The sequence below is a fragment of the Streptomyces adustus genome, assembly GCF_009377175.1.
Classification (GTDB): domain Bacteria; phylum Actinomycetota; class Actinomycetes; order Streptomycetales; family Streptomycetaceae; genus Streptomyces; species Streptomyces adustus.
The window spans coordinates 1-56,544 of the sequence record NZ_VJZD01000029.1; the positions used below are offsets into that span (position 1 = coordinate 1).

Here is a 56,544-nt window from a genome sequence, read left to right on the forward strand (position 1 = left end):
AGTCCACGCTGGCCCGGATGCTGGGCGGGCAACTGGGCCTGGACTACCACGAGATGGACGCGTTGTACTACGACGGTCCGGGGTGGGCGGTGAACGGGCGGCTGGTCCAGGAGGTGTCGCGGCTGACCGCGCGGCCGCGCTGGATCGTCGACTCGATCGGCGCCTCGGAAGTCCGCGACCTGCTGTGGGAGCGGGCCGACACCGTGATCTGGCTGGACTATCCCAGGCGGGTCGTCATGCCCCGCGTCCTGCGCCGGTCGCTGCGGCGCACCGTCACCCGCGAATCCCTCTTCGGCGGCAACCGGGAGGACTGGCGGGGCTGGCTCAGCAGGGAACACCCGGTCTGGTGGTCGTGGTCCCAACACACCGCCCGGCACCGGGAGATCGGCCTGCGTACCCGCGACCCCCGCTTCGCCCCGCTCCACACGGTCCGCCTCCGCCACCCCGACGAGACCACCGCCTGGGCCGACGCGCTCGGCCGTTGAAAACCGGCGCGCGACAGCGCACGCTGCTGCCCGGAGCCGGCTCGTCCCGGTGAACGAGGAGGGGGACTTCCGTGGCGGACCATGACGACGCGCCGGCCGACTGGGACGCCGGCGAGCGCCGTATGTGGCAGGCGTACCGGCGGGGGGAGTGGTGCGTCGGCGTACCCGAGGTGCGCGGCGCCGCCGTGCGGATGCTGCTGCTCTCCCCACCGCCCCCCGTGCCCGGTCAGCTGGCCCGGCTGCGGCTGCGCGGCGTGCACGTACGAGGACGACTGGACCTGTCGGAGGCCACCGTGCGCGGCACCGTCCGCATGCGGCGCTGCCGGTTCGACGAAGCACCGCGGCTGGAGGGCGCGCAGCTGGAGGCGTTCGAGCTCGGCGAGTGCCGGCTGCCCGGTCTGCGGGCCCACAGCGCCCGTGTCGCCCAGGAGTTCAAGGTCGACAAGTGCACCGTGGACGGCACCCTGGACCTCCGCTCCCTCACTGTCGGTACGGTGCTCTCGCTCCAGGACACCACGATCCGCCCCGCGCCGGGCGAGGCCGCGGTCACTGCCCAGAGCGTCGCCGTGGACGAGTACATGTGGGCCCCGGGCCTGGACTGCACCGGCCCGGTGCATCTGAACAACGCACGGATCCAGGACACGCTCGTCTTCCGCGGCGCGGTCATAGGCGGCCCGGACGGCTGTCTCCAGATGTCCGAGATCACCGTCGGCGGCGGCCTGTACCTCGGGCGCGGCTTCTCCTGCGCCGGCATGGTCAACCTGTGCGGGGCCTCGGTCGGCGCGACGGTGGAGCTGTCCGACGCCACCCTCACCGGCCCCGGCGCGGGCCCGGGACGCCACGCACTCCATCTGGGCTGCGCGCAGATCGGCGGCGACATCCAGGCGGACGGCGGACTGGTCGTCGACGGCCCGGTCACCCTCGCCGACACCTCGATACGCGGCAGCGTCGTCCTGGAGGGCGCCCGGCTGAACTTTCCCGAGGGCACCGTGCTCACGGCAGGCCGCACCCATATCGGCGGCGACCTCGACTGCCGGGGCGGGACGACCGCGCACGGCACCATCGACCTGTGCGACGCGCGCATCGGCGGTTCGATCCGGCTGGAGGCCGCCGAACTGACCGCCCCGGACAACGGCAGGACCGCGCTGCGGGCCAACGGCGTCGAAGTCGGCGGAGTGGTGAACCTCTGCGACGGCTTCACGGCCCACGGCGGCATCCGCCTCAACAACGCCACGATCCGCAGCACCCTGTGCCTCGCCGGCGCGCTGCTCGACACCGCGCCCGAGGAGGAGGCCCTCACCTGCCGCGGCGCCACCGCGGCCGTGCTGCGACTGGAGCCGCGGGACACCCCCGCGGGCATCGTCGACCTCAGCCGCGTCCGGACGGTGCTGCTCCAGGACGAGCCCGCCACCTGGCCGGCCTCCCTCGTCGTGGACGGCGCCGTCTACGACGACATCAGCCCCGCCCTGCCGGCCGCGCGCCGCCTGCCCCTGCTGCGCCGCGACCCGAACGCCTTCACCCCCCAGCCGTACGAGCAACTCGCCGCCGTCTACCAGCGCCACGGCCAGGACGCCGACGCACGGGCCGTGCTGGTCGCCAAGCAGCGGGCCCTGCGCGCCACCCTCGGGGTGCCCGCCCGGCTGTGGAGCCTCCTCCAGGACGCGACCGTGGGCTTCGGATACCGCCCGCTGCGCGCCGTGTGGCTGCTGGCCGGACTCCTGGCCGTCGGCTCGACACTGTTCGCGACCTGGCCCCCGCAGGCCGTGGTCGACGGACCGCATCCGGCCTTCCAGCCGGTGATCTACACCCTCGATCTGCTGCTCCCGCTCGTCGACCTCGGCCAGGAACGCGTGTTCAGCCCGTCCGGCGCCATGCAGTGGGCGGCACTCGTCCTCGTCGGCAGCGGGTGGTTGCTGGCGACCACGGTCGCCGCCGGAGCGAGCCGAGTGCTGCGCAGGACCTGAGTCCGCGCAGGACGACCGCGGGTACGTCAGAGCCGTACCGCCGCCAGCCAGGCACCGGCCGCCGCGGCCACCAGCAGTGCGATGTTGAGCCCGATCAACCGGGCCTCGCCGCGCGAGACATGGAGCACGATGCCGCCGCACTGGACGAGGACGAGCCCGATCGCCGCGGCGACGGCGAGCCAGGGCGCGATCCCGGTCAGCGGCGGCAGTATCAGACCCGCGGCGCCGAGGATCTCCAGCGTCCCGATCAGCCTGACGGCCGGCATCGGGACCCGGTCGACCCAGCCCATCATCGGCCGCAGCCGCTCCTGGCTCTGGAGGACCTTCTTGCCTCCGGCGTAGAGATAGAACACCGCCAGCAGCGCGGCGACGATCCAGTAGGCGATGCCCATCATGACCCCTTGCGTGGTAAGTACCTGGTCCGAGGCGCCTCATCATGGGTGACTGCCGAGAGGCTTACAAAAGGCACACGGATGTGCGTCACGCACAGGGAGCTGTCATGTCGGAGTACGAGCACACGTGCATGATCCGTGGAGACGGCGGGCGGACGATCCGTGCCGTGCTCGACCGGATCTGCGACAAGTGGACGCTGCTGATCGTGGTGACCCTGGAACAGGGGCGCCTGCGCTTCACCGACCTCCAGCGGCAGATCCCGGGGATCTCGCAGCGGATGCTGATGCTGACCCTGCGCAACCTGGTACGGGACGGCCTGGTCTCGCGCACGGCGTACGCGGAGGTCCCGCCGCGTGTCGAGTACGCGCTGACCCCCACCGGGCAGAGCCTCATCCCGCCGGCGCTCGCGCTGGCCGGCTGGGCGATCGAGCACATCGCGGAGATCGAGGCCAGCCGGGCCGCCCACGGTGACCGGGACGGCTGATCGCGGCCCGGCTGTCCGGGGGAACGGCCCATAGCTCAGATGTTGCTCAGACCGCTTGCCGGTCGGCCGCCGTACTGGTCGGCTCGACGCATGCCTGAGCGACATCGAGCGCTCATCGCCGAAGGGGGACCCATGGACAGTGCCCGGCCGATTCCACCCGACAGTCCGGCTCCGATCAGGTATGCGACGGCCGCCGCGTACGCGGTCGCCGCCGTGGTCCATCTCGTCACGGCGGGACTGTTCATCGGTGGCGTGCTGTTGATCGTGCTCGGGCTCCGCACGGTCGTCCAGCCCGTGTTGGGCGCGCTGATGCTGGGCGTGGCCCTGTCGCTGCGCCCGCGCCCCGGCAGGCTGGACGCCGAACTGCCCACGCTGAGGCACGCGGACGCCCCGGTCCTGTTCGCTCTGGTGGATCGCATGGCGGACGTGGCCGGGGTGCGACGCGTCGACGCGATCCAGCTCGGTCCGGAATTCTCCGTGACCGTCACCCACTACGGGATACGCCGCAAGCGGTGCCTGGTCCTCGGTCTCCCTCTCTGGACCGCCCACCCCACCGGGAAGCCGATCGCGGCCCTCGCCCATGCTCTGGGGAGTCTCTCCGGTCGCGATCTCCGAAGCAGCGCGTTCGTCGGTGTCGCACTGGAGTCCCTCGAAGCCATGGCCCGGACGATGAGAGCCGGTGACAGCGCAGACGCCTCGTCGAGTGTCGACGTGTATGCCTGGCGCGCGGACGATGTGGCAGGGGCCGCGTCGCGGTTCGACGCCCGGACCCGGAAGGGCGCGTGGTTGGTGCGGATCCCGGGGGCGGCGGCGGCCTGGACGGCCCGCCTGCTGCTGTGGCTCACCGAACCGGCCGCCCGCCGTGCGCAGTTCGACGCGGACGACCTGGCCGCTCGTATGGCCTCCACCGAAGCGGCCATCGACGCATTGCAGGACCGCCGGTCGGCCCGCGCGGTCGGCATCGAAGTACATCGTCTGGTCATCGCGACCCGGACGCTCACGGGCGACCGCTCCACGTCGGCCGCGCAGGAGGAATTCTGGGACAAGGTCGCCCGGTACTCCGAGAGTCTGCGCGCACAACGGGCGGGTGACGAGGCCACCGAGCCCGAGGGCGGCGTGACGGTGGTCGGCGCTGCCGGCCTGCCGTCCGAACCCCTGCGGATGGCACGACTGGCCCGCGTCCCGAGACACAGCGCGGCCATCACGCTCGACGAGCTCGACCGCGACCGCATCGACGACGAACTCCGGCTGCCCCGGCAAGTGCTGACGCGCAAGGTCATGCGTGATGGCGTCCCACTGACACCGTGAACGCGTGCGGCGTGATCAGGCCGGATCGCGTGCGGGGCGGGGTGGGGGCGCGCACCGCCGGGTACGGTCGTGGTCGTGCAGCTGTCGGTCCGCACGAGGGGGAGAGCATGACGGGGGACAACATGACGGGCGAGGGCGTGACGGACGGGACCGTGACGGACGGGACCGTGACGGACGAGGGCGGGCGGGCGCGGAGCCTGTTGGACGCCCAGGCCAAGGCCGCCGAACTGTTCGCCGAGATCGAGAAGCGGGGGCTGGTCGCGCCGGGCGAGGGGGAGAAGGCGGTCAGCGACCGGATCCGCGACCTGGCGAACGAGATGTTCGGCCCGACCAGGCACTGGCACAAGCGGATCGTGCGCTCCGGACCCAACACCCTGCACCCGTACAAGGAGAATCCCCCGGACCGGATCATCGGCCGGGACGACATCGCCTTCGCCGACTTCGGGCCGATCTTCGAGGAGTGGGAGGCCGACTTCGGCCGTACGTTCGTGCTCGGCGACGACCCCGTCAAGCACCGGCTCCGCGCCGACCTGCCCGAGGTGTTCGCCGCCGGGCGCCGCGCCTTCGAGGCCGATCCGGGGATCACCGGAGCCCGGCTGCACGCGGAGGTGGGCAGGCTGGCCGCCGGGCGCGGCTGGGAACTGGGCGGCTGGCACGCCGGACACCCGGTGGGGGAGTTCCCGCACGAGAAGATCGACGGCGCCGACATCGAGTCGTACGTCGCTCCCGGCAACGACACCCCGCTGCGGCGCCCCGACCGCGCCGGGCGCGTGTGCCACTGGATCCTGGAGATCCACCTGGTCGACCGCGAGCGCGGCTTCGGCGGCTTCTACGAGGAGCTGCTCGACCTGGGCTGAGAGGGTGCGCGGCCTCGCCCCGGGTGCCGCACCGGCCGACGGGGCCCTCCAGCACAGTGAAGGTGCCCGAGTCGATGGTCGAGTCGAAGCTTCCGGACACCGCCTTGTCGCTCCACTCGTCGCCGTCCGCGACGGCGAAGACGTTCCGGGCGCGCACGTTGCACTCGCGGTTCTGGTCGGTCTGGGAGCGGGTCCAGAACTCGTCGGTGGTGAAGGACCAGCCGCGCCACTCGGCGACCCCACCGCCGCCCATCGCGGAGTTGTCGACCGACCAGCCCGCGGGCGGGGTGTGGGTGAAGCCCAGGACGCTCGTGGGGATGCCGGTTTCGTCGGCGCGGGTCTGCAACTGCGGGCGCAGCGCGTCGAAGTCGTCCGGGGCCGGCTGCTGGACGGGGCGGCCGTCCAGGTCCCAGGCGGGGTCGAGCGCGATGCCGAGGTGGGCCAGCGCGGAGGCGGCGACGTCCGGCATCTTCACGTCGGAGCGGACCGAACCGGGGGTCAGGGTGGGGCCGGTGGCGATCAGGAAGGTCTGGCGTTCCGGCGGGGTGGAGCCGCCGTGGCCGCCGGCGTCGGTGTGGCCGTGGTCGGCGGTGATCATGATCAGCCAGCTCTCGGCGGCGTAGGTCGCACGGGACCGGACGGCCGCCACCATCTGGCCCACCTGGGCGTCGGCCCCGGCGATGGCCGCCAGGTACTGCGCGGAGGCGGCGCCGTAACTGTGGCCCGCGTGGTCGATGTTGTCGAGCTGGACGAAGACCGCGTCGGGGTTGCCGTCCCGGAGCCGGGCGACCGCGCGGGAGGTGGTGCCGGTGTCGTACTCGGCGCCGGGAGTGGAGACCCGGGTGTCGACCGTGCCGGAGAAGACGGTGTCGGTGATCGGTGCCCAGGAGGACACGGCGTACGTCGTGAGGGAGGGCTTCGCCGTCTCGGCGCGGGTGAGGAAGTCGGGGTACTGGGTGAAGCGCGCGCCGGTGAAGGCGTTGTCCTTGACGTTGTGCTTGTCCGGCCAGACGCCGGTGATCAGCGTCGACCAGCCGGGGCCGGACAGGGTCGGCGCGAGGGGGTTGGCGTAGATGCTGCTGGGCGCCGTCAGGCCGGCGGCCATCAGGGCAGCGAGGTTCGGGGCGTCGGCGTCCTTGATCCGGGTCAGCAGGGCGCCGTCGAGCCCGATGACCAGGACCTTTGGGGTGGTGGCCGCGGCGCGGGCGACGGCGGCGAGCGGACCGGCCGAGGCGGCGAGGGTGGCGGCGGACAACAGGAGGGTGCGGCGGGACAGGTGGGACGACACGAGTACCTCCGGAAGGGACGGGAGACGGGGTCGTGCGGGCGGGGCGACGCCCGCGGTGGAACCGGGGGCGTCGCCCGTACGGCGGGTGTCGGCCGGGAGGTCAGCTCCCGGTGGCGGACTTCCAGGCGTCGACGTACGCGGTGAGGTTCCGGTCGATGTCGCTCCAGTCGGGTTCGAAGACCTCGACGCCGGTCATGATCTGGGCCAGGGCGACGGCCTCGGCGTCGGTGGCCTTGACGTCCTTGCGGGCCGCGAAGCCGCCGCCGATCTCGCTGACCTGCTGCTGTGCCGTCCGGCTGAGCAGGTAGTCGAGGAGCTTGCGGCCGTTGTCGCCGTGCGGGGCCTTGGTCACCAGGCCGGCCGCGTAGGGCAGGGCGAAGGTGGTGGGCCTGCCGCCCTGCGGGGCCGGGAACCAGATGCCGAGGTTCGGCATGGTCTTGGACTGGGCGTGGTTCATCTGCACATCGCCGTTGGCGACCAGCAGTTCGCCCTTGTCGACCTTGGGCGCGAGCTTGCCGGTGGAGGCGGACGGACCGACGTTGTTGGCCTGGAGCTTCTTCAGGTAGGCCAGGGCCGCGTCCTTGCCGCCGAAGTCGTGGATCGCCTTGATCAGTACGGCGGTTCCGTCGCCGGCGACGCCGGGGGTGGAGTACTGGAGCTTGTCGCGGTACTTGCCGTCCAGCAGCTCCTGCCAGGTGGTGGGGGCCTGCTTCAGCTCCTTCTTGTTGTAGACGAAGCCGAAGTAGTTGTTGACGACCGAGGTCCAGGTGCCGTCGGCCGCCTTGTCCGCGGCGTCGACCTGGTCGACGCCCTGCGGGGCGTACTTCTGAAGCAGGCCCTTGCCGTCGGCCTGCTGGATGAACGGCGGGAGGGTGACGAGCACGTCGGCCTGCGGGTTGCTCTTCTCCCGCAGGGCGCGCTGCACCATCTCGCCGGAGCCGCCCTCGACGTACTTGACCTTGATGCCGGTCTGCTTCTCGAAGTCCTTGAAGACCTGGTCGTACCAGCCGTCGCCGTTCTCGCCCTTGAGGCCGTCGGCGCTGTAGACGGTGACGGCCTTCTCGTCGGAGGCGGCGGAGGAGCCGCCGCAGGCGGAGAGCGCCGGAGCGGCGAGCAGGGAGAGCGCGATCGCGAGCTTGAGGGTGTTTCTGGGCATGACGGGATGAACTCCTTGCACGGGAAAGGTGGTTGCCGAAGCGGTCAGCGGTAGGAGGCCTTGGTGCGCAGGCGGGAGACGACGAGCAGGACCAGCAGGGTCGCCGTCATGAGGACCACGGCGAGCGCGGAGCCGGCGAACAGGGCGCCGCGGTCGGTGGCCGCGTAGATCAGGACCGGAAGCGGTGTCCAGTCGGGCGGATAGAGCATCATCGTGGCGCTCAACTCGCCCATGGACAGGGCGAAGCAGAGGCCGGCCGCCGCGGTGAGGGACGGCAGCAGCAGCGGCAGTCTGACCCGCCACAGGACCTGGCCGGGGGTGGCGCCGAGGGAGGCGGCGGCCTGTTCGTACGCCGGGTCGAGGCGGACGACCGCGGCGGACACCGACTGATGGGCGAAGGCGGTGACCAGCACGGTGTGAGCGGCGATCACGATCCAGCGGGTGCCGTTGAGGAGCATCGGCGGCTGCGAGAAGGCGACCAGGACGGCGAGGCCCACGACCACCGACGGCACGGCGACGGGCAGCACGAACAGCGCGTCGAGCACCCGGCGCCAGCGCCGGGGCAGCGCGGCCGCCGCGAGCGCCGCCCAGGTGCCGACGGTCAGCGCGACCAGGCTCGCCGTGAGCGCCGTGACCAGGCTGGTGGTCAGGGCCTGGAGGGCCTCGCCGCGGCCGGCGGCCCGGTAGTGCGCGACCGTGGGCCCGGAGGGCAGGACGCCTGACCAGTGGGTGGCGAACGAGGCGGCCAGCACCACCAGCAGCGGCACGGCGAACAGGGGGACGAAGAGGACGAGGAACAGGACCTGGACGGCCCGCCTCCCCGCGCGGCTATGCACCAGCACGACGGCTCACCACCCGGTAGAGGCCGTACAGCCCCACGGAGATCAGGACGTTGACGACGGCGATCACACAGGCGCCCGGGTAGTCGGACTCCAGGATCGCCTTGCTGTACACGAGCATCGGGAGGGTCGTGACGCCCTTGGCCCCGGTGAACAGCACGATGCCGAACTCGTTCAGGCACAGCACGAGGACGAGGCTCCCGCCGGCCGCGAGCGCGGGCAGCGCCTCGGGCAGGATCACCTGCCGGACGATGCGCGGCGCGCGGGCGCCCAGCGAACTCGCCGCCTCCAGTTGGGCGGTGTCCAGCTGCGAGAAGGCGGCCAGCAGCGGCCGCATCACGAACGGCGTGAAGTACGTGACCTCGGCCAGCAGCACACCCCAGGGCGTGGTGAGGAACCGGAACGGTCCCTCGGCGGCCCCGGTGACGTCCGTCCATGCTCCGTTGGCCATGCCCACCGTGCCGTAGACGAACAGCAGGGCCAGGGTGATCAGGAAGGACGGGAAGGACAGGAAGACGTCGACGAACCGGGCGACCGTCTTCGCGCCGGGGAACGGCACGAACGCGATGACCAGGGCGAGGACGAACCCGAGGACCAGGCATCCGGCGGTGGACGCCATCGCCAGCCAGACGGTCGTCCACAGGGCCTCGCGGAAGGCGGTGGAGGCGAGGACGTCGGCGTACGGCCGGAGCGAGGTGCCACCGGTGTCCGGCCGGAAGGACTGCTGGACGACCAGGTAGAGGGGGTGGAGGAAGAAGACGGCGAGCAGGGCGACGGGGGGCAGCGCCCACAGCAGCCGTCCGGCCCGCGACCTGAGCCGTCCGGCCCGCGGCTCGAACTGTTCGGCCTGCGGCATGAGCTGCCCGGCCCGCGGTTCGATCTGCCCGGCCGCCGGCGCCCTAGTCATCGGTGACTCCGGCGGTGAGCAGCACCGCGTCCTGCGGGGCGAAGTGCAGGTCGACCGTCTCGCCGTGGGCGGGCGGCTCGCGCAGTTCGCCCAGGTCCGCCATGACCCGATGGCCCCGGACGTCGACGTACAGCCGGCTCGTGGCGCCCCGCCACTGGATCTCCGTGACGGTGCCCTCCAGCCGGTTCGGGCCGTCGCCGAGCCCGACCAGGTGCGGCCGTATGCACAGCGTGGCCCGGGCCCCCGCGGGAGCGCCGGCCGCGGCGGTCCTCAGCTCGGCGCCCGCGAAGACGACCCCGTCCCGGGCGACCGTCACCGGCAGCAGGTTGGCGTTGCCCACGAAGGAGGCCGTGAACGCGTTGGCGGGCGCCCGGTACAGCTCCCTCGGTGTTCCGCAGGCCTGCACCCGCGCCTCGTTCATCACCGCGATCCGGTCGGCTAGGGTCAGCGCCTCGACCTGGTCGTGGGTGACGTAGAGGATCGTGACGTCGGGCAACTCGCGGTGCAGTCGTGCCAGTTCGCCGAGCATGTCGGAGCGCAGCCGGGCGTCCAGGGCGGACAGCGGCTCGTCCAGGAGCAGTACGCCCGGCCGGATGGCCAACGCCCGTGCGATCGCAACGCGTTGCTGCTGGCCGCCGGACAGCTCGCGCGGGTGACGGCGGGCGTAGGCGGCCATGCCGGTCATCTCCAGGGCCTCGGCGACCCGGGCCCTGATCTCCGGCTTGGCGACCCGGCGGGCCTTCAGACCGAAGGCCACGTTGTCCTCCACCCGCAGATGCGGGAAGAGCGCGTACTGCTGGACGACCATCCCGATGCCCCGCCGGTACGGCGGCAGGTCGGTGACGTCACGGTCGCCGAGGTACACCCGCCCGGCGGCGGGCCGTACGAACCCGGCGACCGCCCGCAGCGCGGTGGTCTTGCCGGACCCGGACGGCCCGAGCAGGGCCATCACCTCGCCCGTGCCGACGCTCAGGTCGAGGTGGTCGAGGACGACGTTCCCGTCGTAGGCGACGGTGACGCCGTCGAAGCGGATGCCCATCAGGCCACTCCGCGCAGCAGGGCGGGCAGACCGGCGACCGAGGGGAGCACCTGCGTGGCGCCGGCGGCACGCAGTTCGTCCTCCCCGCGCGCGCCGGTCAGCACCCCGGCGACCACGCCCGCCCCGGCCCGTACGCCGCTCAGCATGTCGTACGACGTGTCGCCGACGACCGCCACCTGGCGCACGTCGTCGGCCGCCTTGGTCCGGACGAACGCCTCCAGCACCATGTCCGGGAAGGGGCGTCCGCGGCCGCCCGCGTCGGCCGGGCCGAGGGTGAGCGGCACCAGGCCGCGCCAGCCGAGGGCGTCGAGGATGGCGTCCTGGGTGACCCGGGCGAATCCGGTGGTCAGCACGACGGTACGGCCGTCCTCGCGCAGCTCTTCGATGGCCTCGCGGGCGCCCGGCACGGGCTCGGTGAGCCCCTCGGCGACCAGCTCGCCGTACGCCTTCTCGAAGGTGGAGTTGGCGCGCCGGGCCAGGTCCTCGGTGCCGAACAGATGGCGGAACACGGAGATCTTGGACTCGCCCATGGTGGCGCGCACATGGGCGAGTTTGACGGCGTGGTCGGCGCTGCCGGGTACGACGCCGAGTTCCGCGGCGGCGGCCTCGAAGGCACGCTCCACGAGGCCGCCGTCGGCGACGGTGGTGCCGGCCATGTCGAGGACGACGAGACGGATCCCGTCGGGGGCGGAGGGCGTCCGGTGCGGGCCGGCCGCGGGGCGCGGGTCGTGCGTGTGGGTCATCGGTGTCACCAGCCCAGTTCGTCGGCGGTCGTCTCGGCGATGGCGGGCGAGCAGGTCATGCCGCGCCCGCCGGGCCCGGTGACCAGCCAGACGCCGTCGCGTACCTGCTGTCGGTGCACGACCCGTCGGGTGTCGGTGCACTGCGCGTACACCCCGGCCCAGCGGCGCCGGATCTTCGGCAGCGGGCGGCCGAGGAGGGACTCGACGACCCCGGTGAGGTGGTCGTAGGGGTCCTCGACGGTGTCGAAGGCGAAGGGGTGTTCGTACTCGTGGGTGTCGCCGATGGTCAGTCCGCCGTCGGCGCGCTGCACCATCAGGAGCTGCATCCGGTGCTCGGCGGCCGTCCTCGGCTGCGGCTGCCCGGCGTCGAGCCGGTCCAGGGCCGGTGACGCGTACGCCGGGTAGTAGCGGAAGCTGTCGGCGTCGGCGACCGAGGTGGTCAGCGGCTCGCCCAGCGGGTCGGTCTGCATCATCTGCAACCGGACGCGGCGCACGGGCAGTTCGGGGCCGGCGAGTTCGCGGACCAGACCGCCGAGCCATGCGCCGGTGCACAGGACGACCGCGTCGGCGCGGTGGACGTCCCCGTGGTCGTCGCGGACGGTGGCCGCGCCGGTCACCTCCCGGACCTCGCGGCCGGGCAGGAACCGGTACGCGGGGGACTTCAGCAGCTGGGCGCGCAAGGCCAGTTGGGCCGTGCGCGGCTCGACGGCCGCGTCGCGCTCGCAGTACAGGGCCGCGGTGAACTCGCCGCGCAGGGCGGGGTTCAGGGCGCGCGCCTCGTCCGGGGTCAGCAGCTTGTAGCCGCGGGCCGCGGCGTCCGCGCGGGCCACCGCGGCCTCGGCGACGGCGAGTTCGAGGTCCCCCCGGACGGGGGTCAGGGAGCCGTTGGGCCGGAAGCCCAGGGCGGGCACGCGGGCACCGATCTCCTCCCACAGCTCCCGTGCGCGCAGCGCGGTGTCGAGCTCCTCACCACCGGCTCTGCCACTGACCCAGATCTGACCGAAGTTGCGCAGCGATGCGCCTCGGGCCTCCTTCTCTCGCTCGATCTGTACGACCTCATGGCCGCGCTGAACTGCTTGCCAGGCGTGCATGGTGCCGACCACGCCGCCTCCGACGACTGTCACTCTCACGTCGCTCACGCTCCTCCCGGTCCGGGAACCGGAAAGGTCCGGCTCCCAACGAGAGCGTGAACGAGGCATCACTATTGGGCTAGACCCGTTATCGGTCCGTGACAATCGAGGGGATCGGGCACGGCTGGATGAGCGGAGATAAAGGCGGGAAAGACGGGAAAGGCGGGAAGGGTGGGAAAGGCGGGACGCCAGGTCAGCCGGCCGCCGGCGGCGCGTCCGTGTCGGCCTGCCCGGTGCCGACCGGCGGGTGGAACATCTGCCGGATCACCTCGACCGTCCGCAGCAGATGAGGTTCGGACCGGTCGGCGCGGTGCGCGACGGCCAGCTCGACGGTGGTGACCGGCTGGACCAGGGGCAGATACACCACCCCCGGCAGGGTCAGGGCCGTCACCGGCTCGGGCGCGACGGCCGCCCCGAGCCCGCCCGCCACCAGGGTGATCAGCGTCGAGGTCTCCCCGACCTCGTGCCGGATCCGGGGCTCCACCCCGGCGTCGCGCAGCACCCGCAGGACGACGTCGTACATCACGGAGCGGCGGTCCGCCGAGTGCACGATCAGGTCGGTGCCTGCGAGGTCCGCGGCCCGCACCCGCGGCCGCCCCGCGAGGGCGTGGTCGGCCGGCAGCGCCACCACCAGCCGGTCGCGGCGCAGCAGGCGCACGACGAGGGAGGGATCCGCGGCCGGCGGGCGCAGCAGGGCGACATCGATGGCGCCCGTGCGCAGCCCCTCCGCCTGGTCCGGTGCGAGCATCTCGCCGCGGAAGGAGAAGTCGACCCCGGGCAGCTCCGCGGCCAGGTGCCGGGAGAGCGTGGGCAGCAGGCTGTACGTCGCCGACCCCACGCAGCCGATCGCGAGACGCCCCACGACACCGGCCGCGACCCGGCGGGCCAGGTCGGCCGCCTCGTCGACCTCCGCCAGGATCGCCCGCGCGCGCTCCAGGTAGGCGCGGCCGGCCTCGGTGAGGTCCACCCGGCGGGTGGTGCGGTCCAGCAACTGGACCCCGAGCTCGGTCTCCAGCCGGCGGATCGCCTGCGACAGCGGAGGCTGCGCCATGTGCAGCCGCTCGGCGGCCCGGCCGAAATGGCGCTCCTCGGCGACCGCGACGTAGTACCGCAGGTGGCGAAGATCCATATCGCACACCTCTCAATCGCTCGCCATATTGATACTTCACCCTATCGACAGCCGCGCCTACGGTGGCAACGTGAGTGCATACCTCTACGCCGCGACCCGCACGCCGTTCGGAAAGTTCAACGGCGCGCTGGCCGGCATACGCCCCGACGACCTGGCCGCCACCGCGATCACCGGACTCCTCGCCAGGACCCCCGACCTCGACCCGGCAGCGATCGACGAGGTCGTCCTGGGCAACGCCAACGGCGCCGGGGAGGACAACCGCAACGTCGGCCGGATGGCCGCGCTGCTGGCGGGCCTGCCCACCAGCGTGCCGGGCACGACCGTCAACCGGCTGTGCGGCTCTTCGCTCGACGCCGCCCTCATCGGGTCACGCGCCATCGAGACCGGCGACGCCGACATCGTCCTGGTCGGTGGCGTGGAGTCGATGACCCGGGCGCCCTGGGTGCTGCCCAAGCCCGCCAGGGGCTTCCCCGCGGGGGATGTGACCGCGGTCTCGACCACGCTCGGCTGGCGGCTGGTCAACCCGCGCATGCCGAAGGAGTGGACCGTCTCGCTCGGCGAGTGCAACGAGCAGCTCCAGGAGCGGTTCGGCGTCGGCCGCGAGCGCCAGGACGCGTTCGCCGCCCGCTCGCACCGCCTCGCCCACCAGGCCTGGGAGAGCGGCTTCTACGACGACCTCGTCACACCGGTCGAGGGGCTGGCCCGCGACGAGGGCATCCGGCCCACGACGACGCCGGAGGTGCTCGCCGGGCTCAAGCCGTCGTTCCGCCCGCAGGGCACGATCACCGCAGGCAACTCCTCGCCGCTGTCGGACGGTGCCTCGGCGGTCCTGCTCGGCAGCGCGGAGGCCGCAGGCGCGATCGGCCGTGAGCCGCTCGCCCGGATCGCCGGCCGCGGCGCGAGCGCGCTCGACCCGCAGGACTTCGGCTACGCCCCGGTCGCGGCGGCCGCCCAGGCGCTGCGCCGGGCGGGCATCGGCTGGGACCAGGTCGGCGCGGTGGAGCTCAACGAGGCGTTCGCCGTGCAGTCGCTGGCCTGTGTCGACGCCTGGCTGAAGGACGGGCTGCGCGACCCCGAGCTGGTCAACCAGAAGGGCGGCGCGATCGCGCTCGGGCACCCGCTGGGCGCCTCCGGCGGCCGTGTCCTGGGCTCCCTCGCCGCGGTGCTGCGCGAGCGCGGCGAGCGGTACGGCGTCGCGGCGATCTGCATCGGCGTGGGCCAGGGCCTGGCCGTCGTACTCGAAAACCTGGAGAACACGGAGGCGGGAGCATGAGCCGCGCACAGGTGCTGGAGACCTGCGACGAGGCGGTCGCGGGTATCGAGGACGGCTCCACCGTCCTGGTCGGCGGGTTCGGCTTCGCCGGCATGCCGTTCGACCTCCTCGACGCCCTCATCCGCCAGGGGGCGAAGGACCTCACCGTGGTGTCCAACAACGCCGGCAACGGCGAGGTCGGCCTCGCCGCGCTGCTGAAGGCCGGCCGGGTACGAAAGGTCGTCTGCTCGTTCCCGCGGCAGTCCGACTCCTATGTCTTCGACGGGCTCTACCGGGCCGGGAAGATCGAGCTCGAGGTGGTGCCGCAGGGCAACCTGGCGGAGCGGATGCGCGCGGCCGGGGCGGGCATCGGCGCGTTCTTCTGCCCGACCGGAGCCGGCACGACGCTGGCCGAGGGCAAGGAGACCCGTGTCATCGACGGCCGCACCCATGTACTGGAGTACCCGATCAAGGGCGACTACGCGCTCGTCTCCGCGCACCGGTCCGACCCGATGGGCAACCTGGTCTACCGCAAGACCGCCCGCAACTTCGGGCCCGTCATGGCCACCGCCGCCACCACCACGATCGTGCAGGTCGGCGAGGTCGTCGCGGTCGGGGAGATCGATCCGGAGACCGTCGTCACGCCGTCCATCTACATCGACCGGATCGTCCGGGTCGAGTCCCGCCACTACACCGTCCAGGGGGCACGATGAGCACCTCGACACCCGCCACGACCGCAGTGGTCGAGCACCTCGACCGGGGGCCGCTGTCCACGGACGAGCTCGCCGCCGTCATCGCCCGTGACATCCCCGACGGCTCCTACGTCAACCTCGGCATCGGACAGCCCACCAGGATCGCCGACCATCTGCCGGCGGAGCGCGGGGTCGTCCTGCACACCGAGAACGGCATGCTGAACATGGGCCCGGCCGCCGTCGGCGACGAGATCGACCCGGACCTCACCAACGCGGGCAAGGTGCCCGTCACCGAACTGCCGGGCGCGGCGTACTTCCACCACGCCGACTCCTTCGCGATGATGCGCGGCGGTCACCTCGACGTCTGTGTGCTCGGCGCCTTCCAGGTGAGCACCGACGGCGACCTCGCCAACTGGCACACCGGCAATCCCGACGACATCCCCGCCGTCGGCGGCGCCATGGACCTCGCCATCGGCGCGAAGGAGGTCCTCGTGATGATGACGCTCTTCACCAAGACCGGCGCCCCCAAGCTGGTCCCGTCCTGCACCTACCCGCTGACCGGTCTGCGCTGCGTCAGCCGGGTCTACACCGACCACGCCACCTTCGACATCACCCCGGACGGCGCGCGCCTGCGGGAGACATGGGGGAGCACGGCGGCCGACCTGGCGGCGCGGCTCGACGGGATCGTCCCGCCCCACGGATGACGGCGGCCCGGCGCGGCCACCCCGCCGGGTGAACTCATTCCTTCAGATGTGCCGTGAAGGAGAACCGGTCCCCGCGGTACAGGCTGCGGACCCGCTCCAGCGGGCGCCCCCGGGTGTCCCGTGAGACGCGGTGGATCAGCAACATCGGCAGCGCGGGCGGGGTGCCGATCAGCAGCGCCTCGCGCGGGGTGGCCAGCACGGTCTCGATGCGCTCGTCCGCGTCGCCGAACACGATGCCCTGGTCGTGGAGATAGGCGTAGAAGGAGGAGTCGGGCTCGAAGTCGCTGTCGAGGCGGGGCGCGATGGCCACGGCGACGTAGGTGCTCTCCAGGCCGACCCGTTCGTCGTCGGCCAGCAGCACACGCTCCAGATGCCAGACGGGCTCGCCCCGGGTCAGCCCGGTCTCGGCGGCCAGCGCGTCGGGGCAGGGGAAGCGGTCCAGGCCGACGAGCCTACGGCCGGGGGTGCGCCCCTGGCGGCGTACGCCCTCGGTGTAGCTTGCCAGCGACAGCGGCTGCTCCAGTTTGGGCCCCGCGACCACGGTGCCCCGGCCCTGCCGGCGCAGCTTCCCCTCCAGCACCAGTTCGCGCAGCGCCTGCCGGACGGTCTCGCGGGCGACGTCGTACCGTTCGGAGAGATCGCGCTCGGTGGGGATGAGGCTGCCCTCCCCGAGTCCGTCGACGAGCACGGCGATCTCCGCCTTCACCGCGTAGTACTTCGGAATGCGCCCGTGCTCCGGAATACCGGAGCGGACGGGGGCGCCGGGGGCCTGGTCGTTCGGGTAGTCCACGCGGAGATCGTCGCAGACGCGCGGACCCGGCTCGACGACACCTGCGCTCCGGGCGTACGGCGGCGCGTGTACGGCGGTTCCGCGGGGTGGGACCCGTACCGCGGGCCGGTGATCCGGCGGTCGCCCGCGCAGGGGGCGGCCCGGAGTGTGCGGCGGGCGGCCCGGAGCGCGGGACGTACGGCCGGGTCCGTCAGGGAGCCTGACCGCCCGCTGTCACGGCCTTGAGCGCGTCCAGCGACTCCCTCATCAGCGGCGCCATCTCGCGCTGCTCGCCCGGCGCGACCCAGCGCTCGAAGCCGACCTTGAAGACGGCGACACCCGCCTCGGCGGTCAGGCTCGCGGCGGGCTCCGGGACGCCGCGTGCGCGCAGGGCGTCGGCGAGCGCGGCCGACATCGAGGCGAGTTTGATCAGTTCGCGCTCCTGGAGTTCCGCGTTCGCCGTGATCACGGCCTGGCGCTTGCGCGCGAAGTCGCGGCGGTCGACGAACATCTCGCTGGCCGCGTCCAGTCCCAGCGCCAGCGCGTCGATCGGCGTGGTGGCCGGCGGGGCCTCGACGATCGCCCGTACGAACAGGTCCTGCAACGAGGGCGGCGGGCCGCCGAAGAGCACCTCGCGCTTGTCGGCGTAGTGCCGGAAGAAGGTGCGCTCGGTGAGCCCGGCGCGCCTGGCGATCTCGGCCACCGTCGTCTGTTCGTAGCCGCGCTCGCCGTAGAGCTCCAACGCGGCCTTGGCCAGGCGTCCGCGCGCGTCCGGCTCCCATCTACCCATGGCCGGATTCTACGCGATGACAGCGACTGACATCAGTGTTAGCTTTGATGACAGCAACTGACATCAACAGTCTGGGGTGCTTCCCATGCGTATCTTCGTGACCGGTGCGTCCGGCTGGATCGGCTCGGCCCTCGTGCCCGAACTCATCGGCGAGGGGCACCGGGTCGTCGGCCTCGCCCGTTCCGACGCCTCCGCTGCCGCGCTCGCCGGGGCCGGTGCCGAGGTGGTCCGCGGCACCATCGACGACCTCGACGTCCTGCGGGACGCGGCCCTCGCCTCGGACGGGGTGGTCCACCTCGCCTTCAAGCACGACATCGCCTTCAGCGGCGACTTCGCGGGTGCCGCCGAGGCCGACCGGCGCGCCGTCGACGCCTTCGGTGACGCGCTCGCCGGCACCGACCGCCCGTTCGTCCTCGCCTCCGGGCTGGCCGGCTTCGCGCCGGGGCGCGCGGTGACCGAGCGCGATGTGCCCGCGACCGAGGGCGGGCCGGTCTCGATGCGGGCGGTCACCGCGCTCGCGACGCTCGAACTCGCCTCGCGCGGGGTGCGCGCGTCCGTGGTGCGGCTGTCTCCGACCTGTCACGGCGAGGGGGACAACGGCTTCATGGCGACCCTGGTCGCCATCGCCCGCGCCAAGGGCGTCTCCGGCTACCTCGGCGACGGCGCCAACCGCTGGCCGGCCGTCCACCGCCTCGACGCCGCACGGCTGTTCCGCCTCGCGGTCGAGCGGGCCCCGGCCGGCTCGGTGCTGCACGGGGTCGCGGAGGAGGGCGTCGCGATCCGCGACGTCGCCGAGGTGATCGGCCGCCACCTCGGCGTGCCGACCGTCTCGGTGGCCCCGGAGGACGCGGCCGAGCACTTCACCTGGCTCGGTGCCTTCGTCGGCATGGACGTTCAGGCCTCGAACGCCCTGACCCGGGAGCTGCTCGACTGGCGGCCGAGCCACCCCGGCCTCCTCGAAGACCTCGACAAGGGCCACTACTTCCACACCGTCACGGACACCACCGCCACGGCCTGACCCTCCCCGCCCGGGGCGGTCCGGCCGCCTGCCGGCCGCCCCCCGAGGTCACGCCTCCGGCCCGTGCCCGCTCACTGATGGTCCATCAGGTCAACCGTCCCGGACTCTTGACTCGTCAGGCGCCGGTGGTCATGCTCGTCGAAAGTTTTGCGCCGGTCATGACAATCCAGGCCAGGGTCGGGGACGACCGCACACGGCCACGGCCTGACCCGTCGACCGTGCCATCCCCCCGACCAAGGGATGTGGGCAGTGAGCAGGACCGGACGCACCTACCGCGGACGCCGTCATGTCACCGTTGTCTCCTTGTTGTTCCTCGTGCTCGTCATGGCCCTCGGCCCCACGCCGAGCTCGGCGGCCGGCAGCGACTGGTGGATCCCATCGGCACGGCCGGCGCCGGACTCGCAGATCGGCGTCACGGGCGAGCCGTTCAAGGGCGTCAACGCCCAGGGCGAGGTTCGCGGTTTCGTCGACGCGCACGACCACCTGATGGCGAACGAGGGCTTCGGCGGGCGGCTCATCTGCGGCAAGCCGTTCTCCGAAGCCGGGATCGCCGACGCGCTCAAGGACTGCCCCGAGCACTACCCCGACGGCTCGCTCGCGATCTTCGACTACATCACCCGCGGCGGCGACGGCAAGCACGACCCGGTCGGCTGGCCCACCTTCAAGGACTGGCCCGCCCACGACTCGCTGACCCACCAGCAGAACTACTACGCCTGGGTCGAGCGGGCTTGGCGCGGCGGCCAGCGGGTGCTCGTCAACGACCTCGTCACCAACGGCGTGATCTGCTCTGTGTACTTCTTCAAGGACCGCGGCTGCGACGAGATGACGTCGATCCGGCTCCAGGCGAAGCTCACCTACGACCTCCAGGCGTACATCGACAGGATGTACGGCGGCACCGGCAAGGGCTGGTTCCGGATCGTCACCGACAGCGCGCAGGCCCGCTCGGTCATCGAGCAGGGCAAGCTCGCGGTGGTCCTGGGGGTCGAGACGTCCGAACCGTTCGGCTGCAAGCAGATCCTGGACGTCCCGCAGTGCAGCAAGGCGGACATCGACGCCGGACTCGACGAACTGTACGGGCTGGGCGTGCGCAGCATGTTCCTGTGCCACAAGTTCGACAACGCGCTGTGCGGGGTCCGCTTCGACGAGGGTGGTCTCGGAACGGCCATCAACGTCGGGCAGTTCCTGTCTACCGGCACCTTCTGGAAGACCGAGAAGTGCACCGGCCCCCAGCACGACAACCCCATCGGCACCGCCGTCTCCGCCGCGGAGAAGGACCTGCCGGCGGGCGTGGCCGTCCCCGCGTACGCCACGGACGCGCAGTGCAACACCCGTGGCCTGACCGACCTCGGCGAGTACGCCGTACGCGGCATGATGAAGCGCAAGATGATGCTGGAGATCGACCACATGAGCGTCAAGGCGGTCGGCCGGGCGCTCGACATCCTGGAGGCCGACTCGTATCCCGGCGTGATCTCCTCGCACAGCTGGATGGACCTGAACTGGACCGAACGGGTCTACGGCGTCGGCGGATTCATCGCCCAGTACATGCACGGCTCCGAGGGGTTCACCGCGGAGGCGAAGCGCACGGAGGCACTGCGCGACAAGTACCACGTGGGCTACGGCTACGGGACGGACATGAACGGCGTCGGCGGCTGGCCGGCACCGCGCGGAGCCGACGCCCCGAACAAGGTCACGTACCCCTTCAGGAGCGTCGACGGCGGTTCCGTCATCGACCGGCAGACGACCGGGCAGCGCACCTGGGACCTGAACACCGACGGAGCCGCGCACTACGGCCTCGTCCCGGACTGGATCGAGGACATCCGGCTGGTCGGCGGCCAGGACGTGGTGGACGATCTCTTCCGGGGCGCCGAGTCCTATCTCGACACCTGGGGAGCGGCGGAACGGCACCGGGCGGGCGTCGACCTGGCCAGGGGCGCCGCGGCCACGGCCAGTTCGGCGGAGTGGAACCCGTTCACCAGTTACGCGCCGGGCCGGGCGGTGGACGGCACTCGCGACACCCGCTGGGCCAGCGACTGGAGCGACGACCAGTGGCTGCGCATCGACCTGGGCGACACGTACCTGGTCAAGCGCGTCACCCTCGACTGGGAGCGCGCGTACGGGAAGTCGTACCGCATCGAGCTGTCCACCGACGGGACGACCTGGCGGACGGCGTGGTCCACCGACTCCGGTGACGGCGGCCTGGACACCGCCCGGTTCGACGGCAGCCCGGCCCGCTACGTCCGCATCCACGGCCTGGACCGCGGCACCGACTGGGGGTACTCGCTCTACGAGGTGGGCGTGTACGGAAGTTGACCACGGCCCAGGGTCCACGGCTGATCCCGGTGGGCCACGGGCGACGACGAGTACGAAGGGCGCACGGATGGCGCGGATGCCGTCGGCCGAACGACGACGACAGCTGACGGAAGCGGCGATCAGGGCGATGGCCCGGGACGGCGTCGACAGGACGACGACCCGGTCCATCGCCGCCGAGGCGGGCGTGTCGCTGAGCGTCTTCCACTACTGCTTCGACTCCAAGCAGGCCCTGGTGGAGTCCGTCATCACGACCATCACCGACCACTCCGTGAGCGTCGTCAAGGAGGCCCTGCGGCCCCGCGACACCCTGGAGGAGACCGTGCGGGCGGGGTTCCAGGCGTACTGGGACCACGTCCGCGCCCACCCCGCCGAGCACATGCTCACCTACGAGCTGACGCAATACGCCCTGCGCCGACCGGAGTTCACGCACCTGGCCCGCAGACAGCACGAACTGTACGGCGACGTCTACGCCGAACTCATCGGCAGCCTCTGCCGCACCATGGGCCTCCGGCTCCGCGTGCCCCTCCCGGTCCTGGCCCGCTACCTGGCCGCCACGACCGACGGACTGACGCTCCACTACCTCGTGCTCGGTGCGCAGACCGACTGGAACGCCGTCCTGGACACGGTCACCGCACATGTCGTCGGCCTGGTGCAGGACGAGGCCCGACCGGCTCCCTGACCGGCCGGACGGTGACGGCAGCGGCCGTCCTACGCGCCGAACCGTACGGGCAGGCTGCGCGGACCGCGGATCAGCATCCCCGCCCGCCAGCCGATCGCCGCGGGATGGATGTCCAGCGCCAGGTCGGGACAGCGCTCCAGCAGGCTCCTGATGGCGACGCGCGCCTCCAGTCGGGCCAGCGGCGCGCCCAGGCAGTAGTGGATGCCGTGGCCGAACGCCACATGGCCGCGGGCGTCACGCGAGATGTCGAAGCGGTCGGGAGAGGCGAAGCGGGCGGGATCGCGGTTGGCGTCCGCGATGGCGACGAGGACGAGTTCTCCGCCGGCCGGGATCACCGTGCCGCCGATCGTCACCGGCTCGGTGGTGAAGCGGAACGTGGGGGTCTCCACGGGACCGTCGTAGCGCAGCATCTCCTCGACGGCGGTGTCGATGAGCGAGAAGTCCGCGCGCAGGGCGGCCAGTTGATCGGGATGGGTGAGCAGGGCGAGCACGCCGTTGGAGATGAGGTTCACGGTCGTCTCGTGCCCGGCGACGAGCAACAGCCAGGCCATGCCGACGAGTTCCTCGTGGGACAGCCGGTCGCCGGTCTCGTCCGAGCCGTGGATCAGCGCGCTCAGCAGATCCTGGCCGGGCCGCTCACGCTTGCCGTCGACCAACTCGCCGATGAACCGCGCCATCGAGGTCGCGGCGGCCTTGCGCCGCTCGGCGTCGGTGGCGCCGAGCGCGTCGTTCGACCAGGTCCGGAAGGACTCCCGGTCCAGGTCCGGGACGCCGAGGAGTTCGCAGATCACCGAGATGGGCAGCGGGAAGGACAGCGCCTCGACGAGGTCGGCGCGCCCGTCCGGTGCGGCGAGCATCCGGTCCAGCAGCGCGTCGGTGGTCTCCTGGACGCGCGGGGCGAGTCCGTCGACCCGGCGTGGCGTGAACTCCCGGGCCACCAGCCTGCGCAGCCGGGTGTGGTCGGGCGGGTCGGCCCTGAGCATGTGCGGGCCGGAGGACACGGCGCCCAGCGGAAGAGCGGGGGACGCCCTGCCCCAGTCCTTCGAGAGTCGGGGATCCGCCAGCGCGGCACGCCCCTCCTCGTGTCCGACGACGAGCCAGGCCTGCGCGCCCCCTTCCGGCATCCGGATCCGGTGCACCGGACCCTGGGCCCGTAACTTCGCGTAGACGGGATACGGGTCGCGGGTGAAGGACTCACCGAGCGCGGCAAGATCGACGATGCTCAAGGGGTACCACCTCACTGGGCTGGCTGGGCCGGCGGGCCGGGATCCGGCGGGCGAGGCCGGGGCGGCGCGGCGAGCGGACGGTGACAGCGGCCGGGGCGAAACCCGTCGACTCTAGCGCGTTCCGTGTCATGCGAGGGCCCCGGTCATGTCCCGGACGGGCGTGATGATCTCGTCGACGAGACGGCGCGCGGCGCGGGGCGGGTAGGGGCCGCGCAGACCGAGGACGATGTGGGTGAAGCCTGCCGTGACGAGCTCGGTGACGGCCTTGCGGTCCGCGGCCGGCTCGTCGTGGGAGACGAGGTACTGCACCGAGCGGACGAGCGTCCGCGGATCACGGCCGACGGCCGCGCAGTGGCCGTCCAGCACCCGCATGCGTTCGGTGACGTGCTCCAGCGAGTGGTGCGGCGGCCCGGGAATGTTCCAGATGTCGGCCTCCTCGGCGACCAGGCGGAGCGTCCTGGTGCCCCAGCCGCCGATCAGCAGCGGTGGCCCCGGCCGCTGCACGGGCTTCGGGAAGTTGCGGTTGCCGGTCAGGGCGTAGTGCTCGCCCCGGAAGTCGAAGACGTCCTGCGTCCACATGCCCCTGAGGACGGCTATGGTCTCCGCCAGGCGGGCGATGCCCTCCGCGGGCGGGACCAGGTCGAGGCCGTAGGCCGCGTACTCCGCCATCGCGGGATTCGCTCCCGCGATACCGGCCGTCCCGGGCGGCTGCACGGTGCCGCCCACGCCGAGGCCCATGACCAGACGGCCGCCGGAGATCACGTCGACCGTCGTGGCGATCTTGCCGAGCACGGCGGGCGGCCGGATCCGGTTGCTCGTCACCAGCAGACCCAGGCGCAGTCGCCGGGTCCGGGCGGCCAGGGCGGCGAGCAGGGTCCACCCTTCGAGCACGGGTCCGTCCTCGGGCCCCGCGACCGGCATCAGGTGGTCCCACAGCCAGGCGTCCGCGATCTCGGGGAGGTCGTCGGCCTCCTGCCAGACCCGCGCGATCGCTTCGTAGGGAACGTGCTGCGGAGTGGTCTTGATCCCGAACGTCACCGGGCCGTACCCCTGCTCCGACATGGCTGTCACTCGTCCCTTCTCGGTGTGCCGTGTGCCGTCGTCCTGACGACTTATCGTCAGCCTAGTCAATCATCAGTCATGCTGACTATCAGCTCATGGATACACTGGCTTCGTGACCCACGACGACGGTTCGGACGGCGGCTCGGGCGACCGCTCGGCGGTTCTCGCCACCCGCCTCGGATACCTGCTCAAGCACGCGCAGCTGCGGCTGGCCGAGGAGTCCGTGCGTGCGCTGGCGCCGTTCGGCGTCGACGGCCGCGAACTGGCGGTCCTCGCCGTGCTCGCGGGGGACCGTCCGCTGTCCCAGGCGGAGGCGGCGGCCGTGCTGGGGGTCGACCGGACGACCATGGTCGCGCTCGTCGACACGCTGGAGGGGAAACGGTTCGTCGAGCGTCGCCGCAGCGACCGGGACCGGCGCAGAAACATCGTGGAGCTGACGCCGGAGGGCCGGGACCGCTTCCGCGACGCCGAACGGGCCCGTCTGGAAGGAGAGCGCCGCTTCCTCGCCCCGCTCTCCGGTCCGGACGCCGACCACCTGATCCGAAGCTTGCGGGCCCTTGTGGACCCCGGGGAGCACGGCGGTGCGGAGCAGGACGCTTCGGCGGGCCGGGGCGAGTGAGCCGGGGCCGGTGAGCCGGCCGGTCCCGGCACCCGGGGGAGCGGGGCGGTCGGGTCTCCCGGTGTGACCGGCGGCCGGTCCGCGCGGCGCCCGGGTGGCCGGTCCGCCGCCGGTTTCCGAAACTGGGTCGGGGGCCGTCTCGCGGACAGGTGACCGAAGGTGATCGAGCTGGCTGCGGCGTTCGCGGTCGCGGGCGCCCTGAGCAACGCCACCGGAACCGCGTTCCAGCGCAAGGCCGCGTCGGCGAGTACCCGGAGCGGCCTGCGCCTGTTGCTCGAACTGATGCACAAGCCCGCATGGCTGATCGGCATCGCGGGCGTCACCGGGGCCGCGCTCTTCCAGGCCCTCGCGCTGCTGAACGGACCGCTCGCGCTGGTCCAGCCGCTGTTCATCCTGGAACTGCCGTTCGCCCTGCTCATCGGGGCACATCTGATGCACCGCCGACTGCCGGGCACGGGCTGGCGCGGGGTGTTCTGCGTGGTCGTGGGCCTCGGTGTCGCCCTGGCCGCGGCCGCACCGCACGGGGCCGGCAACCAGGCCGCCGTCGTCCGCTGGGTGCCCGCCCTCGTGCTGTGTTCGGGCGCGATGGGCGTGGCCGTGGTGGTGACCCGCCCGGGGCGCTCGGCGGCCTTCCGGGCCTCGGTGCTGGCGGCGGCCGCCGCGATCGGCAACGCCCTGACGGCCGCGCTGCTGAAGTCCGCGGCGGGCATCTTCGCGGACGACGGCTTCCCGGTGTTCCTCCGCTCCTGGCAGACGTACGGGTTCGCGCTCACCGGGATCGTCGCCGTCGTGCTGCTGGAGAACTCGCTCCAGGCCGGCCCGCTGGCCGCCGCCCAGCCGGCGCTGACCATCGGGGACGCGGCGGTGAGTCTCGCGCTGGGGATGTTCCTGTTCGGCGAGGAGATCCGGACCGGCTGGTGGGTGCTCCCCGAAGTGCTGGGCGCCGTGCTGATCGTGGTGGGCGTGGTGGCCCTGAGCCGCGCGGTGCCACGGGTCGCGCCCGTCCCGCGCGACGGCTGACTCGTACCGCGACCGCGCGCGAGCGCCGACCGTACCGTGCCGCGTGGGGGTCAGGGGGCCGGGGCACCCCGCGGCTGCGGACATGGCCCCTCGGGATCACCAGTGCTACAAAGGTCACATGGCGAATCGTTTCGCCGCATTTCGAAGCCGCTGGCTCACACGCCTGGCCGGCAAGAGCCCCCGCAGTGTGGCGGGGCAGGTACTGGTGCTCCAAGTGGCCCTGGTCGTCCTGCTCGTGGCCTGCGGTGTGCTGGCCGTCTTCCTCCAGTCGGAGCGGGACACCAAGGCCGAGGCCATAAGCCGCTCCGTGGCGGTCGCACAGGCCTACGCGCACTCTCCCGGCGTCCTGGCCGCCGTGCAGAGCCCGGACCCGTCCAAGATCCTCCAGCCGCTCACCGAGGCGGGGCGCAAGGCGGCCGGGGTCGACTTCATCGTGATCACGGACACCAAGGGCATCCGGTACACCCACCCGCTGCCGAGCCGGATCGGCAAGCGGTTCGTCGGCAACATCGGGCCCTCGCTGAACGGACAGGTCTACACGGAGAGCGTCCACGGTCCGCTGGGCCACGAGGTGCAGGCCATCGTCCCGGTCGAGGACTCCCGGGGCCATGTGGTCGCCCTGGTGGCCGCCGGACTGAAGGTCAAGAACGTCACCAACGCGGTGGACCGGCAACTCCCGATCATCCTGGGCACCGGGATCGCGGCACTGCTCCTGGCCACCACCGGCACGGTCCTGGTGGCGAGACGGTTGCGACGGCAGACCCACAGTCTGGCCCCGGACGAGATGAGCCGCATGTACGACCATCACGACGCGGTGCTGCACTCCGTACGCGAGGGTGTGCTCATCGTCGGCGGCGACGGACGGCTGCTGCTGGCGAACGACGAGGCCGGCCGGCTCCTCGAGCTGCCGCACGACGCCGACGGCAGGCTCGTGACGGATCTGCCGCGCCTCGCCCCCGAGCTGCGGTCGCTGCTCGCGTCCGGCCGCGAGGCCAGCGACGAGGTGTACTTCGCCGGGGAGCGCCTGCTCGCGGTCAACCAGCGGCCCACGGACCGCGACGGCGGTCCCAAGGGGACGGTGGTGACCCTGCGCGACTCCACCGAACTCCAGGCGGTGACCGGCAGGGCCGAGATCGCGCGCGAGCGACTCAGACTCCTGTACGACGCGGGCCTCGGCATCGGCACCACCCTGGACGTGCTGCGCACCGCCGACGAGCTGGCGCACGTGGCGGTCCCGCGGTTCGCGGACTACGTCACCGTGGACCTGGCCGACGCCGTGCTGCACGGCGAGGAGCCGGCCGCCACGGCGACCGGCATGCGGCGCACGGCCGTGTACGGGGTCAGGGACGACCACCCGCTCTACGAGAAGGGCCGGCTGATCGACTTCGTGCCGTCGACCCCGCAGGCCCGCGGCTACGGCAGGGGCCGTTCCGAACTGGTGGCCGACCTGACGACCGCCACGGGCTGGCACGCCCAGGACCCCGAGCGCACCCGGCAGATCCTCGACTACGGCATCCGGTCCCTGATCGCCGCCCCGATCAGGGCCCGCGGCGTGGTGCTGGGCATGGCCAACTTCTGGCGCTCCACACAGCACGCGCCCTTCGACGAGGAGGAGGTGACGCTGGCCGAGGAGCTCGTGGCCCGCGCCGCGGTCAGCCTCGACAACGCCCGCCGCTACACCCGCGAGCACGCGCTGGCCGTCACCCTCCAGCGCAGCCTGCTGCCCAGGGCCCTGCCCGAGCAGAACGCGCTGGAGGTCGCCTACCGCTACCTGCCGGCCCAGTCGGGGGTCAGCGGCGACTGGTTCGACGTGATCCCGCTGCCGGGCGGCCGGGTCGCGCTGGCCGTCGGCGACGTGGTCGGCCACGGCCTGCACGCCGCCGCCACGATGGGGCGGCTGCGCACCGCGGTGCACAACTTCTCCGCACTCGACCTGCCGCCCGACGAACTGCTCAGCCATGTCGACGACCTGGTCGGCCGCATGGACCAGGAGGAGGCGGACACGGAGAGCGTCGCGGGCGTCATGGGCGCCACCTGCCTGTACGCGATCTACGACCCCGTGGCGCGCCGCTGTGTCATGGCACGGGCGGGGCACCTGGCACCGGCGCTCGTGTGCCCGAACGGCACCGTCACCTTCCCCGACCTGCCGGCCGGGCCTCCGCTGGGTCTGGGCGGTCTGCCGTTCCAGACCGCCGAGCTGGAACTCGCCGAGGGCACCCAGCTCGTCCTGTACACCGACGGACTCATCGAGGACCGCAGACGCGACCTGGACGAGGGCATGCAGATGCTCGCCGACGCGCTGGCGGGTTACCCCGAGCGCAGCCCCGAGGAGAGCTGCCAGGCCGTACTGGAAGCGCTGCTGCCCGGCCGGCCCAAGGACGACGTAGCCCTGCTCGTCGCCCGTACCCGCGGTCTGGCGCCCGAGCGGATCGCCGACTGGGACGTGCCCGGCGAGCCGGCCGCCGTCGCGGTGATGCGCGACGCCGTGAGCCGCAAGCTGGAGGAGTGGGGGCTGTTCGAGCTCGGCTTCGCGCTGGAGCTGATCCTGAGCGAACTCGTCACGAACGCCATCCGCTACGGCTCCGAGCCGATCCATGTGCGCCTGATCCACGACCGCGCGCTGACCTGCGAGGTGGCCGACGGCAGCAGTACCTCGCCGCATCTGCGGTACGCCGCGACCATGGACGAGGGCGGCCGGGGCCTGTTCCTGGTGTCGCAGATGTCCGAACGCTGGGGCACCCGGTACACCCCCCAGGGCAAGGTGATCTGGGCCGAGCTGGCCCTGCCCGCGGCCGTCGAGGAGCCCGGCCCGGAACCGGGTTAACCCAGGTCGCGGCTTCCCTCGTTCTCATGAGGATTCCGGGGTCTGTGAGGCTCCTGGGTGCGGTACGCGGCGAGGGCGGCGGTGTCGTCGTCCAGGGTCCCGCCACTGTGGGCCAGCAGGTCCTCGTGGAGCCGGTCGAGCAGCGCGCGGGGTTCGAGGAAGCCCCAGGACCGCACCCGGTCGAGGAGGGGATAGAAGTTCCCGCCTTCGTCACGGGCCTCGGTCACACCGTCGGTGTAGAGCAGGAGCAGATCGCCGGGGCGGAAACGCCGCACGTCCACCCGGTGGTGGTTGTCGACCAGCACCCCGAGGTTGACGGGTGGCGAGGGTTCGTCCGGGTCCAGCTCGAAGACGCCGTCGTGGGCGATGAGCAGGGGCGAGGGGTGACCGCAGTTGACGAGGCGGACCACGGGCTCGTGATCGGGGATCTCGACGAAGACCGCCGTGACGAAGCGCTCGGCCACCTCGCTGCCGGGCGGGAGCAGGGCCGCCCTGCGGTTCATGCTGTCCTCGACCCGGCGGGCCACCGCGGCGAGGTCCGGTTCGTCGTGGGCGGTCTCGCGGAAGGCGCCGACCATTGTCGCCGCCGTCTCCACCGCGACCAGGCCCTTGCCCCGGACGTCGCCGATGAGCAGGCGCACCCCGTACGGACTGGGCACCGCCTCGTACAGGTCGCCGCCGATGCGCGCCTCCGCGGCGGCGGACAGGTAGAGGGTCTCCACGCGGATCGGACCGAGGCGGTGCGGCACCGGGCTCAGCAGCACCTGCTGTGCGGTCTCGGCCACGGAACGCACGGACGCCAGGGTCCGCTCCCGGCGGATCCGGTGGCCGGCGAGGATCGCGCCGAGCACCCCGAGCAGGGCGGTGCAGATGTAGGCGGTCACATAGTGGCGGTCGAACAGGTACCCCACCTCGCGGCCCGCGCAGCACGGCGTACCGGCCAGGACGGCCTCGAACCCGACGGCGAACACCGTGACCGCGCCGACGGCGACGGGACCGTAGCCGAAGGCGGCGATCACGGGGAGGGCGGTGAGCAGGAAGCTCACCGGCCACTGCACCGGGGTGAGGGGTTCGAGAGCCAGGATCACGACGACGTAGCCGACCGGGAGCCAGCGCACCCACCGCGGCTCCGTCTGCCGTCGCTGCTCCGCGTCACCGTCCCCGGGCCGCCCACCGCGGTCCCTGCGGAGGGCCCTGCGGATCCGGTCACGCGGCACGAGAACTCCCGGCGGGGCTTGATCACGACGACCGCGCAGCGGCGGCCCACCTGCTTCTCCCGATCGATGCCCAAACCATGCGTATCGGGATCTTTCGGGCAATCCTACGATGTCCGGTGGTCGCGGTGAGGGAGGCCGACGACATCGGACGGAGGCCGCCCCGCCCGGTCGGCACGGGCCGGCACGCGGGCCGTGGGCGGGCCGGTGGGCAGGCGGTCGGCGGCCCGGAGCACGACAATGGACGCAGGCCGAACCCCGGACGGAGGCACGGATGACGGACCACGACACCACCACGCACCGTTCGCCCGGTCTCGCCGGCCAGACCGTCGTGGTGATCGGAGCCGGCTCGGGGATCGGCCTGGAGACCGCCCGCCGGGTGCGTGCCGAGGGCGGGCGGCTGGTGCTGGTGGGCCGCAACCCCGAACGGCTGCGGCAGGCCGAACTCGAACTCGAACCGCAGGGCACGGCGGCTTTCGACGCCACCGACAACGTACGCCTCGGGCAATTCTTCGAGGAGCTGGCCGAGCCGGTCGACCATGTCATGGTCACCGCGGGCGCACCCGCCTACCAGCCCCTGGCGGACATGGACCTCGACGCCGTCCGCCGGGACATCGCCGACCGCCTGGTCATGGCCCTCGGTGTCGCCCGGTACAGCCGTGACCGGGTCAGGGCCGGAGGAACGCTGCTGTTCATCGGCGGCACCGGCGGACGGCGGCCGGCCATCGGTATGAGCGTGGTTTCCGCCATGACCGCCGCGCTGCCCGCCCTCGTCGCGAACCTCGCCCTGGAGATCGCGCCGATCCGGGTCAACCTCATCGCCGCCGGATTCGTCGACACGCCGCTGTCGGCCTCGCTCCTGGGCGATCAGCTGGAATCCCGGCGCGAGGAGCTGCGCGCCACGCTGCCCATCCGGCGGGTCGTCGGACCGGAGGACGTCGCCGCCCTGGCCGTGCACCTCATGGTCAACGAGGCGCTCACCGGCGCGACGTACGACATCGACGGCGGCCAGCAGCTCCTGCCCCGCTGACCGCGTCACTCGGGCCGAAGGCCGCCGATGACCTGGTCCGACACGGAACGGGTGGCTCCGAAGCCGGTCTCGTGCTCCCACACATGGGTGCACGACGGGCACTGGAGGTGGAGCCGGCTGCCGGTGTTGGACAGGAGGTAGCGCCAGTGCGCCGAGCAGGTGCGCCCGTCCGCGCAGGTGTCGCACGCGCGGTGGTCGGCGCAGCTCGGGCAGGGCACCCAGGCCCGGCGGCCGCGGTCCGCGTGCGGATCAAGGGGCAGCACGGCCGTCTCCTCTGCGGGGGAGGACGCCGGCCGCGACCAGGCCGTCGTACACGCGCTGCTGTTCTTCGTCGAGCCCGGAGTACAGCAGCGCGTACGCCGCCTCCTCACCCTCCAGCGCCGCCACGGGGTCCCAGTCGGCGCCGAGGGCGTCCAGCACATGGGCGCGGCGCAGCATCTCGTGCGAGGTCAGGTCCACGGAGAAGTCGGCCAGGGCGGCGCTGTCCGGCGGGCTCGCCTCGGGCCCGCGCGGCTCGTCGAGGCCGTCCGGATCGTCGGGGATGTGAGGAACATGCGGGGACATGCCGCCGAACTTAGGTAGACCTTCACGCATTGGGCAAGGGCAGGTGGGGGACCTCACACCGGGCCCGACCGCGACCGGAGGGGGTCGGGACGGGCTATTCAGGTCCGTTTTCGCGTCGTCGTCGTCGTCGTCGCCGTCGTCGTCGTCGTCGCCGTCGCCGTCGTCGCCGTCGCCGTCGTCGCCGTCGCCGCCGGCGCCGCCGGCGGTCGCGGGACTACGGGTCCACGGGGCCGCGGGCCGTCCGGCCCGGAGTGGCGATGTGCCGTTCGGCTGTGTCCACCGGACCGCGCTGCCAGGATCGTGGCATGAAGTACATGGTGCTGATGTACGCCGATCCCGTCGCCACCGAGGCGATGACCGCGGCGGAGCGGGCCGAGGTGTTCCGCAGACACGAAGCGCTCCACCAGGACCTCGCGGAATCGGGGGAGTTGCTCAACGGAGCCGGTCTCGCCTATCCGAGGGACACGACGACGATGCGGTGGCGGGGCGATGGATCCACCGTCACGGACGGGCCGTTCGGCGCGGGGGCCGAACAGCTGACGGCCTATTACGTGATCGACTGCGCGAGCCCGGAACGGGCCCGCGAGATCGCCGGACGTGTCCTCGACTTCCACGTCGTGGCGGTCGAAGTGCGCCCGGTCCACGACGCGTTCGGCATGGACGGGAGCTGACCCGCCCGACGGATCCGGCGGCAACCTTTCCGCCGCCCGCGGCCACTGAGGGGTGCGACAGTGACTCGAACTTCCGGACGGATGAGCATGAGAGCAACCAGGCGGGCCGCGCGAAGCCGCAGGCGCAGGATCGGACTGACGGGTGGCGCGGTGCTGGCGCTGGTCGCCGTGGGCGTCCTCGTCCATCTGGTGACGGCGTCCCCGCCCGGCCCCGGGACGGACACCGGCCGGGCCGCGGCCACGCCCGCCGCCGACGCCCGTACCGCCGTACCGGCCCCGGCCCCGACACCGCCGGCGACGGCGTCGGTGGCCGCGTCGGCGCGTACGTCCCCGAGCGCGACGGCGGCCGCGACCACCGCGGCCGCCGCCGCGGCACGGCCGTCGGCCACCGGCACCGGGCGCCCGGTATCCGCCACGGCCGCCCTCGCCGGACGGATCCGGCCCCAGACCCGCTACCGGGGCGTCGCCACGTCGTACGACGCCGGAGACGGCGACGGCGCCTGTCTGTACGGCCCGGCCGACGACCTCATGGTCGCGGCGATGAACACCACCGACTACGAGTCGGCCCAGGCGTGCGGGGCCTATGTGCTCGTCCGCACGAGCGGCGGCGCGTCCGTCACGGTCCGGATCGTCAACGAGTGCCCGTCGCCCTGCACACCTGGCCAACTCGACCTCAGCACCCAGGCGTTCGCCAAGCTCGCCGATCTCTCGGCCGGCCGGATCCCGATCACGTGGGAGCTGGTGAGCCCCCGTACCGTCGGCACCCTCTCGGTCCGCTACAAGACCGGGTCCAGCCGCTACTGGTGCGCGATCCAGGTGATCGGCCACCGCAATCCCGTGGCCCGCCTGGAAACCCGTACCGCGGGCGGCTGGCGGCGGCTGCCGCGCGCCGACTACAACTACTTCCTCGCCGAGGACGGCGGCGGGTGCGGCGGCGCGATCCGGATCACCGACATCTACGGTGAGCAACTGACGGTCGACGGGATCGCGTTGCGGCCGGACGCCGTACAGGCGACCCGGGTCCAGTTCGCCGCGCACTGAACCGCATCCGCGTCAGTCCTGGTACTCGGTGAGGTCGATGCCGTACAGCCTCAGGTCGTAGCCGTGCACGGAGTCCTCGGTGACGCCCTCCGGCTGCATGCCGAGCTTGTCGAGCACGTTCGCGGAGGCGGTGTCACCGGTCCGGCAGGCGGCGACGACCCGGTCGATGCCCCGGTCCTGGAGCGCGAACTCCAGTGCCGCGTGGGCGGCTTCGGAGGCGTACCCCTGCCCCCAGAACACCCGCCCGAACCGCCAGGAGATCGCCACCTGACCGGCGATCTCGGCCGGCGCGTCCGGTACGTACAGACCGACCGCGCCGGCCAGCTCCCCGGAGCCGAGGAGCTCGACCGCGAAGATCCCGAAGCCTTCCTCGTCCCACTCCTCCTCCCAGTCCTCGATGTCCTGGGCGGTCCGGTCCAGGGAGCGCGGCACGCCGTCGCCGATCCAGCGCATCACCGCCGGATCGGCCTGGATCTCGGAGAGGGGGACAAGGTCGTCGTCCAGCCATCGGCGCAGGACTAGACGGGGGGTGCGGATCTCGCTCATGGCACCATCCTGCCGACACCGGAGCGCGAGTGCGAAACCGCGGTGCCCGCGGGCGTCGCCGGACCGGGTAGCCGGACAAACCTGTGGGGGAGGGCGATGGGTCTCTGCCATTCTGCCGGGCATGTCCGCACGCAATCGACGACTGCCCCGGCACCGTGCCTGGCCGCTGACCACCACCGACATCGAAGGATGTCTCGGGCCCCTCATGAGCCGTGTCACGGACCTGAGGTTCCTCATGGGCCAGGACAGCGGGTCCGTCGTCCTGGGCGCGGCCTGGGTCGCTCCGCTGTCCCGGAACTACGGTCGCGGCGTCCACCCGGACTCGGTCGGCGCCCGCATCGACGTCCACCCGGTGGACGCCACCGAGCGCGCCGCCGTGCGTGCCGTGCTGCGGGAGCACGCGCTGCCTCAACTCCACGCATGGGTCACGCGGACGATCGCGGCCGACGAGACCTGGCGGCTGACCGACCACCAGCACTACTGGCGGCTCACCGACGGCCTCCTCACGCACCGCGACGAGACGTGACCGACCGAACGGCAGCGCCTCGACGATCCGTCGGCGCCGACGGCGTACGCCGGTGAGCCGCGGAGTGTCCGTGACCGGCGCTCCTTCCGCCCCCCCGGGCCCGACGAGCCGGAGCAGGGCCCGCGGCCTAGTCTGGTCGAGGGGGCGCGGCCGGGTGCATCACGGAAAGGGGCGCCCCGATGGACGACTACCCGCTGATCGAGGATCACGGGCTCATCGGTGATTTGCAGACCGCGGCGCTCGTGACCACGGAGGGGGCGGTCGACTGGTTCTGTTCCCCACGGTTCGACTCGCCGAGCGTGTTCGGGGCGCTTCTGGACCGGCGGAACGGCGGGCACTGCACGGTCCGGCCGGCGCACCCCACCCATTCGACCAAGCAGTTGTACCTGCCCGACACCGCGATCCTGGTGACCCGGTTCATGACCGAGGCGGGCGCCGGCGAGGTGATCGACTTCATGCCCGTGACCGGTCCGATGGCCACGCGCCATCACCGGCTGGTCCGCCTGGTGCGCTGTGTCCGCGGCACCATGACGTTCGACGTGGAGATCGCGCCCCGGTTCGACTACGGGCGCAGCAAGCACGACGTGCACCTCACGCAGCACGGAGCGGTCTTCGTCGCGCAGGACGGCACGGAACTCACCGTGCACCCCATCCGGGAGCCGGAGGACGAGCGGCTCTCGGACGTGCTGACGCACCGGGAGGCCGACCTTCAGGTCTCGCTGACCCTGGAGGCCGGACAGCAGCGCGGGCTGATCCTGGAGACGGGCGCCGAGGGGCCGCCGCGGGAGATCCGGCGCGCCGAACACGAACGGCTCTTCGAGGAGACGGTCGGGTTCTGGCGCTCCTGGCTGACCCGGTCGCGCTACACCGGGCGCTGGCGTGAGGTGGTGGAACGCTCCGCGATCACGCTGAAGCTGATGACCTTCGCACCCAGCGGCGGCCTGGTGGCCGCCCCGACGGCGGCTCTGCCCGAGCAACTGGGCGGCGAACGCAACTGGGACTACCGCTTCACCTGGATCCGGGACGCCTCCTTCTCCGTGTACGCCCTGCTGGGGCTCGGCTTCACGGAGGAGGCCAGGGCGTTCATCACCTGGCTGGGCGACCGGGTCAAGGAGCGGGCCGGCAGTGACGGGAACACGGGTCCGCTCAACATCATGTACAAGGTCGACGGTTCCTCCGACCTGACCGAGCAGATCCTCGACCACTGGGAGGGCTACGGAGGCTCCGCCCCGGTGCGGATCGGCAACGGCGCCGCCACCCAGCTCCAACTGGACATCTACGGCGAGGCGTTGGACAGCATCTACTTCGGGCACCAGCACGGCCTGGAGCTCGGCCACGCGGGATGGACCTCGCTGCGGACGGACCTGGAATGGCTGGCCGACCACTGGGACCAGGCGGAGGAGGGCATCTGGGAGACGCGCGGCGGCCGACAGGACTTCACCTACGGCCGGGTGATGTCGTGGGTGGCCTTCGACCGCGCGCTGCGGCTCGCCGAGGCGAACGGCTGGCCGTCCGCGGCCGACCGCTGGAAGACCGAGCGGGACGCCGCCTACGAGCAGGTCATGGCCAAGGGGTGGAGCGACGGCCGGCGGGCCTTCGTCCAGCACTACGGCAGCGAGGTCCTGGACTCCGCGCTGCTGCGCATGGCGACGGTCGGCTTCGTCTCCCCCGGAGATCCGATGTGGGCGGCAACCCTGGACGCCATGGAACAGGAACTGGTCAGCGACAGCCTGGTCTACCGGTACAACCCCGACGCCTCGCCGGACGGTCTGCGCGGCTCGGAGGGGACCTTCTCGCTGTGCACGTTCATGTACGTCGACGCCCTGGCGCGCGCGGGACGCACGGACCGGGCGAGGCTGACGTTCGAGAAGATGATGGGGTACGCCAACCATCTGGGCCTGTACTCCGAGGAGATCGACCCGACGGGTCGTCAGCTCGGCAACTTCCCGCAGGCGTTCACCCATCTCGCCCTCATCGACTCGGCCCTCACCCTGAACGCGGCTCTCGACAAGAAGTAGTGGCCCGGCGGTGGTTCAGGCCTCCTCGCCGGTGCCGTCGCGCCGCAGATCGGCGTCGGTGAGACCCTCCAGCTCGCCGTGGGTGTCCAGCCAGTACAGCAGGGCCACCGCGGGGAAGACCAGCAGGACGGAGACGAGGGTGATCACTCCCAGCCAGCGCAGTGTGGCGGAGGCGCCCGCGCCCTCGGCGACGGTCAGCGAGGTCGGGATCAGGTAGGGGCGCTGCGCCAGGCCCCAGGCGATGACGGACGACGCGACCACGCCGACCGCCGTGACCCGGGACCACGCTCCGGAGGGACGGACCAGCAGCCCCGCGGTGGCGAGCGTGGCCAGCGCCGCGACGACGACGAAGGCGAGCCCCGCACCGTGGGTGAGTCCGTGCCACACATGGGGCGCGTCCCCGTGGGTGACGAACAGGGTGACGACGGCGAGCACGGCGACCGCGGCGAGGGCGCCGAGGGCCCGTCGGCGGAAGTAGCGGTCCAGGTCCGGCGCGGCGAAGCGCCGGGCGTCGGCGGCGAGGAAGACCGCGCCGAGCGTCGCCGTGGTCGCGATGGCGAGCAGGCCGAACAGCAGGGACGTGGGGTTGGCCCAGACGTCCGTGGACGCCGTCGTCGTGGCGGTCACCCGGCCCGAGGCCACCCCGCCGGCCGCGGCACCGAGGAAGAACGGCGTCAGCAGCGAGGAGACGGCGAACACCGCCCCGTACAGGCGCCGCCCGGCCAGCCGCCGGGCGGGCTTGCGCAGGGCGAAGCCGGCGCCGCGCAGCACGATGCCTACGGCGGCCAGTGCCAGGGGCAGCCACATCGTGGTGAAGACCTGCTGGAAGAGGACGGGGAAACCGGTCCACATGATCACCAGCACGAAGATCAGCCAGACGTTGTTGACCTCCCAGACCGGCTCCATCGCATGGTCGATCAGTCGGCGCGGGCGCTTGCCGCGCTCCGCGCCGCCCGCCGTCAGGTCCCAGAAGCCGGCGCCGTAGTCGGTGCCTCCGCCGCAGGCGTAGGCGGCGATCGCGAGCAGCAGGACGGCGGCGATGACCCCCGCCATCACAGCCGGCTCCCGGCGGAGCGTGGTCCGTACGGCGTGTCGGTCTCCGGCATCTCGCTCTCCGGTGTCTCGTGCGGCGGCCGTGGCCCGCCGTTCTCGTCGGCGAGCCGCCAGCGGGAGCGCATCTTCAGCAGTACCGCGAGGAACGACCCGAACACGAAGACGTACACGACGACGATCAGCGCGAACATGATCCACAGGCTGGTGGAGCGGGTGGCCGTCACCGCCTCGGCGACCCGCATGTTCTGGTAGACGATCCAGGGCTGGCGGCCCACCTCGGTGGTGATCCAGCCGCACTCGACGGCGACGACGGAGGCCACGCCCGCGCACGCCGCGCCACGGAAGAACCAGGGGGAGGCGGGCAGCCTGCGGCGCCGGAGCCACAGGACGCCGTACCACAGGGCGAGCAGGAGCAGCAGGGAGCCGATCCCGACCATGATGTCGAAGGTCCAGTGGACGATGGTGGCCTGAGTGGGCGTCGGCCGGTCGCTCGCGGGTACCGACGTCAGTCCGGTGACCCGGGTGTCCGGGCGGAAGCCGGCCAGGATGGAGTCGAGCTGCGGGATCCTGATGCCGCCGGAGACCGTCCCGTCCGCGTGCAGCCGGCCGAACAGGTACTCCGGCATATGGGTGTCGGTCTTCCAGACGATCTCCATCGCGGCGAACTTCACCGGCTGCTTGTGGAACACCTGCCGGGCGATGGAGTCGCCGAGGACGAACTGCACGGGGGTGCACACCGCGGCGAGCGTGAAGGGGACCGTGAAGCCGAGCCGGTGGTAGCGGTCCCGGCGGCCGCGCAGCCAGCCGACGGCGTAGACACCGGCCACGACATAGCCCGCCGTCACGAACATTGCGAAGACGAAGTGCCAGTACTCCGGGCCGAACATGGGGGTGAAGATCGCCTTCCAGATCCGCACGTCCACCGGGTTGCCGGCCGAGTCGAGGGTGAAGCCCCGCGGGGTGTTCATCCAGGAGTTGGCGGCCAGGATGCCGAAGGCGCCGAGCAGGGCCACCAGCGGCAGCGGCAGCGCGAGCAGGAAGTGGGTCCGGGAGGGCAGCCTGCGCCAGCCGTAGAGGTAGATGGCGATGAGCACGGCCTCCAGGAAGAACGCCCACGCCTCGACGCCGAAGCCGATCCCGAACACATCACCCCAACGGCCCATCATGCCCGGCCACAGCAGCCCGAACTCGAAGGACAGCACCGTGCCGGTGACCACGCCGATCGCGAACTGCACCGCCATGACGGCCGACCAGCGCCGGGCCAGCAGCAGAGCGGTGGCATCGCCGCGGCGCAGGCCGTAGCCGTGCATGACGAGTGTGATCAGCGGCAGTGCCACCCCCAGCGGCACCAGGATGATGTGGGAGGCCAGGGTGAAGGCCATCATCGACCTGGCCGGCAGCGTCTGCGCCGGCACGTCCGCCAGCAGCAGGATCGTGTGCATGTGTCGTCTCTCCCGGGCCGACGCGGGTGGGGATGCGGGTCAGCCGCCGGTGGCGAAGCCCGGGAAGAGCGTCATCCCGCCGTCGACGTACAGGGTGGTGCCCACGACGTAGTCCATGAGGTCGGAGGCGAGGCCCACGGCCGCGTGGCCGATGTCCTCCGGATCGCCGATCCGGTCGTAGGGGATGAGCCGCAGCAGATCCCGCCGCGCCTCGGGCGTCTCCCAGGCACTGCGGTTGATGGGGGTCCTGATGGCCCCCGGGGCGATCGCGTTCACGCGGATCTTCTTCGGGGCGAGCTCCTGGGCCAGGGTCTCCATCATCATCTGCACCCCGCCCTTGGAGGAGGCGTAGTTGACGTGCCCGGCCCAGGGGATGATCTGGTGCACCGAGCTCATACAGATGATCTTCCCGGCCGCGCGCGACACCTCGGGCACGACTCCCCGCCGCAGGAATTCCTTCGTGGCCTCGCGGGCGCACAGGAACTGCCCGGTGAGATTGACGTCCAGTACCTTCTGCCACTGGGCGACGCTCATCTCGGTGAAGGGCGCGTCCCGTTGGAGTCCCGCGTTGGCGACCAGGATGTCGATCGTGCCGAACTCCCGGACCATCCGGTCCATCATGGCGACGACCTGCTGCTCGTCGGAGACGTCCGCCTCGTAGGCGGCGGCCCGGACCCCGAGGCCGGTGATCTCCTCGACCACCTTCTCCGCCTCGTCGCCGCCGGCCACGTAGTTGACCACGACATCGGCCCCCGCCCGGCCCAGCGCGACCGCCGTGGCCCGGCCGATACCGGAGTTCGCGCCGGTCACCAGCGCCTTCTGCCCGTGCAGCAGGTGGGCGAGGTGCACGCCCCGGGGTGTCCCCTCGGTGGAACTCACGATGTCCTGCCCCTTCACCGCGTGCCTGCGTCCACCGGGCCCGTCGCCCGGAGATCCGGGTACCAGACAAACACCGGGGAGGTGCGGGGGCACGCCGGGGCGGATCGCGTTGCGCTGCCCGGTGGAGGATCTTCGCCCGGTCGGCGTTGCCGCCTGTGCCCGGTCGGTGTCCGGGCACCGTCGCCGTTCGAGCGGGCCGAGCCGTGGCCGGGCTCCGGCGCGGGCTCAGCCCAGCCGCTCCAGCAGGTGGTCGCCCACCCGGAGGGCGTTCGCCATGGCCGTCAGCGACGGATTCACCGCGCCGATGCTCGGGAAGAAGCTCGTGTCGACGACGTAGAGGTTGTCCAGGTCGTGGGCCTTGCAGTTGACGTCGAGCGCCGAGGACGCCGGATCGGTGCCGAACCGCACCGTGCCGGCCTGGTGCGCGGTGGCCCCGATCGGCATCCCCTTGTGCAGGTAGATGCTGTGGGACAGCAGACGGTGCTCGTGCATGCCCAGCCGGCCGAGCATGTGCTGCAACTTGTGCCGCAGGCGCTTCAGCCCTTCGATGTTGTTGCCCTCGTCGAGGGTGAGCCGGATGCGGCCGTCCTCCTCCAGGGTCACCCGGTTGTCCGGCCGCGGCAGGTCCTCCCCGCACAGCCAGAAGTCGACGGCGTGATGGGCCAGGACCTCGAACGGCAGGTCCGGCGTGACCGCTCCGGCCCAGCGCGGGGCCTCGCCGTGGATCTGCTCGGCGTCCGACTTGCCGAGCATCTGGATCCCGCCGAGCGGGAACTCCCAGTCGTCCGCGCCCAGATACCAGTCGTGCAGCGCGAGGGTCTTCTGGAACCGGGTGTCGTTGGGCTCCTTCGAAACGGCCATCAGCGCGAGGTTGTTGTGACGCATGTAGTGCCGGCCGACCACGCCGGAGCTGTTCGCAAGACCGCGCGGATGCCGGTCGTTCGCCGAAGCCAGCAGCAGCGCAGCCGAGTTGACGGCCCCGCACGCCACGACCACGACGTCGGCCGAGAACCGGGCCTCCGGCTCGTCCGGCAGCTCGGCGACCACTCCGGTGACGCTGCGTCCGGTGGGGTCGGTCTCCAGCCGGGTCACCCGGGCGTGGGTGACCAGCTCCACGTTCGGGTGCGCCAGCGCCGGTTCCACACAGATGACCTGGGCGTCCGACTTGGCACGGAGCAGACAGGGGAAGCCGTCCACCCGGTCGCAGCGGATGCAGACGCTGGAGTGGGTGGCCCGCCCGTGCTCGTCCTGGGTGAGGTTCACCCCGATCGGCAGATGGAAGGGGTGCAGCCCCTGCTTCTCCAGGTCCCTGCTCAACTGCGCGATCCGCGGCTCGTGCTCGACCGGCGGATACGCGTACTGGGCGCTGCACGGCCCCTCCCCGGGGTCCTCGCCGTGCCGGCCGTGCACCAGGTAGAGGTGCTCCGCCCGGGTGTAGTACGGCTCCAGGTCGTCGTAACCGATGGGCCAGGCGGGGGAGATGCCGTCGTGGTGGCGCAGTTCGCCGAAGTCCTCCGGACGCAGCCGGAACAGCGCCGCGCCGTAGAACTTGGTGTTCCCGCCGACGTAGTAGTTCACCTCCGGCGGGAACTCGTCGCCGTTCCGGTCCAGCCAGAACTCGGGGGCCCGGTACTTGCCCTTCACGAACACGGCCGTGGAGTCCCAGTTGTCGCGCTCGCGCGGCAGATAGCCGCCGCGTTCGAGGACCAGGATCCGTTTGCCGGAGGGGGCCAGCCGATGGGCCAGCGTGCCGCCGCCGGCACCGGTGCCGATGACGATCACGTCGTACGGGGGCAGGACGTCCATGGCAACCACCGTCCTGGTCGGCGCGGTCCGCGGCCGGTGCGGGTTTCCCTCTTTCGAACGTACGCGCTGTACGCGGGTGCGGCACCCGGAGCCGCCTCCGCACCCGCGGGGTCACAGCACGGCGATCGGGTTCACCGGGGAGCCGGTGGCCGCCGGGAGCCGCAGTGGGGCGACCACGCACAGGAAGTGCCGGCGTTCCTGCTGCTCGCACACCGCCGCCAGCTCCTCCAGGTCCAGCCAGTCCAGCAGATGCAGCCCCATGGCGTTGACGGCCAGCACATGCACGGGAAACGCGACCCCGGCCACCGTGCTCGGCGCGGCGTCGCTGTTGCCGTCCGACCCCAGGACGGCCACGCCCCGCTCGGCCAGGAACTCCATCGCCGTCGGATGCAGGCCCGCCCGGGCCCGGCTCACGTCCCAGGGGCCGAGGCTGCGCCGCCGCAGCCGGTGCCCCACGCGCACGAACAGCAGGTCACCCGGTCCGACCGTGGCGCCCTGCGCGGTCTCGGCCGCGACGAGGTCCTCGGTGGTCACCTGGTCGCCGGGTTCGAGCCAGGGCACCTCGCGCAGCCGCGGGACGTCCAGGAGGACACCCCGGCCGACGATGCCGTCCCGGACCAGATCGAGCGTGAGCGCGCCCGCGCCCTGCGGTGTCACGGTGCTCGCCGGGACGCCGCCGTACAGCTCACCGTCGAAGATCACGTGGCACAGCGCGTCGAGGTGGCTGTCGACGTCGTCGTGGACGTTCATGGCGAACCGGTCGCGGGCGAACACGAGCCCGGACGTGCCGTTCTCGTCGTGCGTGGGGGCCGTCATCCGATGGGTCGCGGGCTCGGGACAGTCCGGGGCGTCGTGCGTCTCGACGGTGGCGGCCAGCGACACGTGGCGGCCGCAGCGGACCTCGGCCGCGGCCGCCACGACCCGCTCCGCGGTCAGCCGGTCCAGCGCACCACGCCGTCCCGCCCCACTGTCCTGGGTCTGCCCCCGCAACCGGCGGTACAGATCGCGGAAGGCCGCCTCGGACAGCGGCGGCGCTGCCGCGGGACGCGGGGGTACGGGCTGCCGGTCCGAGGCCATCGGGAACTCCTCCTCAGGAGGGCGGCGCCACCACCGCCACGAACACGACCGGGGCCGCGACGCCACCGACGATGAGGACCGCGACGCCACGGAGACGATCGACGCCACCGGCACGAACACGACCGGGGCCGCGACGCCACGGAGAGGATCGGGGGCCGCGACCTTCCGAACCCCTCCGCCGGGTCGTCACGACGACCGGGTCCGCCCGGACGTCCGGCCGGCTCCTGCCGACACCGAACCATGCGACGGCCCGGCCCACACGCCGGGCACGGGCAGCTTGCGCCGATCGGCCGAACCAACCTCCGTGGCGCCGGGTTCAGTGGACGGAGAGGCCGCCGTCGACGAAGATCGACTGCCCGGTGACATAGCCGGACGCGGGGCCGGCGAGGAACACCGCGGCACCGGCGAAGTCCTCGGCCAGACCGTTGCGTCCGACCATCGTGCGCGCGGCCAGCTCCGCCACCCGCTCGGGGTCGGACGACAGCCGTGTGTTGAGCGGGGTCATGACGAACCCGGGCACGAGTGTGTTGCAGGTGACGCCGTGCGGCGACCAGGCCTCGGCCTGGGAGCGGGCCAGCGACTCCAACGCCCCCTTGGAGACCCCGTAGGCGCCGCTCTGCACGAACGCCCGGTGCGCCTGCTGGGAGGTGACATGGATGATCCGCCCGAAACCCCGCTCGGCCATGCCCGGCCCGAACCGCTGGCCCAGCAGAAAAGGCGCCTCCAGGTTCACCGCCATCGTGGCGTCCCACACCTCCTCGCCCAACTCACCCATCGGCGGCCGCAGATTGATCCCGGCGCTGTTGACGAGGATGTCCGGCTCACCGAAGACCGCGGCCGCCTGCTCCGCCGCCGCGCGTACCCCCTCGCGGGTGCCCAAGTCCGCGCCCACCCAGGCCGCCCGGCAGCCGTCCGCGGTGAACTCATCCACGGTGGCGACCAGTTCCGACTCCCTGCGGGCCACGATCACCACACTCGCGCCGGCTCGGGCCAGCGCCCCGGCGATGCCCCGGCCGATGCCGGAGCTGCCGCCCGTCACCACGGCGACCCGGCCGTCCAGCGAGAACAGATCGGAGAGATAGCGGTACGAAGTCATCTCCGCACCTTAGCCAGGGCCTGTGTCTTGTCGCAGGCGCCGTCGCCTGGTCTACTCCCGGGTGATTCGTCGTGCGTGCGCCCCACCGGTCGCGCCCGCACACGGCATGGCATGGCACGACATGGCACGACATCGCACGGCACGAGATCGAGGGCGGGAACGGCGTGGAACCAGTGGCTGGGCAGGACGTACGAGGCACGCTGCCCGAGGGGCTCGGCGCGGCCATCCGCGACACCGCCGAGGAGATCGCCGCGCTGCTGCGCGGGGGCGCCGACATGGGGCGTCCCATACCCGGGGCCGAGTGGAACGTCGGGCAGGCGGCGGCGCACCTGGCGCAGGCCAACGAACTGATGGCCGACATCGCCGCAGGACGCCCGCGCGGCTACGGGGACGGCACCCCGCAGAGCCTCGCCGCGGCCAACGAGCAGGCGCTCGCCGCCTTCGACGAGCGCCGGGCCGAGCCGCTGGCCGCGATGATCGTGGCGCAGGCCGAGGCCTACCTCAGGGCGTGGGACGAGGGCACCGCGGCCGAGGAGACCCTCGTCAGCCCGCTGGGCCCGATGACCCCCCAGGTGCTGGGGTCGTACCTGCTCACCCATATGCTCGGCCACGGTTACGACCTCGCCCGCGCCCTGGGCCGTCCGCACATGATCGACCGTGCCCGGGTCGAGCTGACCCTGCCGTTCCTGATCACGGCCATGCCGCGGGTGACCGACACCGCCCGCACGGCCGGGCTGACGGCCCGCTACGCGATCCGCCTGTGGAGCGGCGGCCGCTTCGGTGTGACCCTGTCCGACGGCGAGGTGTCCGTCGAGCCGCGGCTGCCGGACCGCCCGGACTGCACCATCCACATCGAGCCGGTCACCTTCCTGCTGATGGCCCTCGGCCGACGCCGGCAGTGGGGCGCGCTCACCCAGGGGCGGATCCTGGTGTGGGGCCGCAAGCCCTGGCTGGCGCCCCGCTTCCCGACACTTTTCAAGGCGCCCTGAGGCCGGGCCGCACGCAGTCCCGAGGTCGGATGGCGGTCTTTCCCGTAGTGCGGTGACGTAGTGTCCCATGTCCCGAATCGGGTTATTACGCTGTTCGGTTGAACAACCATTGAGACTTCTGAGAACTTTGATCCTGCGGTCATGTTGGAAGACTCAAAACCGGTGATCACCTTGCGACCATCCGATCTCGCCCGCGAACACGGGCTCTCGGCCCAGGCGGTCCGCAACTACGAACGGGAGGGGTTCATCCCGCCCGCCCAGCGCACGCAGAGCGGATACCGGATCTACACCGAGCTGCACGTGGCCGCGCTACGCGTGTATCTCTCCCTCATCCCGGGCTACGGCTGTTCGGCCGGCGGCCAGATCATGAACGCACTCCACGACGACGAACTCGACGGCGCCCTGACGATCATCGACCGCGGGCACGACCAGTTGCTGCGCGACCGCGACACCCTCGACGCCGTCAGGAGAGCGGTGGACCACCTGACGGCGGAGTCCGACGCCGACCCGCCGCACCCGACGGCCCCCGTCCCCCGGACCATCGGCGCGCTCGCGCGCCGCCTCGGTGTCACCCCGGCCACCCTGCGCAACTGGGAGGAGGTCGGCATCCTCACCCCCGCGCGCGACCCGGCCAGCGGATATCGCGTCTTCCGGCCGAGCGACATCCGCGACGCCGAACTCGCCCATCTCCTGCGGCGCGGGGGATACCCGCTGGACCACATATCCACCGTGGTCGAGCAGATCCGCACGGCCGACGGCAGCGACGCCCTGTCCAGCGCCCTGGACGACTGGCACCTCCGGCTGCGGGCGCGCGGTCTGGCCATGCTCGACGCGGCCACTCATCTCAGCCACTATCTGGGCCTCTTGCGCACCGGCCTGAACCCGGCGCTCGCGGCGCCGGGCACCGCCCGCACCACGGGCTGACCCCGGGCACCGGCGCGTTGTCCGCACGGCGGCGGCGGTTGCCGTTCGCGGGACGGACCCTGACGACATGTCGCGCCCGCCCTCCCCACCCGGTCCGGCCGCGACGGGCGCGTTCCGCGCGAGCCGGGCCGGGGCTGTCGCGGTACTTCCCGCGGCGCACCCGTCCTGATATGGATAACGAACTAGTTCGTACATTACTCGCGTGGAGTCGCCGTGACCCAGTACTCCTACCTCGTCGGACTCGTCGGCACCGACATAGGCCACTCGCTCAGCCCCCAGCTCCACGAGTACGAAGCCGACCGGCACGGTGTGCGCTACCTCTACCGGCTGCTCGACACCGGTGCCAAGCCGGCGGGCGGGCACGACCTGCACGAACTGCTCCGCTCCTGCCGTGACTGCGGCTTCTCGGGGCTGAACGTCACCCACCCCTTCAAGCGGCTCGTCATGCCCCATCTCGACGAGCTGGCCCCGACGGCCCTACGGGTCGGCGCCGTCAACACCGTCGTCTTCACTCCGGACCGGCGGGCGGTCGGCCACAACACCGACCTCGCCGGGTTCTCCGAGTCGTTCGCCCGCGGACTTCCCGACGCGCGCCTCGACCGGGTGGTGCTGCTCGGCGCTGGAGGCGCCGGCGCGGCCGTCGCCCACGCCCTGCTCGACCGGGGAGCGCGGCACCTCCAGGTCGTGGACCCGCTCCAGGAGCGTGCCGTCGCCCTGGCCGAGGCGCTCAACGAGCACAGCGGCCAGGAGCGGGCCCGGGCCGTTTCGCCCGAGGCTCTGGAGGTGGTGCTGAGCGAGGCGGACGGGCTCGTCAACGCCTCGCCCGCCGGCTCCGTCCACCATCCCCGACTGCCGCTCGCGGCCCGGCTGCTGCACCCGCGGCTGTGGCTGGCCGACCTGAACTACCGCCCCCTGCACACTCCTCTGCTGAGGGCCGGCGGCGCACTGGGCTCCCGGGTCCTGCACGGCGGCGGCATGCTGGTGCACCAGGCGGCCCACTCGTTCCGTCTCCTCACCGGCCTGCCCGCGCACACCTCGCACATGCTCGCCGACTTCGCCGACCTGACGGCGGACCCGCACGCCCATGCCTGACGTGCCGGCCGGAGTCGTTCAGGACCAAGAGGCCGAGTGGGTCGAGTCGATGCGAAATCGACTTCAAGGAGACCAAACGGTCATGGGGTATGAGTCGTTGCAAGCCCGTCAGAGTCGGCATTCTGCGGGCATTCACCCTGTCGCGTGGCCCCGGTGACCCGTGGCGGACGCCGGGCGCAGGGAGCGATCCGGCCAGACGGGGACAAACATCTCCACCGGCCCTCGTGTCGATGAGACGGGCCGGGGGTGAGGGGTGAGGGAGAGGCGAAAGGCATGTGTTTAACTTGTAAACACATCGAACAGGTGGGGCGCACAGAACGTCCGGTGCCGGTGCCCTGACTTCGCGTCAGAGCCCTTGCGCGACGCAGTACGCACCCGGCCTGACCGACCCACGACGCGGTCGGCGACACCCGCCGACCGAACCCGGTCGGCTGGCGCCGCGCGTGCTGGTGCCCCGGCCGTCCCGATCGCAGTGATCGGGCAGCGGTCCCGGGCCCGTCGCGGCTCCGGGACGCCGGGCGTAGCGGTCGCACGGCACTGTGCCGACAGCCCCGCCGTCCGGCTCACCGCAGCCCTGTGCCACCACGCAGTTGAAGGAACAGAACACCTCATGACCGCAGACGTCTCCAACTTCTACTACGGCGCCGTGACACCCATCGCGGCGTACGTCATGGCCTGTCTGGGGGCCGCGCTGGGACTGCGCTGTACGACACGCTCGCTGCGGCGCACGGACCGCAAGGCCAACTGGCTGCTGCTGGGCTCCGTGGCGATCGGCTGCGGCATCTGGACGATGCACTTCATCGCCATGATCGGCTTCAGCGTCGGCGGTGCGCTGGTCAGCTACGACTCCGGGCTCACCCTCTTCAGCCTCGCCGTCGCGATCGCCGTCGTGGCCGTCGGTGTCTTCCTCGTCGGGTACCGCGGTGCGTCGCGCGCCAACCTGGCGATCGCGGGAACCATCACCGGCGTCGGCGTGGCGGTGATGCACTACCTCGGCATGGCGGCCATGGACGCCCACGGCTTCGTCCAGTACGACGTGATGACCGTCGTACTGTCCGTCGTCATCGCCGTCGTCGCCGCGACGGCGGCCCTCTGGGCGGCCGTCTCCATCCAGGGACTCTGGTCCACCCTGGGGGCGAGCCTGGTGATGGGGGTCGCCGTCACCGGTATGCACTACACCGGCATGGCCGCGGTGTCCGTCCACGTCGACGGCGTGATCGAGTCCTCGCAGTCGTCCACGAGCCTGCTCGGGTTCCTCCTGCTCATGCTGGTCGGCCCCTTCATCGTCCTGCTGGTCGCGGCGGTGATCGTGATGTTCGACCCCGACATGATGGGCGGCAGCGAGGAGGAGCCGGTCTACAGGTCGGCGCCCGCGTACGAGGTGCCGCAGGCGTTCGAGGTCTCCCAGTGGCAGCCGCGGCAGCAGCCGCAGCAGCAGCCGTACGAGGCGACACAGCAGCAGCCGTACGAGGCGACGCAGCAGCACTACGCGGACACCGCCGCCCCGGCCGGGGACGACAGCCGCCCCGAGGGGTCCTACGCGTCCTGGTGACCCGACCGCACCGGGATGACGAAAGGCCGACCACCCACGTGGTCGGCCTTTCGCGTCGCCCGGTTCCCGCTCCCGCTCCGTATACCGCTCCGTACACCGCTCCGCAGCAGGTCGGACGGGTGGGGTCGGTGGTGTGCGCCGGGGCGCGGTATAAAGAAGTGATAAATGTTTTCCGGTGGCCCGCTCCGGGCACCACGGAGAGGCGGAGGCGTCAGGACCGCTCTGTCGAGGTGAGGACCGTGACCGACACGGAAGCCAGGACCGTCCACGGGGAACCGGCCCCGCTCACCCCGCAGACGATCCTCTGGGACATCGCCGGCGACCGTCGCCTGCTGTTCTCGCTGCCGGCCGGCTTCGTCCTCCAGGTCGCGCACCCGGCGGTCGGCGCGGGCGTCGACGAGCACTCCGTCTTCCGCACCGACCCCTGGGGGCGCCTCGACCGGTCCCTGGAGTCGCTCCAGCTCTGGATCTACGGCGGCGAGCGCGCCGCCGAGGAGGGGCGCCGACTGCGCCGGCTGCACCGCACCATCAACGGCACCGACACCCGGGGCCGCCCCTACCACGCGCTCACCCCCGCCTGCTACGCCTGGGTCCACGCCACCGCGTACCCCGTCTTCCTGCGCGCCGCCCGGTACCTCGCACGGCCCCTGACCCCCGCCGAGAGCCGCCGTCTCTACGACGAACTCCGGCAGCTCGGACGCATCCTCGGCATCAAGGACCGCGACATGCCGGAGAACCCCGAGGAGTACTGGACGTACTTCGACACGATGGTCCGCGACGAACTGGAGATGACACCGGTGGCGCGCGAACTGCTCGACCCGCGGCGACCCGTCCCGGCGCCCCCGGGCGCATCCGCCCCCGTACGACTGCTGTGGCCGGTGCTCCATCCGCCGCTGACCCGGCTGCGCGTGTTCGTCACCGTCGGCCTGCTGCCGCCCGTGGCCCGGGACCGGCTGGGCCTGGCGTGGACGCCCCGGGACGAACGTCTGCTGCGCGGGTTCGGCGCGGTCCTGCGCACCCTCTTCCCCCTGCTGCCCGAGCGCGTCCGCTACCTGCCCCTCGGCTACGCGGCGCGCCGCGCGGCACGACCGAACCCCCCACGCCGGAGGCGTCGTCGGTGACGTCGCACGGCGACGGGCGGTGAACCACCACGAAAGGAACGGACATGAGGATCGCGGTTCTCGGCGGTACGGGTCTGATCGGCTCGCGCGTGGTCGCCCGGCTGAAGGTGCAGGGCCACGAGGCGAGGGCGCTCTCCCTGTCGACGGGGGTGAACGTCCTCACCGGCGAAGGGCTGGGCGCCGCGCTCGCGGACGCCGAGGTGGTCGTCAACCTGACGAACTCGCCCACCTTCGACGAGGCCTCGGCCGAGTTCTTCCGTACATCGATGGCCAAGGTGCTGGAGGCGAGCCGTGCGGCGGGCGTCGGGCACGTGGTGGTGCTGTCCATCGTGGGCGCGGACAAGGTGCCCGAGCTGGACTACTACCGGGCGAAGGTCCTTCAGGAGGACCTGCTCAAGGCCGACGGTCTGCCGTACTCCGTCGTACGGGCCACCCAGTTCATGGAGTTCGTCGACGCCGTGCTGTCCTGGACCACGGACGGCGACACCGTCCGGCTGCCCAGCACCCCGCTCCAGCCCGTCGCCGCCGCCGATGTCGCGGACGCGGTCGCCGACGTCGCCATGGGCGCGCCGCTCGACGGCACCCTGAACGTCGCGGGCCCCGAGGTCTTCCCCCTCGACGAGTTGGGGAGCATCACCCTGGCCGCCGAGGGCGGAGCGGGTCACGTCGTCACCGACGACACCGCCGGGATGTTCGCCGTCCCCAAGGGCGACGTCCTGACCGCGCCGGAGGGCGCCCGCATCGCCCCCACGCACTACCGCGACTGGATGGCGGCCCGAGCCGATCGAGCCGACCGGGCGGACGAGGCGCCGGGACGCTGAACGGTCCTCTCTGCCCGCTCCATCCCGTTTCCGGCCTATTCGGACGTCGCATCACTGCCCGTCGTGAAGCAAGTTCCCGCCATGGTCAGTTTTTAGACACCTTTGAACATCCGTTACTGTTCATCCCTCGAACACAAACTGCACGCTTCGTACGCGTGAGCTAGGTTTAGCGTCCAGCGTCAGGTAGACGGGGATGCTCGGGGCAGGCGGGGGCCTGGTGCGGCCGAGATGCGCTCGGAATTGTCCGCACACCCAAGACATTTCCGTGGGGGATGGGGTACGTGAACATGTGGCGGAAAGACGCCGTATCCGAAGGGTCCGTCGATGCGTCCGGGTCCGAAACCGATCCGGTCGACCGGAGCGGAGCCGGCGGCCGGATCGACACGGCCGAGACCCGGACGTTCCGGGCGGATCTGAACGAGTCCGGGAAGCCCGCTCCGCGGACGGCCGCCATCCCGAACGCCCGGGCGCCGCGCAACCCGTTCGCGGGGCGGAGCTTCGCCCCGGCTCCGGCCCGGACACAGGCCCAGGCGCCGCTACCGGCCCCGGCGCAGGCCAAGGCCGCGGTTCCGGCCCAGGCGCCGGATTCCGACCTGGAGGAACCGCTCCACGACCCGCACGAACTCACCGTGCAGATGTCCACCGTCGGCCTGTCGGTCCCCGAGGTCTCCTACCTGAGCGGTCGTCCCGACGAGCGCGACGGCAGTCCCGTCTTCGTCGACGAGTCGGGCCGCCGCGGCCGCTGGCTGCGTCGACTGGGCATGGCCATCGGCGTGGCCTGTGCCGTCTACTCGGTCGTCATCGTCGCCACCCTGCTCTCCGGCAGTTCGAGCGCGCCGTGGCTGCCCGTGCCCGCGCAGGACGACGACGCGCCCGTGAGCCAGGTCGACCCCTCCTCGGTGCCGTCGCAGCCCGCGCAGCCCGCGGACCCCGCCGATGCCACGCCGACCGCCGAAGCGTCGCAGGGCACCGCCTCGGAGACGTCCTCGGGCACCGGCGCCGTGACCTCCCCGGCCACCTCGGGCCCGAGTGAGCCGACGGCCTCCTCGAAGCTGGAGCCGTCCGCGCGGACGACGCGCGACACCACCGGCTCCACGGTGACCACGCCCCCCACCGCCTCGACGCATCCCACCGCCGCCTCGCCCAGCGCGAGCGCGCCGGCCACCGATGCGAGCACCCCGTCGCCGACCACCGTGGACGTCCTCGGACTCGGCCCGCTCGCCGACGGTTCGACCGCGGCGACGCCCGCCTCCTGACACCTCTGCGTGCCCCGTCAATCATCCGTCCCTGGAGCACCACTTCCGATGGCATCCCCTGACCGCCGTGGCCGGCTCGCGGCCATGGCCCGCGCCGGATCCCGGCGCCGCCTGCCGATGCGCCTGCTGCTGCCCGTGCTCGTCCTGGTCGCCATGATGGCGATGCTGATGCTGCGCGGCTATGTGCACAGCGAGATCCTGGCCGATCACCGTATCCAGCCCGAGGCCGCGTCCGACCGGGTCCCGGAGGAGATCCTGGACGGCGGACCGGTGATCGACACCCGCAGCGGCCGCACCACGAGTCTGCGCGTGCCCGACCACCATCTGGTCCTCACCTTCGACGACGGCCCCGACCCGACCTGGACCCCCAAGGTCCTGGACGTGCTCGAGAAGCACCACGCGCACGCCGTCTTCTTCGTCACCGGCACCATGGCCTCCCGCTACCCGGAGCTGGTCCAGCGCATGGTGGACGAGGGACACGAGGTCGGCCTGCACACCTTCAACCACCCCGACCTCTCCTACCAGTCCAAGGGCCGTATCGACTGGGAGCTGTCGCAGAACCAGCTCGCGCTCGCGGGCGCGGCCGGCATCCGTACCTCGCTCTTCCGGCCCCCGTACTCGTCGTTCGCCGACGCCATGGACGACAAGTCCTGGCCGGTCACCAAGTACATCGGCGCACGCGGCTACCTCACCGTCGTCAACGACACCGACAGCGAGGACTGGAAGAAGCCCGGCGTCGACGAGATCATCCGCCGCGCCACGCCCAAGGGCGGCAAGGGCGCGATCGTCCTGATGCACGACTCCGGCGGCGACCGCCACCAGACCGTGCAGGCCCTCGACCGTTTCCTGCCACAACTCCAGAGCCAGGGCTACGAGTTCGACAACCTCACGGACGCCCTCGGCGCACCGAGCGCGCACACGCCCGTCACCGGGGTCGACCTGTGGAAGGGCAGGACCTGGACCTTCCTGGTGTGGGCCGCCGACGGGATCACCGACGTGCTGGTGGTCTGCCTCGCGGTGATCGGGGTCCTGGTCATCAGCCGGTTCGTGCTCATGCTGCTGCTGTCGGCGCTGCACGCCCGCAAGGTGCGCCGCCGTGACTTCCGTTGGGGTCCGCAGCCGGTCACCGAACCGGTTTCGGTGCTGGTCCCGGCGTACAACGAGGCCAAGTGCATCGAGAACACGGTCCGTTCGCTGATGGCGAGCGAGCACCCCATCGAGGTCATCGTCATCGACGACGGCTCCTCCGACGGCACCGCCCGGATCGTGGAGGCCATGGGGCTGCCGAACGTGCGGGTGATCCGTCAGCTGAACGCGGGCAAGCCGGCCGCCCTCAACCGCGGTGTCGCGAACGCCCGCTACGACCTGATCGTGATGATGGACGGCGACACCGTCTTCGAACCGGCCACCGTCCGCGAGCTGGTCCAGCCCTTCGCCGACCCGAAGGTGGGCGCGGTCGCGGGCAACGCCAAGGTCGGCAACCGCAGTTCGCTGATCGGCGCCTGGCAGCACATCGAGTACGTGATGGGCTTCAACCTCGACCGCCGGATGTACGACGTCCTGCGCTGCATGCCCACCATCCCCGGCGCGGTCGGCGCCTTCCGCCGCTCCGCGCTGGAACGCGTCGGCGGCATGAGCGACGACACCCTCGCCGAGGACACCGACATCACCATGGCCATCCACCGCGACGGCTGGAAGGTCGTCTACACGGAGAAGGCCCGCGCCTGGACCGAGGCCCCGGAGTCGGTCCAGCAACTGTGGTCCCAGCGCTACCGCTGGTCGTACGGCACCATGCAGGCGATCTGGAAGCACCGCAAGGCCGTCGTCGAACGCGGCCCGTCCGGCCGCTTCGGCCGCGTCGGCCTGCCCTTCGTCTCCCTGTTCATGGTGCTGGCCCCGCTGCTGGCCCCGCTCATCGACGTCTTCCTGCTGTACGGGGTGGTCTTCGGCCCCACCCAGAAGACGATCGTGGCCTGGCTGGGCGTCCTCGCCGTCCAGGTGGTGTGCGCGGCCTACGCCTTCCGGCTCGACCGCGAGCCCATGATCCACCTGCTCTCCCTGCCCCTTCAGCAGATCTTCTACCGACAGATCATGTACGTCGTCCTGCTCCAGTCCTGGATCACGGCCCTGACCGGCGGCCGACTGCGCTGGCAGAAGCTGCGCCGCACCGGTGTCGTGGAAGCGCCCGGCGGCCCGGTGCCGCACCAACGGACCGGCGACGGCGGCGATCGGAGGCCCGTGGCATGAATCAGGGACCCATCACCGGAGCCGAGACCGGCCCCGAGCGGACACCGGCCTTCGGCGTCCCGCGGCAGCGGACGGCCGGCCTCGTGCCGGAGCCGGCCGCCGCGGCGCCCGCGCCGCAGCCCGTCGCGGCCGGGTCCGGGAAACCGGGACGCGACCGCTATCTCGACCTGCTGCGCTCGATCGCCCTGGTCCGCGTGGTCGTCTACCACCTGTTCGGCTGGGCCTGGCTGACCGTGCTGTTCCCCTCGATGGGAGTGATGTTCGCGCTGGCGGGCTCGCTGATGGCGCGTTCGCTGAAGCGTCCGGCGGCAGGCGTCATCCGCAGCCGGATCCGACGGCTGCTGCCGCCGCTGTGGGCGTTCAGCGCGGTCGTGCTGGCGATGATGTTCGCGGCCGGCTGGAACCCGGCGAAGGACCCCGACCTCGGCGGGACCTGGGGCGTGGTCGAGCTGTTCGACTACATCGTCCCGTTCGGGGCGCCGCCCTTCCCCTGGCACCTCGGTTCCCGGTCCGGACTGCTGGAGGACACCTGGCCGGCCCAGGCGGCGGGCGTGCTCTGGTACCTGCGGGCCTACCTGTGGTTCGTGCTGGCCTCGCCGCTGCTGCTGTGGGCGTTCCGCAGGGCGCCCTGGCCGACGCTGCTCGCGCCGCTCGCCCTGACGGCGGTGGTGGGCACCGGGGTCGTGACCATACCCGGCGAGACCGGCAACGCGGTCACCGACTTCGCCGTCTACGGCGGCTGCTGGGTGCTGGGCTTCGCCCACCACGAGGGACTGCTCGGCCGGATCCCGCGCTACATGGCGATCTCCTGCTCGTCGTTGCTCATGGCCTTCGGCCTGTGGTGGGGGTCGGGTCACCAGGGACCCGACGGCTGGGACCTCAACGACATCCCGCTGGCCCAGGCGGCCTGGTCGTTCGGGTTCGTGGTGATCCTGCTCCAGTACTCCCCGTCCTGGCAGGAACTGCCCCGCCCACTGGCCCGCTGGGACAAGCTGATCACCCTCTCCAACAACCGGGCGGTCACGATCTACCTGTGGCACAACCTGCTGATCCTGGCCACCGTCCCGATCATCGACCTGGCCTACAACCTCCCCTTCATGGAGGGGGAGCGGGCGTCGTCCATCCTCGACACGACGTACAACCTCTGGATGTTCGTCCTGGTCTGGCCCCTGATCGGCCTGATGATCCTGGCGACCGGCTGGATCGAGGACATCGCGGCGAAGCGGAAGCCGCGCCTGTGGCCCAACGGGCGGAAGCCCGGAGCGGGTCACGCGGCCCGCGGCTGAGCCGCGCCCTCCGGGTCGGACTCTCCGAGTCGGACTCGCCGGATCGAGCCGTCCCGGGGGGCACCGCACGCGGTGCCCCCCGGGCGGCGGCTCAGATCCGGAAGAGCGACCCCACGAACTCGGTCAGCAACCGCTCCTTGAGGCGTCCCGGCAGCGCGTCCAGCAACGCCAGCACCGGCGCCATCCTCGTCGGCAGCCCGGCCCCCTCGCCGAGACCCGCGAAGGCCAGCACCCCGCCGACCTCCTCGGGCGTCAGGGCGTCCGGGTCCAGCTCGGCCGCGAGTTGCACCAGACCCGGATCGACGGTCAGCGCTCCGGCGCCGCGGGCCGCCTTCAACGCCGGTCCCAGATCGGCCAGCAGCGCCTCCACCCGGTCGCCGGTCGCCGGAGTCAGCGTCAGATGCAGGTTCGGCGGCAGACCGTCGTAGGACAGCTGCGGCTGGAGGTACCAGCCGCGCTCGCGCATCTCGTCGGCCAGATGCAGGACGAGGGACAGGTCGGGCGCGCCGTCGGCGTCCGTGACGGTGAACGCGACCAGGCTGCCCGACGGCTCGCCCAGGACCCGGATGCCCTCCACCGCCCTCAGCCCCGGTACGAGCCGGTCGGCGGCGTCGGCCACCCGGCGGGCCAGCGCGGTGTACCCGTCGTCGCCGATGTGCCGCAGCACCGCCCACGCCTGGGCCAGTAGCCCCGCGGACTTCGTACCCTGCATCGTCGGGTTGACCACCGGATAGCCGGGCCAGCCGGCGTGCGCGAAGTACTGGTGGCGGCGCAGCTCGCCGTCCCGGTACAGGATCACCGAGGCGCCCTTGTCGGCGTACCCGTACTTGTGCAGATCGACCGAGAGCGACGTCACGCCCGGGACCGACAGGTCGAACGGCGGCACGGTACGGCCGGTGCGGCGCAGGAAGGGCAGGAACCAGCCGCCGATGCAGGCGTCCACATGGCACAGCACCCCGCGCCGGTCGGCCGCCGCCGCGATCTCCGCCACCGGATCCATCACCCCGTGCGCGTACGACGGCGCCGACGCCACCACCAGGACGGTGCGGTCGGTCAGCGCGGCCTCCATGGCCCCGGCGTCGGCACGGAAGCTCTCCGGGCGGACCGGCACCACCACGGCTTCGACCCCGAGGTAGTGGGCGGCCTTGTGGAACGCCGCGTGCGCGGTGGAGGGGAGCACCACCTGGGGACGGGTGACGCCCCGCGCCGCGCGGGCGTGGTCCCGCGCGGTCTTCACCGCCAGCAGGACGGACTCGGTGCCGCCGCTGGTGAAGGTGCCCTGCGCGCCGGGGACGCCGAGGAGCGCGGACACCGCCCCCACGACCTCGTTCTCCAGCCGGCCCACACTCGGGAACACGGTCGGGTCCAGGCCGTTGACGGTGGCGAAGGCCCCGTACGCGGCACCGGCCAGTTCGTCCAGACCCGGCAGCCCCGCGTCGTACACATAGGCGAACGTGTGGCCGCCCCGGGTCGGGGCGTCACCGGCGCGCAGCTCCCGTAGTTCGGCCAACAGCGCTTGTGCGGACCGGCCGTCCGGCAGCCCGGCGGAGGAGGGGGCGGGTTCAGCGGACACGGCGGGTCCCTTTCCGGGCAGTGGCGTTCGATG

Annotated in this window: 51 protein-coding genes and 1 pseudogene; 28 read left to right on the top strand and 24 right to left on the bottom strand. The window is 72.1% G+C overall.

All coding sequences use genetic code 11. The annotated features are described in order from the left end of the window. Together FNH09_RS47035 and FNH09_RS10050 are read left to right on the top strand one after the other, a co-directional pair. Window positions 1-485, top strand: a 485-nt coding sequence (locus FNH09_RS47035) for a P-loop NTPase family protein (RefSeq protein WP_152886406.1), incomplete at its 5' end; no start/stop codon positions are given. A gap of 71 nt (window positions 486-556) precedes the next feature. Then, entirely contained in the window at window positions 557-2,449 is a 1,893-nt protein-coding gene (locus FNH09_RS10050; RefSeq protein WP_152886407.1) for a pentapeptide repeat-containing protein, read from the top strand. Between the two features lie 26 nt (window positions 2,450-2,475). Here FNH09_RS10050 and FNH09_RS10055 read toward each other — a convergent pair whose 3' ends face one another. Beyond that, entirely contained in the window at window positions 2,476-2,841 is a 366-nt protein-coding gene (locus tag FNH09_RS10055) for a DoxX family protein (protein ID WP_152886441.1), read from the bottom strand. 107 nt (window positions 2,842-2,948) lie between these two features. Between FNH09_RS10055 and FNH09_RS10060 the strand changes: the two genes are divergently transcribed. From FNH09_RS10060 to FNH09_RS10070, 3 genes are all read left to right on the top strand, one after another. Then, entirely contained in the window at window positions 2,949-3,326 is a 378-nt protein-coding gene (locus tag FNH09_RS10060) for a winged helix-turn-helix transcriptional regulator (RefSeq protein ID WP_152886408.1), read from the top strand. A 132-nt stretch (window positions 3,327-3,458) separates the two neighbouring features. Next, the gene (locus FNH09_RS10065) at window positions 3,459-4,634 is read left to right on the top strand and encodes a M48 family metallopeptidase (protein WP_152886409.1); all 1,176 of its coding nucleotides are present in this window, start codon (window positions 3,459-3,461) and stop codon (window positions 4,632-4,634) included. A gap of 122 nt (window positions 4,635-4,756) precedes the next feature. Next, a complete protein-coding gene (locus FNH09_RS10070; protein ID WP_152886442.1) occupies window positions 4,757-5,491 on the top strand; it encodes a M24 family metallopeptidase in 735 nt (244 codons plus the stop codon). A gap of 43 nt (window positions 5,492-5,534) precedes the next feature. On the opposite strand, the pseudogene FNH09_RS10075 reads toward FNH09_RS10070, so the two are convergent. The 8 genes and pseudogenes from FNH09_RS10075 to FNH09_RS10110 all read right to left on the bottom strand — a co-directional run. After that, window positions 5,535-6,779, bottom strand: a pseudogene (locus tag FNH09_RS10075) (alkaline phosphatase family protein); the annotation flags it as partial. A gap of 100 nt (window positions 6,780-6,879) precedes the next feature. Continuing rightward, window positions 6,880-7,935, bottom strand: coding sequence for a 2-aminoethylphosphonate ABC transporter substrate-binding protein (locus tag FNH09_RS10080; RefSeq protein ID WP_152886410.1), 1,056 nt, complete (start codon window positions 7,933-7,935; stop codon window positions 6,880-6,882). Window positions 7,936-7,979: 44 nt separating this feature from the next. Further along, on the bottom strand, window positions 7,980-8,777 hold the full coding sequence (locus FNH09_RS10085) for an ABC transporter permease subunit (RefSeq protein WP_162468341.1): 798 nt from the start codon (window positions 8,775-8,777) through the stop codon (window positions 7,980-7,982). Next, entirely contained in the window at window positions 8,764-9,630 is an 867-nt protein-coding gene (locus FNH09_RS10090) for a 2-aminoethylphosphonate ABC transporter permease subunit (RefSeq protein WP_152886443.1), read from the bottom strand. Before FNH09_RS10090 ends, FNH09_RS10085 begins: the two co-directional genes overlap by 14 nt. A gap of 43 nt (window positions 9,631-9,673) precedes the next feature. Then, window positions 9,674-10,720, bottom strand: coding sequence for an ABC transporter ATP-binding protein (locus FNH09_RS10095; RefSeq protein ID WP_152886411.1), 1,047 nt, complete (start codon window positions 10,718-10,720; stop codon window positions 9,674-9,676). Continuing rightward, window positions 10,720-11,463 (bottom strand): HAD family hydrolase, encoded by a 744-nt coding sequence (locus FNH09_RS10100; RefSeq protein WP_152886412.1) that lies wholly within the window; start codon window positions 11,461-11,463, stop codon window positions 10,720-10,722. The genes FNH09_RS10095 and FNH09_RS10100 overlap by 1 nt, the downstream gene beginning before the upstream one ends. Before the next feature lie 5 nt (window positions 11,464-11,468). Then, entirely contained in the window at window positions 11,469-12,593 is a 1,125-nt protein-coding gene (locus tag FNH09_RS10105) for a TIGR03364 family FAD-dependent oxidoreductase (protein WP_162468342.1), read from the bottom strand. Window positions 12,594-12,786: 193 nt separating this feature from the next. Continuing rightward, the gene (locus FNH09_RS10110) at window positions 12,787-13,722 is read right to left on the bottom strand and encodes a LysR substrate-binding domain-containing protein (protein ID WP_152886414.1); all 936 of its coding nucleotides are present in this window, start codon (window positions 13,720-13,722) and stop codon (window positions 12,787-12,789) included. A 70-nt stretch (window positions 13,723-13,792) separates the two neighbouring features. On the opposite strand from FNH09_RS10110, the gene FNH09_RS10115 reads away from it, so the two are divergent. Genes FNH09_RS10115 through FNH09_RS10125 form a run of 3 tightly spaced genes read left to right on the top strand, consistent with a single transcriptional unit; the run spans window position 13,793 to window position 16,370 of the window. Then, window positions 13,793-14,995: an acetyl-CoA C-acyltransferase gene (locus tag FNH09_RS10115; protein WP_162468343.1), complete on the top strand. Its 1,203-nt coding sequence runs from the start codon at window positions 13,793-13,795 to the stop codon at window positions 14,993-14,995. Continuing rightward, the gene (locus tag FNH09_RS10120; RefSeq protein WP_152886416.1) at window positions 14,992-15,687 is read left to right on the top strand and encodes a 3-oxoacid CoA-transferase subunit A; all 696 of its coding nucleotides are present in this window, start codon (window positions 14,992-14,994) and stop codon (window positions 15,685-15,687) included. The genes FNH09_RS10115 and FNH09_RS10120 overlap by 4 nt, the downstream gene beginning before the upstream one ends. After that, window positions 15,684-16,370, top strand: a complete 687-nt coding sequence (locus FNH09_RS10125) for a 3-oxoacid CoA-transferase subunit B (protein WP_152886417.1) — start codon at window positions 15,684-15,686, stop codon at window positions 16,368-16,370. The genes FNH09_RS10120 and FNH09_RS10125 overlap by 4 nt, the downstream gene beginning before the upstream one ends. Before the next feature lie 34 nt (window positions 16,371-16,404). On the opposite strand, the gene FNH09_RS10130 is transcribed toward FNH09_RS10125, so the two are convergent. Both FNH09_RS10130 and FNH09_RS10135 read right to left on the bottom strand, forming a co-directional pair. Beyond that, a complete protein-coding gene (locus FNH09_RS10130) occupies window positions 16,405-17,160 on the bottom strand; it encodes a UTRA domain-containing protein (RefSeq protein WP_162468344.1) in 756 nt (251 codons plus the stop codon). A gap of 190 nt (window positions 17,161-17,350) precedes the next feature. Then, complete coding sequence (locus FNH09_RS10135) at window positions 17,351-17,929, bottom strand: TetR/AcrR family transcriptional regulator (RefSeq protein ID WP_152886418.1); 579 nt, start codon at window positions 17,927-17,929, stop codon at window positions 17,351-17,353. Between the two features lie 85 nt (window positions 17,930-18,014). Here FNH09_RS10135 and FNH09_RS10140 point away from each other — a divergent pair, with 85 nt between their 5' ends. The 3 genes from FNH09_RS10140 (at window position 18,015) to FNH09_RS10150 (ending at window position 21,936) form a co-directional block, all read left to right on the top strand. Beyond that, window positions 18,015-18,947 (top strand): SDR family oxidoreductase, encoded by a 933-nt coding sequence (locus FNH09_RS10140; RefSeq protein ID WP_152886419.1) that lies wholly within the window; start codon window positions 18,015-18,017, stop codon window positions 18,945-18,947. Window positions 18,948-19,187: 240 nt separating this feature from the next. Further along, entirely contained in the window at window positions 19,188-21,257 is a 2,070-nt protein-coding gene (locus tag FNH09_RS10145; protein WP_152886420.1) for a galactose-binding domain-containing protein, read from the top strand. 67 nt (window positions 21,258-21,324) lie between these two features. After that, window positions 21,325-21,936 carry a TetR/AcrR family transcriptional regulator gene (locus tag FNH09_RS10150; RefSeq protein WP_152886421.1) on the top strand — a complete coding sequence of 204 codons (612 nt, stop codon included), beginning with the start codon at window positions 21,325-21,327 and terminating at the stop codon, window positions 21,934-21,936. 29 nt (window positions 21,937-21,965) lie between these two features. On the opposite strand, the gene FNH09_RS10155 is transcribed toward FNH09_RS10150, so the two are convergent. Then, window positions 21,966-23,162: a cytochrome P450 family protein gene (locus FNH09_RS10155; RefSeq protein ID WP_152886422.1), complete on the bottom strand. Its 1,197-nt coding sequence runs from the start codon at window positions 23,160-23,162 to the stop codon at window positions 21,966-21,968. 126 nt (window positions 23,163-23,288) lie between these two features. Beyond that, on the bottom strand, window positions 23,289-24,224 hold the full coding sequence (locus tag FNH09_RS10160) for an LLM class flavin-dependent oxidoreductase (protein WP_152886445.1): 936 nt from the start codon (window positions 24,222-24,224) through the stop codon (window positions 23,289-23,291). A 112-nt stretch (window positions 24,225-24,336) separates the two neighbouring features. Here FNH09_RS10160 and FNH09_RS10165 point away from each other — a divergent pair, with 112 nt between their 5' ends. The 3 genes from FNH09_RS10165 (at window position 24,337) to FNH09_RS10175 (ending at window position 28,687) form a co-directional block, all read left to right on the top strand. Beyond that, window positions 24,337-24,843, top strand: coding sequence for a MarR family transcriptional regulator (locus tag FNH09_RS10165; protein WP_162468346.1), 507 nt, complete (start codon window positions 24,337-24,339; stop codon window positions 24,841-24,843). Between the two features lie 159 nt (window positions 24,844-25,002). Next, a complete protein-coding gene (locus tag FNH09_RS10170) occupies window positions 25,003-25,863 on the top strand; it encodes a DMT family transporter (RefSeq protein WP_162468347.1) in 861 nt (286 codons plus the stop codon). A 118-nt stretch (window positions 25,864-25,981) separates the two neighbouring features. Beyond that, the gene (locus FNH09_RS10175) at window positions 25,982-28,687 is read left to right on the top strand and encodes a SpoIIE family protein phosphatase (protein ID WP_152886423.1); all 2,706 of its coding nucleotides are present in this window, start codon (window positions 25,982-25,984) and stop codon (window positions 28,685-28,687) included. On the opposite strand, the gene FNH09_RS10180 is transcribed toward FNH09_RS10175, so the two are convergent. Continuing rightward, window positions 28,684-29,805 carry a SpoIIE family protein phosphatase gene (locus tag FNH09_RS10180; RefSeq protein WP_162468348.1) on the bottom strand — a complete coding sequence of 374 codons (1,122 nt, stop codon included), beginning with the start codon at window positions 29,803-29,805 and terminating at the stop codon, window positions 28,684-28,686. The genes FNH09_RS10175 and FNH09_RS10180 overlap by 4 nt on opposite strands. A 370-nt stretch (window positions 29,806-30,175) precedes the next feature. Here FNH09_RS10180 and FNH09_RS10185 point away from each other — a divergent pair, with 370 nt between their 5' ends. Next, complete coding sequence (locus FNH09_RS10185; RefSeq protein ID WP_152886424.1) at window positions 30,176-30,931, top strand: SDR family oxidoreductase; 756 nt, start codon at window positions 30,176-30,178, stop codon at window positions 30,929-30,931. A gap of 5 nt (window positions 30,932-30,936) precedes the next feature. Here the strand turns inward: FNH09_RS10185 and FNH09_RS10190 are convergent, their stop codons facing one another. Next, window positions 30,937-31,194 (bottom strand): hypothetical protein, encoded by a 258-nt coding sequence (locus FNH09_RS10190; RefSeq protein WP_162468349.1) that lies wholly within the window; start codon window positions 31,192-31,194, stop codon window positions 30,937-30,939. Further along, window positions 31,181-31,495, bottom strand: a complete 315-nt coding sequence (locus tag FNH09_RS10195; protein WP_152886425.1) for a DUF6400 family protein — start codon at window positions 31,493-31,495, stop codon at window positions 31,181-31,183. The genes FNH09_RS10190 and FNH09_RS10195 overlap by 14 nt, the downstream gene beginning before the upstream one ends. Window positions 31,496-31,800: 305 nt before the next feature. Between FNH09_RS10195 and FNH09_RS10205 the strand changes: the two genes are divergently transcribed. Continuing rightward, entirely contained in the window at window positions 31,801-32,166 is a 366-nt protein-coding gene (locus FNH09_RS10205) for a YciI family protein (protein ID WP_152886426.1), read from the top strand. 81 nt (window positions 32,167-32,247) lie between these two features. Then, entirely contained in the window at window positions 32,248-33,207 is a 960-nt protein-coding gene (locus FNH09_RS10210) for an expansin EXLX1 family cellulose-binding protein (protein WP_152886427.1), read from the top strand. Window positions 33,208-33,219: 12 nt separating this feature from the next. On the opposite strand, the gene FNH09_RS10215 is transcribed toward FNH09_RS10210, so the two are convergent. Continuing rightward, the gene (locus FNH09_RS10215; RefSeq protein ID WP_152886428.1) at window positions 33,220-33,753 is read right to left on the bottom strand and encodes a GNAT family N-acetyltransferase; all 534 of its coding nucleotides are present in this window, start codon (window positions 33,751-33,753) and stop codon (window positions 33,220-33,222) included. A gap of 205 nt (window positions 33,754-33,958) precedes the next feature. Between FNH09_RS10215 and FNH09_RS10220 the strand changes: the two genes are divergently transcribed. Both FNH09_RS10220 and FNH09_RS10225 read left to right on the top strand, forming a co-directional pair. Further along, window positions 33,959-34,279 carry a hypothetical protein gene (locus FNH09_RS10220; protein ID WP_375978363.1) on the top strand — a complete coding sequence of 107 codons (321 nt, stop codon included), beginning with the start codon at window positions 33,959-33,961 and terminating at the stop codon, window positions 34,277-34,279. 179 nt (window positions 34,280-34,458) lie between these two features. Beyond that, window positions 34,459-36,297 carry a glycoside hydrolase family 15 protein gene (locus FNH09_RS10225; RefSeq protein WP_152886430.1) on the top strand — a complete coding sequence of 613 codons (1,839 nt, stop codon included), beginning with the start codon at window positions 34,459-34,461 and terminating at the stop codon, window positions 36,295-36,297. A gap of 15 nt (window positions 36,298-36,312) precedes the next feature. Here FNH09_RS10225 and FNH09_RS10230 read toward each other — a convergent pair whose 3' ends face one another. The 6 genes from FNH09_RS10230 to FNH09_RS10255 form a co-directional block, all read right to left on the bottom strand. After that, window positions 36,313-37,350 (bottom strand): cytochrome d ubiquinol oxidase subunit II, encoded by a 1,038-nt coding sequence (locus FNH09_RS10230; protein WP_152886431.1) that lies wholly within the window; start codon window positions 37,348-37,350, stop codon window positions 36,313-36,315. Beyond that, window positions 37,350-38,792: a cytochrome ubiquinol oxidase subunit I gene (locus FNH09_RS10235; RefSeq protein ID WP_152886432.1), complete on the bottom strand. Its 1,443-nt coding sequence runs from the start codon at window positions 38,790-38,792 to the stop codon at window positions 37,350-37,352. Before FNH09_RS10235 ends, FNH09_RS10230 begins: the two co-directional genes overlap by 1 nt. 39 nt (window positions 38,793-38,831) lie before the next feature. After that, a complete protein-coding gene (locus FNH09_RS10240; protein ID WP_152886450.1) occupies window positions 38,832-39,626 on the bottom strand; it encodes an SDR family oxidoreductase in 795 nt (264 codons plus the stop codon). A gap of 270 nt (window positions 39,627-39,896) precedes the next feature. Next, window positions 39,897-41,477, bottom strand: coding sequence for a GMC oxidoreductase (locus FNH09_RS10245; protein ID WP_152886433.1), 1,581 nt, complete (start codon window positions 41,475-41,477; stop codon window positions 39,897-39,899). Between the two features lie 111 nt (window positions 41,478-41,588). Next, window positions 41,589-42,554 (bottom strand): cyclase family protein, encoded by a 966-nt coding sequence (locus FNH09_RS10250; protein WP_202919640.1) that lies wholly within the window; start codon window positions 42,552-42,554, stop codon window positions 41,589-41,591. Window positions 42,555-42,870: 316 nt separating this feature from the next. Beyond that, window positions 42,871-43,650 (bottom strand): SDR family NAD(P)-dependent oxidoreductase, encoded by a 780-nt coding sequence (locus FNH09_RS10255; protein ID WP_152886434.1) that lies wholly within the window; start codon window positions 43,648-43,650, stop codon window positions 42,871-42,873. 164 nt (window positions 43,651-43,814) lie between these two features. On the opposite strand from FNH09_RS10255, the gene FNH09_RS10260 reads away from it, so the two are divergent. From FNH09_RS10260 to FNH09_RS10300, 9 genes are all read left to right on the top strand, one after another. Continuing rightward, on the top strand, window positions 43,815-44,639 hold the full coding sequence (locus FNH09_RS10260) for a maleylpyruvate isomerase family mycothiol-dependent enzyme (RefSeq protein WP_338017528.1): 825 nt from the start codon (window positions 43,815-43,817) through the stop codon (window positions 44,637-44,639). 141 nt (window positions 44,640-44,780) lie between these two features. Next, window positions 44,781-45,563, top strand: a complete 783-nt coding sequence (locus FNH09_RS10265) for a TioE family transcriptional regulator (RefSeq protein WP_152886435.1) — start codon at window positions 44,781-44,783, stop codon at window positions 45,561-45,563. 213 nt (window positions 45,564-45,776) lie between these two features. After that, window positions 45,777-46,655: a shikimate dehydrogenase gene (locus FNH09_RS10270; RefSeq protein ID WP_162468350.1), complete on the top strand. Its 879-nt coding sequence runs from the start codon at window positions 45,777-45,779 to the stop codon at window positions 46,653-46,655. Window positions 46,656-47,265: 610 nt separating this feature from the next. Further along, window positions 47,266-48,207: an MHYT domain-containing protein gene (locus FNH09_RS10275; protein WP_152886436.1), complete on the top strand. Its 942-nt coding sequence runs from the start codon at window positions 47,266-47,268 to the stop codon at window positions 48,205-48,207. Window positions 48,208-48,446: 239 nt separating this feature from the next. After that, on the top strand, window positions 48,447-49,328 hold the full coding sequence (locus FNH09_RS10280; RefSeq protein WP_162468351.1) for an oxygenase MpaB family protein: 882 nt from the start codon (window positions 48,447-48,449) through the stop codon (window positions 49,326-49,328). Between the two features lie 44 nt (window positions 49,329-49,372). Beyond that, on the top strand, window positions 49,373-50,149 hold the full coding sequence (locus FNH09_RS10285; protein WP_152886437.1) for an SDR family oxidoreductase: 777 nt from the start codon (window positions 49,373-49,375) through the stop codon (window positions 50,147-50,149). A gap of 272 nt (window positions 50,150-50,421) precedes the next feature. Next, on the top strand, window positions 50,422-51,405 hold the full coding sequence (locus FNH09_RS10290) for a hypothetical protein (RefSeq protein ID WP_162468352.1): 984 nt from the start codon (window positions 50,422-50,424) through the stop codon (window positions 51,403-51,405). A 48-nt stretch (window positions 51,406-51,453) separates the two neighbouring features. After that, a complete protein-coding gene (locus tag FNH09_RS10295; RefSeq protein ID WP_152886439.1) occupies window positions 51,454-53,652 on the top strand; it encodes a bifunctional polysaccharide deacetylase/glycosyltransferase family 2 protein in 2,199 nt (732 codons plus the stop codon). Beyond that, on the top strand, window positions 53,649-54,938 hold the full coding sequence (locus FNH09_RS10300; RefSeq protein ID WP_152886440.1) for an acyltransferase family protein: 1,290 nt from the start codon (window positions 53,649-53,651) through the stop codon (window positions 54,936-54,938). The genes FNH09_RS10295 and FNH09_RS10300 overlap by 4 nt, the downstream gene beginning before the upstream one ends. A 91-nt stretch (window positions 54,939-55,029) precedes the next feature. Here the strand turns inward: FNH09_RS10300 and FNH09_RS10305 are convergent, their stop codons facing one another. Continuing rightward, window positions 55,030-56,511 carry an aminotransferase class V-fold PLP-dependent enzyme gene (locus tag FNH09_RS10305; protein WP_162468353.1) on the bottom strand — a complete coding sequence of 494 codons (1,482 nt, stop codon included), beginning with the start codon at window positions 56,509-56,511 and terminating at the stop codon, window positions 55,030-55,032. Between the last annotated feature and the right edge of the window lie 33 nt (window positions 56,512-56,544).

Bases quoted from the DNA above. Each gene is read 5' to 3' on its own strand.
- FNH09_RS10055 (WP_152886441.1), bottom strand. From the start codon at position 2,841: ATGGGCATCGCCTACTGGATCGTCGCCGCGCTGCTGGCGGTGTTCTAT.
- FNH09_RS10060 (WP_152886408.1), top strand. From the start codon at position 2,949: ATGTCGGAGTACGAGCACACGTGCATGATCCGTGGAGACGGCGGGCGG.
- FNH09_RS10065 (WP_152886409.1), top strand. From the start codon at position 3,459: ATGGACAGTGCCCGGCCGATTCCACCCGACAGTCCGGCTCCGATCAGG.
- FNH09_RS10070 (WP_152886442.1), top strand. From the start codon at position 4,757: ATGACGGGCGAGGGCGTGACGGACGGGACCGTGACGGACGGGACCGTG.
- FNH09_RS10080 (WP_152886410.1), bottom strand. From the start codon at position 7,935: ATGCCCAGAAACACCCTCAAGCTCGCGATCGCGCTCTCCCTGCTCGCC.
- FNH09_RS10090 (WP_152886443.1), bottom strand. From the start codon at position 9,630: ATGCCGCAGGCCGAACAGTTCGAGCCGCGGGCCGGACGGCTCAGGTCG.
- FNH09_RS10095 (WP_152886411.1), bottom strand. From the start codon at position 10,720: ATGGGCATCCGCTTCGACGGCGTCACCGTCGCCTACGACGGGAACGTC.
- FNH09_RS10100 (WP_152886412.1), bottom strand. From the start codon at position 11,463: ATGACCCACACGCACGACCCGCGCCCCGCGGCCGGCCCGCACCGGACG.
- FNH09_RS10110 (WP_152886414.1), bottom strand. From the start codon at position 13,722: ATGGATCTTCGCCACCTGCGGTACTACGTCGCGGTCGCCGAGGAGCGC.
- FNH09_RS10120 (WP_152886416.1), top strand. From the start codon at position 14,992: ATGAGCCGCGCACAGGTGCTGGAGACCTGCGACGAGGCGGTCGCGGGT.
- FNH09_RS10125 (WP_152886417.1), top strand. From the start codon at position 15,684: ATGAGCACCTCGACACCCGCCACGACCGCAGTGGTCGAGCACCTCGAC.
- FNH09_RS10135 (WP_152886418.1), bottom strand. From the start codon at position 17,929: ATGGGTAGATGGGAGCCGGACGCGCGCGGACGCCTGGCCAAGGCCGCG.
- FNH09_RS10140 (WP_152886419.1), top strand. From the start codon at position 18,015: ATGCGTATCTTCGTGACCGGTGCGTCCGGCTGGATCGGCTCGGCCCTC.
- FNH09_RS10145 (WP_152886420.1), top strand. From the start codon at position 19,188: ATGTGGGCAGTGAGCAGGACCGGACGCACCTACCGCGGACGCCGTCAT.
- FNH09_RS10150 (WP_152886421.1), top strand. From the start codon at position 21,325: ATGGCGCGGATGCCGTCGGCCGAACGACGACGACAGCTGACGGAAGCG.
- FNH09_RS10160 (WP_152886445.1), bottom strand. From the start codon at position 24,224: ATGTCGGAGCAGGGGTACGGCCCGGTGACGTTCGGGATCAAGACCACT.
- FNH09_RS10175 (WP_152886423.1), top strand. From the start codon at position 25,982: ATGGCGAATCGTTTCGCCGCATTTCGAAGCCGCTGGCTCACACGCCTG.
- FNH09_RS10185 (WP_152886424.1), top strand. From the start codon at position 30,176: ATGACGGACCACGACACCACCACGCACCGTTCGCCCGGTCTCGCCGGC.
- FNH09_RS10195 (WP_152886425.1), bottom strand. From the start codon at position 31,495: ATGTCCCCGCATGTTCCTCACATCCCCGACGATCCGGACGGCCTCGAC.
- FNH09_RS10205 (WP_152886426.1), top strand. From the start codon at position 31,801: ATGAAGTACATGGTGCTGATGTACGCCGATCCCGTCGCCACCGAGGCG.
- FNH09_RS10210 (WP_152886427.1), top strand. From the start codon at position 32,248: ATGAGCATGAGAGCAACCAGGCGGGCCGCGCGAAGCCGCAGGCGCAGG.
- FNH09_RS10215 (WP_152886428.1), bottom strand. From the start codon at position 33,753: ATGAGCGAGATCCGCACCCCCCGTCTAGTCCTGCGCCGATGGCTGGAC.
- FNH09_RS10220 (WP_375978363.1), top strand. From the start codon at position 33,959: ATGAGCCGTGTCACGGACCTGAGGTTCCTCATGGGCCAGGACAGCGGG.
- FNH09_RS10225 (WP_152886430.1), top strand. From the start codon at position 34,459: ATGGACGACTACCCGCTGATCGAGGATCACGGGCTCATCGGTGATTTG.
- FNH09_RS10230 (WP_152886431.1), bottom strand. From the start codon at position 37,350: ATGGCGGGGGTCATCGCCGCCGTCCTGCTGCTCGCGATCGCCGCCTAC.
- FNH09_RS10235 (WP_152886432.1), bottom strand. From the start codon at position 38,792: ATGCACACGATCCTGCTGCTGGCGGACGTGCCGGCGCAGACGCTGCCG.
- FNH09_RS10245 (WP_152886433.1), bottom strand. From the start codon at position 41,477: ATGGACGTCCTGCCCCCGTACGACGTGATCGTCATCGGCACCGGTGCC.
- FNH09_RS10250 (WP_202919640.1), bottom strand. From the start codon at position 42,554: ATGGCCTCGGACCGGCAGCCCGTACCCCCGCGTCCCGCGGCAGCGCCG.
- FNH09_RS10255 (WP_152886434.1), bottom strand. From the start codon at position 43,650: ATGACTTCGTACCGCTATCTCTCCGATCTGTTCTCGCTGGACGGCCGG.
- FNH09_RS10265 (WP_152886435.1), top strand. From the start codon at position 44,781: ATGTTGGAAGACTCAAAACCGGTGATCACCTTGCGACCATCCGATCTC.
- FNH09_RS10275 (WP_152886436.1), top strand. From the start codon at position 47,266: ATGACCGCAGACGTCTCCAACTTCTACTACGGCGCCGTGACACCCATC.
- FNH09_RS10285 (WP_152886437.1), top strand. From the start codon at position 49,373: ATGAGGATCGCGGTTCTCGGCGGTACGGGTCTGATCGGCTCGCGCGTG.
- FNH09_RS10290 (WP_162468352.1), top strand. From the start codon at position 50,422: ATGGGGTACGTGAACATGTGGCGGAAAGACGCCGTATCCGAAGGGTCC.
- FNH09_RS10295 (WP_152886439.1), top strand. From the start codon at position 51,454: ATGGCATCCCCTGACCGCCGTGGCCGGCTCGCGGCCATGGCCCGCGCC.
- FNH09_RS10300 (WP_152886440.1), top strand. From the start codon at position 53,649: ATGAATCAGGGACCCATCACCGGAGCCGAGACCGGCCCCGAGCGGACA.